General features: G+C 27.7%; 47 protein-coding genes, 8 tRNA genes and 1 pseudogene (2 of these 56 running past the window's edge). 52 read left to right on the forward strand and 4 right to left on the reverse strand.

Annotation, left to right across the window (positions count from 1 at the left end; all coding sequences use genetic code 4):
• Positions 1 to 89: the 5' portion of a hypothetical protein gene (locus Q346_RS0101700; RefSeq protein WP_027332797.1), read on the reverse strand. The gene continues 418 nt to the left of window position 1, outside the view; the window shows 89 of its 507 coding nt (coding positions 1-89); its start codon is at positions 87 to 89; its stop codon lies beyond the left edge, outside the window.
• 100 nt (positions 90 to 189) lie between these two features.
• The gene (locus tag Q346_RS0101705) at positions 190 to 558 is read right to left on the reverse strand and encodes a hypothetical protein (protein ID WP_027332798.1); all 369 of its coding nucleotides are present in this window, start codon (positions 556 to 558) and stop codon (positions 190 to 192) included.
• A 171-nt stretch (positions 559 to 729) separates the two neighbouring features.
• Between Q346_RS0101705 and Q346_RS0101710 the strand changes: the two genes are divergently transcribed.
• The 5 genes from Q346_RS0101710 to glyA are packed head-to-tail and all read left to right on the forward strand — an operon-like array spanning position 730 to position 6,999.
• A complete protein-coding gene (locus Q346_RS0101710) occupies positions 730 to 1,941 on the forward strand; it encodes a replication-associated recombination protein A (protein ID WP_027332799.1) in 1,212 nt (403 codons plus the stop codon).
• A gap of 2 nt (positions 1,942 to 1,943) precedes the next feature.
• Positions 1,944 to 2,897 carry a phenylalanine--tRNA ligase subunit alpha gene (locus tag Q346_RS0101715; protein ID WP_027332800.1) on the forward strand — a complete coding sequence of 318 codons (954 nt, stop codon included), beginning with the start codon at positions 1,944 to 1,946 and terminating at the stop codon, positions 2,895 to 2,897.
• A gap of 1 nt (position 2,898) precedes the next feature.
• Positions 2,899 to 3,585 carry a uracil-DNA glycosylase gene (locus Q346_RS0101720; RefSeq protein WP_027332801.1) on the forward strand — a complete coding sequence of 229 codons (687 nt, stop codon included), beginning with the start codon at positions 2,899 to 2,901 and terminating at the stop codon, positions 3,583 to 3,585.
• Position 3,586: 1 nt separating this feature from the next.
• On the forward strand, positions 3,587 to 5,779 hold the full coding sequence (locus tag Q346_RS0101725) for a phenylalanine--tRNA ligase subunit beta (RefSeq protein WP_027332802.1): 2,193 nt from the start codon (positions 3,587 to 3,589) through the stop codon (positions 5,777 to 5,779).
• 5 nt (positions 5,780 to 5,784) lie between these two features.
• Positions 5,785 to 6,999, forward strand: coding sequence for a serine hydroxymethyltransferase (glyA, locus tag Q346_RS0101730; protein WP_027332803.1), 1,215 nt, complete (start codon positions 5,785 to 5,787; stop codon positions 6,997 to 6,999).
• A gap of 60 nt (positions 7,000 to 7,059) precedes the next feature.
• Here the strand turns inward: glyA and Q346_RS0101735 are convergent, their stop codons facing one another.
• Positions 7,060 to 7,572, reverse strand: coding sequence for a hypothetical protein (locus tag Q346_RS0101735; protein WP_027332804.1), 513 nt, complete (start codon positions 7,570 to 7,572; stop codon positions 7,060 to 7,062).
• Between the two features lie 255 nt (positions 7,573 to 7,827).
• On the opposite strand from Q346_RS0101735, the gene rpoB reads away from it, so the two are divergent.
• The 5 genes from rpoB to Q346_RS0101760 all read left to right on the forward strand — a co-directional run bounded on the left by rpoB (position 7,828) and on the right by Q346_RS0101760 (position 25,688).
• Complete coding sequence (gene rpoB, locus Q346_RS0101740; RefSeq protein ID WP_027332805.1) at positions 7,828 to 11,454, forward strand: DNA-directed RNA polymerase subunit beta; 3,627 nt, start codon at positions 7,828 to 7,830, stop codon at positions 11,452 to 11,454.
• Complete coding sequence (locus Q346_RS0101745; RefSeq protein ID WP_027332806.1) at positions 11,447 to 15,859, forward strand: DNA-directed RNA polymerase subunit beta'; 4,413 nt, start codon at positions 11,447 to 11,449, stop codon at positions 15,857 to 15,859. Before rpoB ends, Q346_RS0101745 begins: the two co-directional genes overlap by 8 nt.
• Before the next feature lie 113 nt (positions 15,860 to 15,972).
• The gene (locus Q346_RS0101750; protein WP_027332807.1) at positions 15,973 to 24,333 is read left to right on the forward strand and encodes an SGNH/GDSL hydrolase family protein; all 8,361 of its coding nucleotides are present in this window, start codon (positions 15,973 to 15,975) and stop codon (positions 24,331 to 24,333) included.
• Between the two features lie 16 nt (positions 24,334 to 24,349).
• Complete coding sequence (locus Q346_RS0101755; protein WP_027332808.1) at positions 24,350 to 25,435, forward strand: M20/M25/M40 family metallo-hydrolase; 1,086 nt, start codon at positions 24,350 to 24,352, stop codon at positions 25,433 to 25,435.
• A 16-nt stretch (positions 25,436 to 25,451) separates the two neighbouring features.
• On the forward strand, positions 25,452 to 25,688 hold the full coding sequence (locus tag Q346_RS0101760) for a YneF family protein (RefSeq protein WP_027332809.1): 237 nt from the start codon (positions 25,452 to 25,454) through the stop codon (positions 25,686 to 25,688).
• Positions 25,689 to 25,730: 42 nt separating this feature from the next.
• Here Q346_RS0101760 and recA read toward each other — a convergent pair whose 3' ends face one another.
• Positions 25,731 to 26,708, reverse strand: coding sequence for a recombinase RecA (recA, locus tag Q346_RS0101765; protein WP_027332810.1), 978 nt, complete (start codon positions 26,706 to 26,708; stop codon positions 25,731 to 25,733).
• Between the two features lie 194 nt (positions 26,709 to 26,902).
• On the opposite strand from recA, the gene Q346_RS0101770 reads away from it, so the two are divergent.
• The 42 genes and pseudogenes from Q346_RS0101770 to ileS form a co-directional block, all read left to right on the forward strand.
• Complete coding sequence (locus Q346_RS0101770) at positions 26,903 to 29,539, forward strand: hypothetical protein (RefSeq protein WP_027332811.1); 2,637 nt, start codon at positions 26,903 to 26,905, stop codon at positions 29,537 to 29,539.
• A 199-nt stretch (positions 29,540 to 29,738) separates the two neighbouring features.
• Positions 29,739 to 30,050 carry a 30S ribosomal protein S10 gene (gene rpsJ / locus Q346_RS0101775; protein WP_027332812.1) on the forward strand — a complete coding sequence of 104 codons (312 nt, stop codon included), beginning with the start codon at positions 29,739 to 29,741 and terminating at the stop codon, positions 30,048 to 30,050.
• A gap of 72 nt (positions 30,051 to 30,122) precedes the next feature.
• Complete coding sequence (rplC, locus tag Q346_RS0101780; RefSeq protein WP_027332813.1) at positions 30,123 to 30,920, forward strand: 50S ribosomal protein L3; 798 nt, start codon at positions 30,123 to 30,125, stop codon at positions 30,918 to 30,920.
• An 18-nt stretch (positions 30,921 to 30,938) separates the two neighbouring features.
• Entirely contained in the window at positions 30,939 to 31,706 is a 768-nt protein-coding gene (rplD, locus tag Q346_RS03800) for a 50S ribosomal protein L4 (RefSeq protein ID WP_051521790.1), read from the forward strand.
• A complete protein-coding gene (gene rplW / locus Q346_RS0101790; RefSeq protein ID WP_027332814.1) occupies positions 31,706 to 32,170 on the forward strand; it encodes a 50S ribosomal protein L23 in 465 nt (154 codons plus the stop codon). Before rplD ends, rplW begins: the two co-directional genes overlap by 1 nt.
• A gap of 71 nt (positions 32,171 to 32,241) precedes the next feature.
• Complete coding sequence (gene rplB / locus Q346_RS0101795) at positions 32,242 to 33,087, forward strand: 50S ribosomal protein L2 (RefSeq protein ID WP_027332815.1); 846 nt, start codon at positions 32,242 to 32,244, stop codon at positions 33,085 to 33,087.
• On the forward strand, positions 33,087 to 33,362 hold the full coding sequence (rpsS, locus tag Q346_RS0101800) for a 30S ribosomal protein S19 (protein WP_027332816.1): 276 nt from the start codon (positions 33,087 to 33,089) through the stop codon (positions 33,360 to 33,362). The genes rplB and rpsS overlap by 1 nt, the downstream gene beginning before the upstream one ends.
• Positions 33,362 to 33,700: a 50S ribosomal protein L22 gene (gene rplV, locus Q346_RS0101805; protein WP_027332817.1), complete on the forward strand. Its 339-nt coding sequence runs from the start codon at positions 33,362 to 33,364 to the stop codon at positions 33,698 to 33,700. Before rpsS ends, rplV begins: the two co-directional genes overlap by 1 nt.
• Position 33,701: 1 nt before the next feature.
• Positions 33,702 to 34,376 (forward strand): 30S ribosomal protein S3, encoded by a 675-nt coding sequence (gene rpsC, locus Q346_RS0101810; RefSeq protein ID WP_027332818.1) that lies wholly within the window; start codon positions 33,702 to 33,704, stop codon positions 34,374 to 34,376.
• Complete coding sequence (rplP, locus tag Q346_RS0101815) at positions 34,354 to 34,779, forward strand: 50S ribosomal protein L16 (protein WP_027332819.1); 426 nt, start codon at positions 34,354 to 34,356, stop codon at positions 34,777 to 34,779. The genes rpsC and rplP overlap by 23 nt, the downstream gene beginning before the upstream one ends.
• Positions 34,779 to 34,988 (forward strand): 50S ribosomal protein L29, encoded by a 210-nt coding sequence (rpmC, locus tag Q346_RS0101820; RefSeq protein ID WP_027332820.1) that lies wholly within the window; start codon positions 34,779 to 34,781, stop codon positions 34,986 to 34,988. The genes rplP and rpmC overlap by 1 nt, the downstream gene beginning before the upstream one ends.
• Entirely contained in the window at positions 34,988 to 35,257 is a 270-nt protein-coding gene (gene rpsQ / locus Q346_RS0101825) for a 30S ribosomal protein S17 (protein ID WP_027332821.1), read from the forward strand. Before rpmC ends, rpsQ begins: the two co-directional genes overlap by 1 nt.
• Positions 35,257 to 35,625, forward strand: a complete 369-nt coding sequence (gene rplN, locus Q346_RS0101830) for a 50S ribosomal protein L14 (RefSeq protein ID WP_027332822.1) — start codon at positions 35,257 to 35,259, stop codon at positions 35,623 to 35,625. Before rpsQ ends, rplN begins: the two co-directional genes overlap by 1 nt.
• Before the next feature lie 10 nt (positions 35,626 to 35,635).
• Positions 35,636 to 35,953: a 50S ribosomal protein L24 gene (rplX, locus tag Q346_RS0101835; protein ID WP_027332823.1), complete on the forward strand. Its 318-nt coding sequence runs from the start codon at positions 35,636 to 35,638 to the stop codon at positions 35,951 to 35,953.
• A 2-nt stretch (positions 35,954 to 35,955) separates the two neighbouring features.
• The gene (rplE, locus tag Q346_RS0101840; RefSeq protein ID WP_027332824.1) at positions 35,956 to 36,504 is read left to right on the forward strand and encodes a 50S ribosomal protein L5; all 549 of its coding nucleotides are present in this window, start codon (positions 35,956 to 35,958) and stop codon (positions 36,502 to 36,504) included.
• Entirely contained in the window at positions 36,504 to 36,689 is a 186-nt protein-coding gene (locus Q346_RS0101845; protein WP_027332825.1) for a type Z 30S ribosomal protein S14, read from the forward strand. The genes rplE and Q346_RS0101845 overlap by 1 nt, the downstream gene beginning before the upstream one ends.
• A gap of 1 nt (position 36,690) precedes the next feature.
• Positions 36,691 to 37,086 (forward strand): 30S ribosomal protein S8, encoded by a 396-nt coding sequence (gene rpsH / locus Q346_RS0101850; RefSeq protein WP_027332826.1) that lies wholly within the window; start codon positions 36,691 to 36,693, stop codon positions 37,084 to 37,086.
• Positions 37,087 to 37,098: 12 nt separating this feature from the next.
• Positions 37,099 to 37,638, forward strand: a complete 540-nt coding sequence (gene rplF, locus Q346_RS0101855) for a 50S ribosomal protein L6 (protein WP_027332827.1) — start codon at positions 37,099 to 37,101, stop codon at positions 37,636 to 37,638.
• A gap of 15 nt (positions 37,639 to 37,653) precedes the next feature.
• Positions 37,654 to 38,010 carry a 50S ribosomal protein L18 gene (rplR, locus tag Q346_RS0101860; RefSeq protein WP_027332828.1) on the forward strand — a complete coding sequence of 119 codons (357 nt, stop codon included), beginning with the start codon at positions 37,654 to 37,656 and terminating at the stop codon, positions 38,008 to 38,010.
• 179 nt (positions 38,011 to 38,189) lie between these two features.
• Positions 38,190 to 38,678, forward strand: a pseudogene (gene rpsE / locus Q346_RS0101865) (30S ribosomal protein S5); the annotation flags it as partial.
• A 15-nt stretch (positions 38,679 to 38,693) separates the two neighbouring features.
• Positions 38,694 to 39,131, forward strand: coding sequence for a 50S ribosomal protein L15 (rplO, locus tag Q346_RS0101870; protein ID WP_027332830.1), 438 nt, complete (start codon positions 38,694 to 38,696; stop codon positions 39,129 to 39,131).
• Positions 39,132 to 39,585: 454 nt separating this feature from the next.
• The gene (locus tag Q346_RS0101875) at positions 39,586 to 41,877 is read left to right on the forward strand and encodes a P68 family surface lipoprotein (protein WP_027332831.1); all 2,292 of its coding nucleotides are present in this window, start codon (positions 39,586 to 39,588) and stop codon (positions 41,875 to 41,877) included.
• 70 nt (positions 41,878 to 41,947) lie between these two features.
• Positions 41,948 to 43,357, forward strand: a complete 1,410-nt coding sequence (locus tag Q346_RS04020; RefSeq protein WP_027332832.1) for a thermonuclease family protein — start codon at positions 41,948 to 41,950, stop codon at positions 43,355 to 43,357.
• 8 nt (positions 43,358 to 43,365) lie between these two features.
• Positions 43,366 to 45,459 (forward strand): ATP-binding cassette domain-containing protein, encoded by a 2,094-nt coding sequence (locus Q346_RS0101885; protein ID WP_027332833.1) that lies wholly within the window; start codon positions 43,366 to 43,368, stop codon positions 45,457 to 45,459.
• A complete protein-coding gene (locus Q346_RS0101890; protein ID WP_027332834.1) occupies positions 45,443 to 46,510 on the forward strand; it encodes a carbohydrate ABC transporter permease in 1,068 nt (355 codons plus the stop codon). The genes Q346_RS0101885 and Q346_RS0101890 overlap by 17 nt, the downstream gene beginning before the upstream one ends.
• A complete protein-coding gene (locus tag Q346_RS0101895; protein WP_027332835.1) occupies positions 46,449 to 47,459 on the forward strand; it encodes a carbohydrate ABC transporter permease in 1,011 nt (336 codons plus the stop codon). Before Q346_RS0101890 ends, Q346_RS0101895 begins: the two co-directional genes overlap by 62 nt.
• Before the next feature lie 2 nt (positions 47,460 to 47,461).
• A complete protein-coding gene (locus Q346_RS0101900) occupies positions 47,462 to 47,740 on the forward strand; it encodes an MCP four helix bundle domain-containing protein (RefSeq protein WP_027332836.1) in 279 nt (92 codons plus the stop codon).
• 9 nt (positions 47,741 to 47,749) lie between these two features.
• A complete protein-coding gene (locus tag Q346_RS0101905; RefSeq protein ID WP_027332837.1) occupies positions 47,750 to 49,033 on the forward strand; it encodes a hypothetical protein in 1,284 nt (427 codons plus the stop codon).
• A 111-nt stretch (positions 49,034 to 49,144) separates the two neighbouring features.
• On the forward strand, positions 49,145 to 52,075 hold the full coding sequence (gene dnaE / locus Q346_RS0101910) for a DNA polymerase III subunit alpha (protein ID WP_027332838.1): 2,931 nt from the start codon (positions 49,145 to 49,147) through the stop codon (positions 52,073 to 52,075).
• The gene (locus Q346_RS03810; RefSeq protein WP_036437930.1) at positions 52,068 to 52,955 is read left to right on the forward strand and encodes a 5'-3' exonuclease; all 888 of its coding nucleotides are present in this window, start codon (positions 52,068 to 52,070) and stop codon (positions 52,953 to 52,955) included. The genes dnaE and Q346_RS03810 overlap by 8 nt, the downstream gene beginning before the upstream one ends.
• A 9-nt stretch (positions 52,956 to 52,964) precedes the next feature.
• Positions 52,965 to 54,191: a hypothetical protein gene (locus Q346_RS0101920; RefSeq protein WP_027332839.1), complete on the forward strand. Its 1,227-nt coding sequence runs from the start codon at positions 52,965 to 52,967 to the stop codon at positions 54,189 to 54,191.
• 15 nt (positions 54,192 to 54,206) lie between these two features.
• Positions 54,207 to 54,548, forward strand: a complete 342-nt coding sequence (locus Q346_RS0101925) for a thioredoxin family protein (RefSeq protein WP_027332840.1) — start codon at positions 54,207 to 54,209, stop codon at positions 54,546 to 54,548.
• A 1-nt stretch (position 54,549) separates the two neighbouring features.
• The gene (uvrC, locus tag Q346_RS0101930) at positions 54,550 to 56,271 is read left to right on the forward strand and encodes an excinuclease ABC subunit UvrC (RefSeq protein ID WP_027332841.1); all 1,722 of its coding nucleotides are present in this window, start codon (positions 54,550 to 54,552) and stop codon (positions 56,269 to 56,271) included.
• Between the two features lie 286 nt (positions 56,272 to 56,557).
• Positions 56,558 to 56,634 (forward strand) — tRNA-Pro (locus Q346_RS0101935).
• 4 nt (positions 56,635 to 56,638) lie between these two features.
• A tRNA-Ala gene (locus tag Q346_RS0101940) sits at positions 56,639 to 56,715 on the forward strand.
• A gap of 4 nt (positions 56,716 to 56,719) precedes the next feature.
• A tRNA-Met gene (locus Q346_RS0101945) sits at positions 56,720 to 56,796 on the forward strand.
• A gap of 25 nt (positions 56,797 to 56,821) precedes the next feature.
• Positions 56,822 to 56,897: transfer RNA gene (locus Q346_RS0101950), tRNA-Ile, on the forward strand.
• Position 56,898: 1 nt separating this feature from the next.
• Positions 56,899 to 56,991, forward strand: a tRNA-Ser gene (locus tag Q346_RS0101955).
• Between the two features lie 37 nt (positions 56,992 to 57,028).
• Positions 57,029 to 57,104, forward strand: a tRNA-Met gene (locus Q346_RS0101960).
• Positions 57,105 to 57,180 (forward strand) — tRNA-Asp (locus Q346_RS0101965).
• 1 nt (position 57,181) lies between these two features.
• Positions 57,182 to 57,257: transfer RNA gene (locus tag Q346_RS0101970), tRNA-Phe, on the forward strand.
• 112 nt (positions 57,258 to 57,369) lie between these two features.
• On the forward strand, positions 57,370 to 57,671 hold the 5' portion of the coding sequence (gene ileS, locus Q346_RS0101975) for an isoleucine--tRNA ligase (protein WP_027332842.1). Its footprint extends 2,392 nt past the window's final position; 302 of the gene's 2,694 nt are visible here — the first part of the coding sequence; it begins with the start codon at positions 57,370 to 57,372; its stop codon lies beyond the right edge, outside the window.

Consider the following 57,671-nt stretch of genomic DNA (forward strand, 5'->3'; position numbering starts at 1 on the left):
TTAAAAAATTTAATAATTGGCCAACTTATAAGTATTTTTAGTATGACACAAATGAATAAAAGCAAAGAGTAAATAATAATAATTTTCATTTTATCCAATCTATTTTTATTAAGATAAATAATTTTTAATTTATTAAATTCTATTATTAAATCTTTTTTTACAAAAAAAATGAGCCACAGCCCATTTATATTAATTCATTTTTCTTAACTTTCCAGCTTTTGCTACTACGATAATTAAGCAAATTCATGAAATTAAATTAAGAACTAAACTAATTCATGTTCCTCCTACAGGAATTGATTCCAAACTATTACCTAATAGTGCAATAATTAATATAATTCCAGCAAATGCTCTTAATTCTTCAATTCCTAATGCATAAAAAATAGTAAATGCAAAAATGAAGAAATAAATTATTTTTAATGCAATTACAGTATAAGTCATAGCGCTTTCGCCAGCAAGAGCTGCAGGGATTGTAACTGCAAGAACAATTAACAATCATAATAAGCTTAATAAACCAAGAGTAAAAGTTAAATTAGCTCTTTTTTGAATCTTTCCATTCATATTTATCCTCTCAAAATGAATATATCTATGCAAATTAGATTTATATAGTTTATATTATATTTATCTCTATCAAAATAATTTATGAAAAATAACTAAAAGATTGTTTTTTAAATAAAAAAAGGAATTTTTGAATTTGCTATTTAAAAAATAAAAAATGCTAAAATTAATAGTATGAAAAATCTTGCAAATGATCTTCGACCTCAGACTTTGAATGACATTATTGGGCAAAAACAAGCAGTTAATTTATTAAAACAAATTGCTAAAAATAAATTAAGAACAAGTTTTATTTTTTTTGGTGAAGCAGGAACTGGTAAAACTTCTTCAGCAATTGCACTTGCAAATGATTTAAAAATGAAATATGGACTTTTTAATGCGACAATTAATTCTAAAAGTGATTTACTAAACTTAATTGAAAATAATGAAATTTTAATTATTGATGAAATTCATAGATTGAATAAGGATAAACAAGATATTCTTCTTTCATATTTAGAATTTGACAAAATAATTGTTTATGCAACCACAACTGAAAACCCATATTTTAGGGTAAATCCGGCTTTAAGAAGTAGAATGCAAATTATTCAATTTAATAAACTTAGTGAAGTAGAAATTTTCGAAGGGTTAAAAAACGTAATTAAAAATAATTATGCGAATATGAAAATTTCAAATGAGGTTTTAATGGCACTTGTGCGGCATTCAACCGGAGATTATCGCTCCTCTTTAAATGATTTACAACTTTTATATCTTTTAAAAAATGATGAAGAAATTACTTTTGAAGATATTAAAAAATTAATACCTAATATTAATTTTTATAGTGATATGAATTCTTCAGCTCATTATAATAATTTATCCGCCTTTCACAAATCTTTACGAGGTAGCGACGTTAATGCAGCTCTCTATTATGGAACTATCATTTTAAAATCAGGCGATTACCAAGGATTATTTAGAAGATTGCTTGCGCATAGTTATGAAGATGTGGGTTTAGCTGATCCAAATTTAGCTTTAAGAGTAAATAATGCTTTTGATGTGGTCGAAAAATTAGGTTTTCCAGAAGCAAATTTACCTGTTTATTATGCAATTATAGCTTCAGCATTAGCGCCAAAAAGTAATTCAGTTTATAAAGCTATGCATAAAACAATTGATTTTGTTGACTCGGGGAATATTTATGAAGTTCCTAAACACTTAAGAGATAGTCATTATAAATCAGCAGGCAAATTAGGAGATGGTATTGGTTATAAATATCCACACGATTTTCCAAACAATGTAGTAAAACAAACTTATTTACCGAAAGAAATAAAAGATAAAACATTTTTTACTTATTCAAATAATGACTTAAGTAAGATAAAAGAATATTACGATTTTTTACAAAAATTAAATAAGGAGTAAAAATGAAAATAAATTGAGAAGAAATTGACACACTAGAAAAATTAAAATTATTAAAAAATCAATTACTCGGAAAAGAAAGTGAATTATTTGCTTTACAACAAAAAATTCGCACAAGTAGTAATGAAGAAAAGAAAGTTTTAGGACAACAAATAACTGAATTAAAGAACTTTTATGAAACTAAATTTAAAGAAATTGAAGTAAAAATCGAAAAAAACAGAATTAATGAACTAATTAAAAACGAATGAATTGAAATTAATAATCCACTTAATAATCTTGGTTCATTGCACCCAATTACTTTAATTGAAAATAGATTACGTGATTGATTTAATCAAAATGGATATGTAGAAGCTTTCGCAGGCGAAATCACTAATGATTTATATAATTTCGAAAGATTAAATATTCCAAAAGAACATCCAGCAAGAGATATGCAAGATTCATTATATATTGATATGAATTTACTTTTAAGAACCCACAACACAGGAATTACAGCTTTGGAATTAGAAAAAAATGCTAACCAAATGATAAATTCTTTTGCCATCGGTAAAGTTTATAGAAATGATGAAGATGATGCAACTCATTCACATCAATTTACTCAATTAGATTTTGTAAGTGTGGGCAAAGTAAGTTTCCCAAATCTAATTTGAACTTTAAAATCACTATTAAGTTATGTGTTTGAAACTGAATTAGAATTAAGATTAAGACCAAGTTATTTCCCATTTACTGAACCAAGTGTGGAAGTAGATATTTATTATAAAAATCGTTGAATTGAAGTTTTAGGTGCAGGTATGTTGCATCCTAATGTGTTAGAAAAAGCTGGATATAATAATAAAAAATTTAATGGTTTTGCAGCTGGTTTAGGTTTAGAAAGACTAGCAATGATTAAATACGAAATAAAAGATATTCGAGAATTTTACAAAAATGATCAAAGAACTTTAAATCAGTTCAAGAGTGTTTAAAATGGTTTACCAATCATGATTAGAAGCTTTAAATTTGAATGATGAAAATGAATTATTGAATTTAATTGAAAAAATTTATCATAAATTAGAAGCAAAATCCAATCAAATTTCTCCTAAATATAATGATTTAATTAAATTAATGAAAATTTTTGATTTAAACAAGACAAAAGTAATAATTTTAGGACAAGATCCTTATCCTACTATTAATCAAGCTGATGGGATTGCTTTTAGTTCATCAAATGGAAAATTACCTAAAAGCCTAAAAAATATTTTTGTAGAACTAAAAAAAGATTATCCATTAGTTCAAATAGAAAGTTACAATTTAACAAATTGACTAGCTCAAGGAATATTATTATTAAATATTATTTGAACTGTTGATATAAATAAACCTTTGAGTCATAAAAATGAAGGTTGAGAAGAATTGACACAAAAAATTCTGGAACATATTATTAAAAAACAAGAAAAAATTTTAATTTTTCTTTTTGGTAAAAAAGTTCAGGATTTTTTCAATAAAAATATAGTAATAAAAGAAACAAAAGAAATAAAAATCGTTGAATTATCTCATCCCTCACCACTTTCATATAGTAGAGGAAAAACACCTTTTAAAGATAGTCAAATTTTTAAATTAATTAACCAATTTTATGAGAAAACACCAATAAATTTTGATTTAAAAGAAAGGAAACAATAAAATGTTGATTTCATTAAAACAATTAAATAAATACTTACCAAAAATTCAACTTGATCAATCAATTGAAAAGGTAATTAACAAACTTGGATATGAAGTTGAAAGTATTACACCTTTTAGTGATGTAAAAGGAATTAAATTTGGAAAAGTTTTAAGTGTGCAAAAAAACGAAAATTCTAAAAACTTAAATATTGTTACTTTAGAAACTAATATTGGAACAATTCAAATTCAAACAGTTGCAACAAACGCAAAAGTTGGTTACTGAACTGTAGCCTTTGTTGAAGGTGCTCAAAAAGGAGACATAGTTTTTGGCTCTAAAAAAATGGCTGGTGTTCTTTCACAAGGAATGTTATCAGGATATTCAGAATTAGGCTTTAATCCTGATTTATTACCTTATCACCCAGATGATTTAATAATGATTAAATCAAATGCAAAAAATCCTATTGATTTAGATACTGATCCAATTAAATATTTTGAATTAGATGACTATATTATTGATATTACCACCCCTTCAAATCGTGCTGATATTAATTCATATTATGTGTTAGCTTTAGAATTGTCTGCATATTATAAAACTGAATTCAAATGATTAAATTGAGATATTAAAAACTTAAAACCTAAATTCAAAAGCAAATTAAGAATTAATAAAAATTTAGCGAATGCATTGTCATTTTTAGAAGTAAAAACAAATGATATTAATACAAATTTAGACGATATGCTTTTCTTAGCAAAACATAATGTTTCTGTTAAAAATAATTGAGCAATTGATATGACTAATATTAATTTAATAATGACAGGATGCCCAACTCACGCTTATGACAAAACCAAAATTAAAAACGATATTTCATGCAATTTATATTCAGGTAAATTAGAAATTTTGGGTAACAAAGAAGTTGAAGTTGAAAATGTATTAACAATTAATGATAATGAAGGGCCAATTTCAATTGCATCAGTTATGGGATTAACTAAAACAGAAGTTGAAGCAAATACAAAAGAAGTTGCTTTTGAAATTGGATCTTTTGATATTAAAAAAATTAGACAAGCTTCAAAACAAATTAAAATTTTATCTAACTCTGCAATTCAAGGTTCAAAAGGAATCAATAATGAATTAATTAAAATGGGAATGCAATTTCTAGTTTTTAAAGCTAAAGAATATAAACATAGTTTTAGTAATATTGTTAATTTACCTGGTTCTACAAAAGCAAATACTATTATCCAAAACCGTCATAAATTAGCCACTTATGCTAATTTAACCATAGGGGAATTATCAAAATTTGCTGAGGTAGAACAACAACTAAAAAATATAGGCTTTAAAATGGACAAAAATAAAGTAACAGCCCCTAAATATCGGTCAGATATTACTTTATATGAAGATGTCATTGAAGAATATTTTAGATTTTATGGATATGATAATTTTCTTCCTGAAGCTCCAAAATTATTAACAACAAAAGTAAAACCGAAAGAAACAATTAAAAATTATTTTCAAAAAATGGGTTACCAGGAAGTTAGATCTTTCACTTTAATTGCAGAAAGTAGAAACATTTTTAATCCATTTAATTTCGAAAAACCAGTTAAATTATCAACTTTTGTTTCTTTTGAAAGAGAAGTGGTAAGGGATTCAATCATACCTTCACTTTTAGAAATTGCTGAATATAATCTTAAAAGAAAATTGACTAATTTTAGCTTTTTTGAAAAAGGAATGATAAATGAAAATAATTATGTGTATGGAATTATTTCAACTATTAAATCATTTGATGAAATAAAAAATGATATAGCTAAAATTTTAAAAACCACTAATTTAGAATTTAAACCTTTTTCTGATAATGAATATGTTCATCCAAATGCTTCTGCCAAAATTTATTATGAAAATAAATTTATTGGTTGAATAGGAAAAGTGCATCCTTATTACGCGAACAAAGTTGATGCTTTTGTTGCTGAATTTATGGATATCAATAATGAAACAAAAATTGTTTATCAAGAATACGATCAAAATCCTCTTAAAACATTAGATATTACTTTTACACTAGAATTAAATCAATCTATCGATAAAGTAATAAGTGAAATTAAACAAAATGCAAAAATTTACAATATTAAACTAATAGATACTTATGTTAATAATAATCAAAAAAATGTAACTTTTAGAATTTTTGGAGATAATGACAACATTGAAAAATTAAATCAAAAATATAATAAGTAGGTAAAATGAACAAAATAAAAAATTTAATTAAAAAAGAAGCCAAAAGACAAAGAGAACATTTTGAACTAATAGCATCTGAAAATTATGTCAGCAAAGATGTTATGAAAGCAACTGGGTCAATTTTAACTAATAAATATGCAGAAGGTTATCCTAATAAAAGATATTATGGTGGTTGCGAATATGTAGATAAAATTGAACAATTGGCAATTGATAGATTAAAAAAACTTTTTCACGTTAAATACGCAAATGTTCAACCTTATTCTGGTTCTGTAGCCAATGCAGCTGCGATTGCCGCTTGCATCAAACCAGGAGATAAAATTATGGGACTTGCTCTTGATTCAGGAGGACATTTAACTCATGGATATAAAATTAGTTTTTCCGGAGTTTATTATCAAAGCATCCCATACTATGTTAATGAAGATGGACTGCTTGATTATGAAGAAATTAAAAAGCAAGCAATTAAAGAAAAACCGGATTTAATTATTTGTGGATATTCTGCTTATTCAAGAATTGTTGATTTTAAAAAATTTAGAGAAATTGCAGATGCTTGCGGAGCTAAATTATTAGCTGATATTGCCCATATTTCAGGCTTAATTATAGGAGGAATGCATCCTTCGCCAGTTGGATTAGCCGATATAATAACTTCAACCACTCATAAAACTTTAAGAGGTCCAAGAGGGGCAATTATCATGACAAATGATGATGAATTAGCTAAAAAAATTGATAGATGAGTTTTCCCAGGCTATCAAGGTGGTCCCTTAATGCATGTAATTGCTGCAAAAGCAATTGCTTTTAAAGAAGCAAGTAAAAATTCTTTTAAAAAATATGCAATCGATATTATTAATAACACTCGCAATTTTGCTCAGTCTTTTTTAGATAAAGGCATAAAAATCGTATCTGGCGGTACAGACAATCACTTATTTACAATCAATGTTTATGATAGTTATAATGGATTAACAGGTAAAGAAGCAGAAGAGTTATTAGCTAAATTTAATATTACTGTTAATAAAAATACAGTTCCTTTTGATAAGCAACCACCTATGATTTCTTCAGGAATTAGATTAGGTACAGCAGCAATGACATCAAGAGGATTTGATAAATGATATGAATTAGGTAATATAATTCATGACATTTTGTCAAAAAATACCGAAAACGATAAAAAGAATTACCAAATTCTTAAAAAATGAACTAAAAAGTACAAAATAAAAAAACATTATTAAATTAGCTTTCAAATGAAAAAATGCCATTTTGTGGCATTTTTAAAATAATTGAAGCAAAGATTAAATAAAACTAATTTTAAACTGCTTTTTGATATTTTTGGCTGTTTCTTCAATAATTCTTTTTTCTTCTAAAAAATCATTTTCAGTAAATTCTAAATTTATTTGATTAAAACTTTCATGGTTTTTTTCTTTGAATTGCGCTCTTAACATAAAAGAAACTAAGATTGTTACTAATGCAACGCTGAAAAAAATAATTGGTAAAGAAACAAAAAACCACAATTGAAATTCTAGTTCAAAAAAGCCAAAAATTTTTGACATCACTATTAAAATTAAAAAAGAAACAGAAATAAAAGAAGAAAAGAATAAATTCACTTTTTGAAAAGAAGGAATTCCATATTTAACAAATTCTTTTTTGGTTGTAATTATTTTTAAATTTTGCTTTTGAAGTTCATTCAAAAAGATACCAAATTGTTTTTTAAATGCAATTGAATATACAAATAAAAAAATTAAAAAAGCAAATTGCAATACAGAAAAAATAGTTAAAATCAAAATATATAAAGAAGTTGAATTCATGATTATAATTTTATCTAATTTATGGATTAAAATATAAACAATTGTGAATTTGGTTTTATAAATTATTCTGGAAAATTAATTTTTATAAAATCTTTAATTTTTAATTATCAAAAATATCTTTTTTGCTACAATATAAAAACGTGCTATATATAAATAAAAATAAATAATTAAAATAAGAAAATGAGTTAATTTAAGGTTAGCTCGTTTTGTTTATTTTTGAATTGCATGTAATTTAAATATTAAGGAAGTGCTGATATGGAAAATACTAACACAAATAATCATTACAAATTACGTAAATTTGGTCCTATTACTGAACGTCGTGATTATTCAACCACCAAACATACTCTCCAAATTCCTGATTTTTTAACTACAAGTAAAGATTCTTTCGAATGATTTAAAAAATCTGGAATTGAAGCTTCTTTGAGAGAGCATTATCCAATTTCATCATCAAATAAACAAGTTAATTTAGAGTATATTCACAATACTGCTAGACTCGAAATCCCTAACAAAGAATATGAAGCTGTTAAAGATGCTAAAGTAAAGGGAATCAATTATGCGGCAAAATTACACGCAAGATTTAGAGTAACTGTAACTGAAACTGGACTTGTAAATGAAGATGAAGTTCTATTAGGTGAAATTCCTTTAATGACTTCAGGCGGAAGTTTTATTATTAATGGAAGTGAAAAAGTTATTGTAAGTCAATTGATTCGTTCACCGGGTGCATATTTCGGACGTAGTGTGCGTAATAAACAATCTGATGATCTTTTTAATAAACTTGAAATTTTACCAAGACTTGGTTCATGATTAGAAGTTACTCACAAAGTTACTTCAAAAAACACCGACATTGTAAAAATTAGAATTGACAAAAATAAGAGCGTTAATTTAACTACTTTTTTAACTGCTTTTGGTCTTTCAACTGAAACAATGAAAAGTTTATTTGGTAATTCAAAAGAATTAGAAGAAACTATTAAAAGAGATAAAAAATTAAATAATAATGAACCTTTAGCTTCTCTTGTTCGTGAAAGTCAAGAGGAATTATTTAGAATTATTCGTAAAGGTGACAGAATTACAGAAGAGTCTGTATTAAATTTATTATCAGGAATTTTATTTAACAAAAAACGTTACAACTTAAGCGAAACAGGTCGTTATATGTTAAATAAAAAATTAAGCTTGATTGACAGAATTACAGATACTATTTTGGCTCAAGATTTAGTTGTTTGAAGCAATGACGATAATGATTTAGAACCAAAAGAAATTCATTTATCTAAAGGTGATGTAATTACCTATAAAACAGCTTTATTAATTCAACAAAACTTTGATAATGGTAAATTAAAATCAGTGCATATTCCTGATATTGACGCTGAATTAGTTTATGCAAAATTACTTGATGAAAATAAAGATTTAGCTAAAAAAACAAAAATGATTTCTATTTTAGTTTATCCAAACAGAAAATGAATGGATAGAGGCAAAGCTCCTGTTAAAGTTATTGGTACTGATCCAAAAGCAAAAGAACAACACTTAATTATTTCTGATATTATTGCTGCAATTAATTACTACTTTAATTTACTTGATGGAATTGGGCAAGATGATGATCCAGATTCATTAACAAATAAAAGAATTGTGGCAGTTGGTGAATTGATGCAAAACCAACTAAATGTAGTTCTAGCTAAATTAGAAAAAACAACTCGTGAAAGAATGGGATCAAAAAGTCCAGAAGATGTTAAACCTAAAAATGTAACAAATAGCAAATTAATTTCTAACCAAATGAAAACATTTTTCAACTCTTCAAAACTTTCACAATTTATGGATCAAATTAATCCTTTATCTGAAATTTCAAATGAACGTAGAATTACTTCTCTAGGGTCTGGAGGTCTTAATCGTGATACAGCGCAATTTGAAGTTCGGGACGTGCATTCAACTCATTATGGAAGAATTTGTCCAATCGAAACTCCTGAAGGACCAAACATTGGTTTGATTTTAAACTTCGCAACATATGCAAAAGTAAATCAATATGGTTTTCTTCAAACACCATATTACAGGGTAAAAAATGGAGTTGTTCAATACGATAAAGTTGATTATTTAACTGCAGTGGATGAAGTAGGATTCTACATTGCTCAATCAACTGTTAAAGTTGACAAAGACAATAGAATTACCGATGAACAAATTACAATGCGCCACAATTATACTTTCATTATGGGTGGTCCAGAGGATGTTGATTATATTGAAGTTGCTTCAAATCAAATGGTTTCTGTAGCTGCTGGATGTATTCCATTCTTGGAAAATGATGACGCGAACCGTGCGCTTATGGGTTCAAACATGCAACGTCAAGCAGTTCCTTTATTGCAAGCAGAAGCTCCTTTTGTTGCAACCGGAATTGAAAGTGCCATTGCTAAATATTCATCAGCAAATTTAATCGCCAAAAAAGACGGAATTGTTGAATATGTAGATGGTAAAAAAATTAAAATTAGAACAGCTGAAGGTAAATCTTTAGATACATATCACTTGAAAAATTTCCAACGTTCAAATCAAGATACTGTTGTGCATCAAAGACCGATTGTAGAAGTCGGACAACAAATTAAAAAAGGTGATTTATTAGTTGATGGTTCAAGTTTCAAAAATGGTGAATTATCATTAGGTAAAAACCTTGTAGTAGCTTTTTCAACCATGAAAGGTTACAACTATGAAGATGCGATTATTTTAAATGAAAGATTAGTTAAAGAAGATGTTTTAACTTCTGTTCACATTGAAGAACTTGTTATCCAATTTAGAAATAGTCGTGCTGGAAATGATGAATTAACTAACGATATTCCTAATGTTTCAAAACATTCACTTCGTCATTTAGATGAAAATGGAATAGTAAGAGTTGGGTCAGAAGTTACTCCTGGAGATGTACTCGTTGGTAGAGTAAGTCCTAAGGGCGACGACAATCCAAGTCAAGAAGAAAAACTTTTATCTGCAATTCTTGCTCAAAGACAACAAAATGTGAAAGACACTTCATTAAAAGTTAAAAACGGTCACAGTGGAACTGTAATCGGAGTTGAATTATTAAGTAGAGAAAATAACGACCAATTCGAAGATGGCGTTGATAAATTAGTTAAAGTTTCAATCGCTGTTAAACGTAAAATTCGTGTTGGTGACAAAATGTCAGGTCGTCACGGTAACAAAGGGGTTGTTTCAATCATTTTACCAGAAGAAGATATGCCATATTTAGAAGATGGAACACCTGTTGATGTAATTTTAAACCCTCAAGGTGTGCCTTCACGTATGAACATTGGTCAGGTGCTTGAAATTCAATTAGGTTTAGCTGCTAAATCATTGCAAACTAAATTTGTAACTCCAGCCTTCGATGGAATTAAAAGAGATGACATTATGGCAGTTACTGAAGAAGCCGGCTTACCAGTTAGTGGAAAACAATTCTTAATTGATCCAATTACTGGAAGAAGATTTGACAATCCAGTTTCTGTTGGTGTAATGTACATGCTTAAATTGAATCACATGGTTGATGATAAAATGCATGCTCGTTCAGTTGGGCCATATTCATTAATTACACAACAACCATTAGGTGGAAAGAGCCAAAACGGTGGACAAAGATTTGGTGAAATGGAAACATGAGCGATCGAATCTTATGGAGCAGCGAATGTTCTTCAAGAAATTTTAACCTATAAATCAGATGATATTAATGGTAGAAATAAACTTTATGCTGCTTTAGCAACAGGTAGAGAATTACCAGAACCTGGAATTCCTGAATCATTTAATGTTTTAAGTTATGAATTAAAAGGATTAGGTATGCAACTTGAAACAGTAACTAGTGATGATAATAATGATGATTCAGAAATCGAACAATATTTTGATATTTCAATGTCAGGAGGGTTAGATGAGTAAGTTAATTAAACGTAACACAAATGTACCTATTGAAAAAATTACTTTATCATTAACTAATCAAAAAAGAGATGTTAACGAATGATCAATGGGTGAAGTTACTAAACCTGAAACAATTAACTATAAAAGTTATAAACCTGAAAGAGAAGGTTTATTTGATGAATTAATTTTTGGTCCAACAACAGATTATAAATGTCCAATTTGTGGTACTAAATACAAAAAAAGTGATGAAAATTCTGTTTGTGTTAAAACTCCAATGTGTCAAAAATATCAACCAAAAATTTTGCCTAAAATCGCAAGAAGAAGCAGAATGGGACACATTCATCTTGAAAACCCTGTTGTTCATTTTTGATTCTTTAAAATTGACCATTCAATCATTTCTAAATTATTAGGATTAAGAGTTGCTAATTCAAATATTCCAGTAACTAAGGCTGATTTAGAAAAATTAATTTACTACAAAAGTCATATTGTACTTGAAGATGGTGGTTTAAAATCATTAAGAAAAAATACAATTATCGACATTAGTGATGCAGCTATCATTTATCAAGATGCACTTTTAGAATTAAGAGATCGTTTCAATAAAGACAATGAAGATGAAGCAGATAGTTATGAAATTATTAATGAAGCGTTAGAACAATTGCAAGAATATGCGACTTCAAAAGTTGGAAAAGACTATGGTATAGATTTTTATGAATACAACGAAATTATTGAAGAATTTTCTGATGCGAAAATTTCAACTGGTTCACATGCAATTGAATATTTATTAAGTCATATTGATTTAGAAAAAGAAGTTGAAGAAATTGAAAAAGAAATTACTTCAATTAATAATCAAATTGCAGCTAATTCTTCAGCAACTAAAATTCAAGAAAGACAAAAATTATACAAACGTCTTGCAGTTTTAAATGCATTTATTAAAAGTGGCCAAAATCCACTTGATATGTTAATTTATGACTTGCCAGTTATTCCAGCTGATCTACGTCCATTGGTACAATTAGACGGTGGAAGACACTCAACAAGTGATATTAATGAACTTTATCGTAGAATTATCATTAGAAATAATCGTCTTAAAAAATGAGCAGAAACAGCTGCTCCAATGTTGATTATGCAAAACGAATATCGTATGTTGCAAGAATCAGTCGATTCATTAATTGATAATGCTCGTAAAAAACCAAATCCAGTTCAGTCAAAAGATGGAAGACCTTTAAAATCTATTTCTGACGCTTTAACTGGTAAAAAAGGTCGTTTCCGTCAAAACTTACTTGGTAAACGTGTTGATTATTCAGGTCGTTCAGTAATTGTTGTTGGTCCTGAATTAAAAATGCACCAAGTAGGAATTCCAAGGGAAATGGCTGCCAAATTATTTGAACCTTGAATTATTAAAGAATTAATTCAAAGCAAAGATAATAACATTAACTCAATTAAGGCCGGTAAAAAAGCTGTTGAAAATTTAGATCCAATTATTTGATCTTATGTAGAAAAAGCAATTGAAGGAAGACCAGTATTATTAAACCGTGCTCCTACATTACACCGTTTATCAATTCAAGCTTATGAACCAGTTTTAATTCGTGGTAAAGCAATTAAACTTCACCCACTTTCATGTACTCCATTTAATGCCGATTTCGATGGTGACCAAATGGCTGTTCACGTGCCAATTAGTCCACAAGCGGTAAGAGAAGCTAGAGAATTAATGCTTGCTTCAAAAAATATTCTTGGACCAAAAGATGGGGAACCAATTATTAACCCTGGTCAAGATATTATTCTTGGTTTATACTACTTAACCATGGAAAAATCAGGTGCTAAAGGCGAAGGATCATATTTTGGAACTTATGAAGATATGTTAACTGCTTATGAAAACAACACTGTTGATTTACATGCAAGAGTAGTTTTACCTATTTCAGAACTTAAGAAAAAATTTATTAATGTGCCAAGCAATATGCAATATATTGTAAGTACAGTTGGAAAATTTATTTTCAATAGAGTATTTCCAAATACTTTTGAATTTATTTTTGGTAAATATGTTGAAATTAAAACCAAAGAAAATGTAGATGGTTCAATCACCAAAACAGAAAAAGAAATTATTCACACTTCTGAAAATGTTGAACAATTAGCGCATTACACTTTACCATATGGTGTAAATTTCAAAGAAGCAATCGCTTTAATGCCAATTAATTTACCATTAGCTAAAAAAGATATTGCTAAAATTGTTAAAAAAGTTTATAACAATTACGTTTCAGTGATTAATATGGAAAGTTTAGCAAGTGTTATTGAAACTATTGATGAAAATTCATTAAAAGATATTTTCAATAAATGTGCTGAATTAAAAGATCACAAAGGCGATACAATCAATATTTCTCATGCTGAAATTTTAGACAAATTAATTCAAGAAGAATATGTAAAAATTAGTCAAAAAGTTGCTCGCAAATACAGAAATAAAGAAGCAATTTGAGATGCTGATGATTACACAGCTTTATTAGAAATTGTTTGATTCAAATATACTAATATAGTTGCAAGCATTTTAGATGAAATTAAACAATTAGGATATCATTTTTCAACTATTTCTGGAACAACTATTGCAGTTAGTGATGTCTTAACACACCCTAATACTAAAGAAAGAATTAAAGAAGGTGACAAATACATCGAAGAATTAAAAGAATATTATGAAGATGGACTTTTAACCGATGATGAACGTTATTCACTAACTATTAGAAAATGAACAGAAATTAAAGATGCAATTGAAAAAGATTTAAAAGCATTAACCAAAGAATATCCAAATAACCCATTATTTATGATGTTTACATCAGGAGCACGTGGTAATTCATCTAACTTTGTTCAGTTAGCTGGTATGCGTGGATTGATGAACAACAACACTAAAATTTTAAAAGCCGATGCTGAAAATGATCGTGTTGTTCGTTCAACTGTTGAAATTCCTGTTAAATCTTCATTCCTTGACGGACTTACATCTTATGAATTCTATTCATCAACTCATGGTGCCCGTAAAGGTCTTACCGATACTGCGCTTAACACAGCGAAATCTGGTTATTTAACTCGTCGTTTAGTTGATGTGGCTCAAGGTATTACTGTTAGAGAAGAAGATTGTGGAACTGACTATGGATTTTTAGTACATGATATTCGTGACACTAAAACTAATACAATTATTGAAAGCTTAGAAGAAAGAATCGAAGGTAGATTTACTAACAAACCTGTTTTTGATTTAAATGGCAATTTAATTATTGGAGCTAATGAATTAATTACTCCTGAAATTGCAAGTGCAATTAAAAATGCTGGTGTAGAAGAAGTTGAAATTCGTTCTGTTTTATCTTGCTATACTCAAAATGGAGTATGTAAAAAATGTTATGGTAAAGACTTAGCATTAAATAGAGTAGTTAATATTGGTGAAGCAGTTGGAGTTGTGGCAGCGCAATCAATTGGAGAACCTGGTACACAGCTTACAATGCGTACTTTCCATACTGGTGGGGTTGCCGGAGTTGAAGATATTACAGGTGGTTTTGGTCGTTTAATGGAATTAATCGATGCTTATGATTCACCATGAGGTAGACCAGCAGTTATTGCTGAAAATTATGGTGTAGTAATCAACATCACAGATAGCAATGGTTACAAATTAATTCATGTAGAATTTGAAGATTTTGATAACAAAAAACAAATTAAAATCTATGATGGAAAAAGCGATAGAAGAATTAGAGTTAAAGTTGGTGACAAGGTAGTTCCTGGACAAAAATTAATTGAAGGTCCAATTATCTTAAATAAATTACTTGAAGTTGCCGATACTCGTGCAGTACAAAATTATTTATTAAAAGAAATTCAAAGACTTTATCGTTTACAAGGTATTACAATTAGCGATAAATATATTGAAATTATTATTAGACAAATGCTTTCAAAAATTATGATTACCAATCCAGGTGATTCAAAATTCTTTAGTGGTAATTTAGTTGATATATTTGTATATCAAAAAGAAAGTGCTCGTTTAATTAATGAAGGTAAAAAACCTCCATTTGGAGAAGTTAAAATCAAAGGCGCTAAACAAACTCCTTTACTTTCTTCTTCATTCCTTTCAGCAGCTTCATATCAAGAAACACCAAAAATTCTTGTTAACGCATCAATTGCAAAACAAGTTGACAATTTAATTGGTCTTAAAGAAAATATCATTTTAGGACACAAAATTCCAGCTGGAACTAACTCAAATTATGAAATTGGTGGAAAATATGATATTCGTGATCCACATGAATATTTCCAATCAAAATTAAGTCCAACTGACATCGATTTAAATGAAAATGTTAATGATCAAGAAGACGCAAATATTAGCGATGAAATTTACGAATTATTAACATTTAATGATAATGAAGAACAAGAATTAGCTGATGAATTTGATAGTTACGAAAATGAAGAATAATTTCAAATAAAGCGTACATTAGGTATGCTTTATTTTTATTTTTATAAAAAATAATAAATATATAATAAATAATGAATAAATGTGTGTTTTAAAAATAAAAAATGAGGTGAATAATGGCATCAAAAAAGAAAAAATTAAAATATATAGGCCTTTCATTAGGAGGTCTTGCTCTAATTTCTGCTGCCTTAGCAACAGGATTATATTTTTTACCTAAAAAAGAAAAAGAAATTAAGCGTGGAATTGGCAAAAAAGAACCAGAGCCAAATAAACCGAATCCAGGTGAAGATAATAATTTGCCAGGAAAGGAAAAAGATGGTTCTAATCCAACTATTGATTCAAAACCTAATCCAGGGGCTGGGACAGAAACAACAACACCTAATCCAGGAGATAACACAAATCCGCCAACTGATCCAACTGATGGTTCTGAAACTGACAATGGCGAAAATATTGAATTGGCAAGAACAAGAAGTCAATTTTTCATAAATAAAAATCAACAAGTGAATTATGTGGCTTTTGGTGATTCAATTTCAGCTGGATTTGATGGGACAATGCCACGGGACTATCAAGGAGAATTAATTAATGGCGAAATAGAAGGTTTTTCTTTTCCAGCTTATTTAGCTAAATTTATTCAAGAGGCAGAAAGCAATAAATTAGCATATTTTAAAAACTTTGCGATTTCTGGATCAACATTCAATCACTGAATTGCTATTTTATCTGGTGATTTAAGCATTTTGAGTGAAAAAGAATTAGCAAAAGCAAAAAGAATTTTTAAATCCGATTTAATAGAATATGGAAATTCTGTAAAAAATCAATTAAAGAAAGCAAATTTATTAACAGTTACACTTGGTGCTAATGATATATTAGGAATGCTTAAAAGTGATTTAATGCAATTGCCTATAATAGAATTAATCAAAGAACTTTCAGCAACTGAATTAAATTATTCAGAAGTAGTGGCAAAATTAACTAATGCTGTGCAATTTATTTTAGATAAACTTGCTCAAAAAGAAGAAAAATTAATTGAAATTTTAAAAGAAATTAATCCAAATTTAAATATCAATTTAGTTTCATATCCGTTGCCAATGGCTAACATCTTTGGAATGTTAGATGTTTTTGTTTCCGAAAAATATCAAATTAAATTCCAAATTAGTCAAATGATCATTTCAATTCTCAATAAAACTTTACAAAAAACTGCTTTACAAAATCGTGTATTTTTTATAGATTCATACAATGCTGAATATTGAATACCAAATACAGCAAAATTAACACCTTTACTTTTTGATATTCACCCTTCAATTTTTGGTTATAAAAAAATGGCAATGGATATTTTTGCCAAATTAATCTTAAATACTAATGACTTAACAAAAATCAATGAAAAAGGATTCAATTGAGGCGAAAAGTTTTTTAATTCTGATTTTAATTCTTCAGTTCAAGAAATTGGATTTAAGAAAAACCCATTAGAAATTTTCGAAACTATTTTTGGACAAAATCAAGAACAATTTTTAAATACAGAAGATTCTTTAATTAAAGATAAATTATCACAAAAAAACAAAGAAAATTATTATGAAAGAGTAATTTCAGAAACAAGATTTGCAGATGCCTTATTTAAAAACGCAATTTTATCATTTTTTAAATCATCAACTTATACTAAATATGATCCAGAACATAAATTGGAAAAATTTTTAAGTAAAAATGACGGAGAAAATTTAGATCAGTTATATAACTGAATGATTGAAAATCAAATTGTTTCTTCAATTTTAAGAGACTCAGAAAATGAATTTTATAATACTGACTGAAATAAAGATGGGCAATTAAATAAACAAGATTTAACTTTCCAAAATTTATTAACTGCTTTTAAAAATCAAGCAACCAAAGAATCAAGAGTGGTTAGATATGTTGCTTCTATTTTTAATATTCCGTTTTTAAAAACCTCAAAAGAAGAAGTCAAAGAAATTTTCAAAACTATTTTCACAAATGTGGTTCAAGTTGAAGTTAAAGATTCAATTATTGACAAAATTGTTGAATTTACTTACACCGATTCTTGAGCAGATTTTATTTCAAAAGATGACTATAAAACAGCTTTAAATTTAATTTTTAATGATTTAGAAATTAGAAATTTAATAGGAGATTTATTTATTGCAATTATTAATAATTCAGACAATTTTGCAAATGCAACCACATATTCTGATTTATTAAATGCTTTTGCTAATAATGAAGAAATTAGAAATACTTTAGCAAGAGGCGGAGTAAAAATAATAAATTCTTTATTAACCAATAATGAATTCAAACAAATTATTTCAAGAACTGTTTCTAAATTGCTTCAACATTACAACTTTACAGGTAACTTAGATGAAAATGTAATTACTAAATTCGCATACAAATTAATTAGTGCATTTGCTGATATTAATCAAAATACTAATTTAGTGGAATTTACAATTAATGCTTTAGTTAATTCACTTGGAATAAACAATTACAAAGAGTTTAATGGCGAACAATTTAAAGCATATATGTTAGAAAAAATAAAAATGCTATTTAATTCTGACAATATAAATGATTCTCTTCTTTCTATTATTAAATCTTTAGCAAAACAAAATTTTGCTGAGGATTTAGATACTTTTGAAAAAGTTTTTGAATTAATTTGAACTGATAATAGAATTAATTTAAAAAGTGAAATTTTAAATCAATTAATTCCTTTAATTAAAAAATTATCAGGAGAATCATTAACTGATGAAAAAGCAACAGAATTAGCAAATTCAATTTTAAATTCTGATAAATTAGCAATTTTTGTTAAAAATGTTATAAAACAAACTTTAAATATTAATTACGAAGCAATTAAAGACTTTGATAATTTAATGCAGGTAGGTCAATTAATTGCCAATAATTTTGTTGCTAATGGTTTATATGATCAACTTGGAGATTTTTTAGAAGAAATTCTAGAAGACAACAACGTTCAAACAATAATTACTGATAAAATCGAACAAAATGCAATTATTAAACAATTTTTAGATACAACTTTAGTTACAAATATTATTAAAGCAGTCATTAATGATGGCAACTTAAAAAATATTGTTCAAAACTTTTTTGTAAATGGCGTGTTTAATTCAAATAATCATTTAACCGATTTAACTAATTTAAATCAACTAATTAAAGTTTGATTAAGTAATGATGAAAATAAAGCTTTAATAGTAAATGAAAGCAAAAAATTTGCTAAAACTTTATTAAACAATGAAACAGTTATTGAACAACTTGGCATTTCTATCTATAGATATTTATTGAATAATTCGAGTTTAGTTCAATCAAAAAATGCAATCGTTAGTCAAGAAGAATTTGTTTCTTTATTTAAAGCAACTGTTGATTTTAGCAAATTAATTATTACAAACACAAACATAGTCGATCAATTAGCCTCTTTAATACTTGACCAATTGGCTGTTAATGGTTTAGATATATCTATTGATGCTGTTGTAGCTAAATTATCTGAATCATTTAGTTTAACTAGAATTGAAACAATGGTTGTGGATATTTATAAACAAAGCATTAAAAACGGAATTAGTGTTGCAAATAGAAAAACTATTAAAAAATTGATTTTAAATAGTGTTGAGGAAACCAAATTATTTAATGTTAAAAAATTAGTTTTAGCATTTCTAGCTAAACAATTGAAAATTAATGCAGAAGTCAATAGTAATGAATATCAAACATTAGAACAATTAATCACTGAAAGTTTTAATTTTAATGAATTTAAAAGAGTTTTAGAAGGTCTTGTAGACTTAATTTTAGATAAGAACTTCAATAGTGTTAAAGATTTTGTATATATTTCTGATATTACCAATGCAATCTTACACAACTATGTTTTAAGCAATAATTACAATTTGATAGTAAGTTGAATAAATAAAGTTTTAAATTCTGAAAATTTTGCTTCTTTATATCAAAGAATAATTACTTCTATCAGAAAAAGAGCACAAAACTATATTTCTTTAGATATTTTTAAATTTTTCACAATTGAACTTTTAAAAAATGTTAATTTTAAAAATATTTTAAATAGTTTTATAAATGACACAATTGCCAACAATAATATTGCTTTAGATGAGGCACTAAATTATGAAAAAATTATTGTTGATTGAGCAAAAATTAATAAAGAATTGCTTTTAACTAATTCAAAAGCAATGGTTAATTCATTCTTTTTTGAAAATGAATTAGTAAGAAAAACTATTTGAGATTGAGTTAAAAAATTATTCAAAGAAGAAACTAATTTATTAGACAATATTTCTGATGAAGATTATGATCAAACCGTTGAAAATGCTTCTGAAATGGTTAAAAACATTTTAATGAATCAAAATGTTTTTGAAAATTTATTCAAGTTAATTTACAATGAATTTACTGCCAATGGTTTTTCTTTTAATATTCAAAATTTTAAAAGAGAAATACTATCTAATTTAAATGATGAAGTATTAACTGATATTATCGTTACTAGTTACAAATCAATTTTAGGTTCTAATTTATATGCTTCAAATAAAGCAACTATTATTCAATTTGTTCACAATTTACTTCTTGAAGATAAAATTTTCAAATTCTTACAAAGAGGTGTCGGAATTGTTGCTAAATTATTTAAAATTGACCCAAATAATGAAATTTTAATTCAAACTTATAAAGATGTGGTTAATTCAGATGAAGATCGTGAATTTATTACTGCTTTATTAGACAAAATTTTTAGTCAACCAACAGATTTATCTCAAATTAGAAAAATTAAAGACATTGTTAATCATTTATTATCTAATTTAACTGATTCAGTTTTATATGACAAAATTATTTTATTAATTAACAAAATTTTTGAAAATCCACATGCAGAAAAATTGTTAGCAGAAAAAATTAAGGAAATTAATAATCCATATTTAAGAGATCATTTAGTTATTTCTAATTTTAAATTAGGTTTTAATGTAATTGTTAAAAATCAAAATTTCAAAGATTTATTAAATGATTTTGGTTCAAAAGTTATTGCTAATATTAACAATTTAACTGAAATTTTAGATAATAGTTTAGTTTTATTATTTAAATGAATTGGATCTCAAGAAAATCGTGAATTTATCACAACCAAATTTAATAATTTAATTTTAGATACTGTAAAAAATTCTGAAGTTAAAAAATCTTTAATTGATATTATTATCAAAAAATTTGACAAATATCAATGGGCAACTGATGTTGATAGAGATGAATTAAGAACCGTATTTAATTCAGTTTATGATTATTTAACTTCAACTGTTGAAGAATTAGAAGCTATCAAACCGTTTATCAATACAGTATTAGAAACAATTAATAATACTCAAGAAGTTAATTTAACCAACTTAGTTAATGCTATTACTAATAGTTGAACTTCAATTTTTAATGAAGAAAAAGTTGTGAGTGTAATTATTAAATTTATTAAATCTAATGTGCTTTCAGACAATAAAGAAATCATTAAAAAAGTGGCTAATTCATTATTTAAATCATTATTAACTGACAACATTAATAACCAAATAGCCACAAGAATTTCTGAATATTCAAATGGTATTCTTGATGTTGAACGTTCAAAGGCCTTTTTAAATCAAATTTATCAAGATGGTAAATTTGAACAATTTGTTAATGCAACAATTGAATATTTAATTAGCAAAAAAGACACCGATTTTACGAATGTTGATACATATTATGAATTAGTGGATAAATTGCTTACTAATATCACTAATTTACCAATTTATGATTCATTTGTTGAGTTAATTAGTGCAGCCTTTAAAAAAGAAAATGTACGTTTATTAATTCCTGAGGAATATAAAAATAAATTTGATATTTATTTAGCGAATGTAACCGATTCTCAACTATCAACTGTATTTAATTTAGTTTTAAAAAACAGCAATTTTAAATCATTAGTTGATATTCTTATTAATCAAATTATTTTTGCAGAGAATGGAACTTTTGAAAATCTTAAGAATTTCAATCAATTATTAATTAATTATTTAAGTAATGTTCAAAATAAAGAAGAAATAAAAGTAAAAGTTTCTACATTCATTGATTCTATTTTTGCAAGTGATGAGTTGAAAAATCTTTTATTTGAATCAATTTATCAATATTTAAAAAATGAACAAAATTGAATTTTAACAGGTGTTGAAAAAGCGAAATTACAAGCCTTTTATAATGTTTTAATTACCAATTTATCAACTTTAAGCGAAAAAATGAATTTAAAAAATAGCTTAGTAAGTTATGCGATTGATAAAATGGCAATTTCTGGATACAAATTAAACTATGAAGAAATTTTAAGTTGATTTACTAATGAATTCTTTAGTTTGGAAAAATTTGAAAAAACATATGTAAACTTTATTAAAGCTGTAGTAAATTTACCTGAGCTTCGTGACTCAATTCCAACAGCTCAACAAATTTTTGTCAATATAGCTAATTATGTATTGGATAACACTAAATTAGTTGATAAATTATGATTAAAATTACCAGATTTCATTTCAAGAACCCTTGGCGATAATTTTACTTTAGATAATGCTAAATCATTATTGAAAAAAATAGTAAATTCTTCTGAATTGACTCAGTTTATTCAAACTTCATTGGATGGAATATTTGTTAATCCAGATTCTTATCAAAATGCAACTACTTTTGCAGATTTAATTACAATTTATTTAAACAATGAAGATTTCAAAACACAAACAGTTAAAAACTCTAAAAATTTTGTTTTCTTTGTTTTAAGAACTAGCGAAATTAAAACATTAATTAAGGCAATTCTAGACTATAACATAAGTAAATATCAAATTGATACAACATCAAATTCAATGACTAAATTAATTAATGATTTGATTGATGAAATACCAAATTTACTTGATAATTTGAAATTATTAGAACCAATAACTGAAGCAATCATTGATTATTTACCAAAATTATTAAATAAAGAAACCGCTAATGTTTCAATTCTTGACACTATTCAAAAAGCATTTAATTTCGCTGATTACAATATTATTAAGGTGATATTAAATTCACAAACTTTAAATCAAAATAAAGACACATTTAAAAGTTTATTATTAACTATTTTCAATCAAGTCACTCAAAATGATGAAGCAGCTGAAAGATTAATCAAAAACTTTATGCTTGATAAAGCCTTTGATGGAGTTTTAGACTTAAGTCCAGAAGAAACTACACAAGTTATTAAATCATTATTAAGATCAAATCATTTAAATAGAATATTAACATTACTTATTAATGAAGTAATTGATAATAATGTCCAATATGGTGAATTAGAAAATTGAAAAGCAGCCTTTAACAAATTCTTTAGTTCAAGTTCAGCCCAAGAAATAAAATCAGAATTAAAACTTTGAATAAAAGAAATATTGACTGAAAACAATGATGTAATTGGTGCTATTGGTTCAGTTGTGACTAAAAAATTAAAAGATGCTAACTTTGATTTGAATGACACCAATGATAAAGCTTTAATTACTCAATTCATTGGCGGAGCCTTAAAAGGCTTTATTACAACTAGAATGTATGATGATATGATTGATGCAATGTTTGAATCACTTAAAAATATGTATTCATACAACAAAAAAGATTATGTAAATAAATTAATAAATGACATGATGAGTGGGGCATTAAAAGTTATCAAGAATGATAAAGGAAAAATTTCTCTTTCAAAAATTTTAGAAAATTATCAAATTTTTGACCAAATTATTAAACAAATAGACAATCAAGTTTTTGTAAACTTTATTAATCGAATTTTTGCCGCCAACCCAATTACTGATGCAAATGGCAACTATACCAATCAAATTGGAATTTTTAAATATTTATTCCAACCTAAAAATTCTAATTCTGGAAATTCAAATTTTGAAGTTGAAGCTGGTGCAATTTGATCTATGGCAACAAGTAATTCATTAAATAATTTACTTTATGTAATTTGAAGACCATTAGTCACTCAATACTTAAAAACCTTAAAAGAAAGAACAAAATTTGCAAATATTAAAACATTAAGAGAACAGTTACCAGAATATCATGCCATTTTTAGAATTTATGCTTCTTTAGCTCAATTCTTATATAAATACACACCAAATGGCCTATTTTGAAATGGAACTAATACAACAGCTGAAGCTTATTTATATGGCAGCCTCGAATATGCATTCAATCAAGTTAAATCTCAATATAGAGATGTATTTACCAAATATAATGGATCATTACACTTTATTGGATTTAGAGGAAATGCTTCAAATCCTGATATTCATAAAGATTGATGAGCGGGTGCTATGGCAACAAAAGGAGTTGTTTCAGAAAGAAGAGCAAGAAGTAACTATTTAGGTAGAGATTCTTATGCGGCAGATCATGTTTTAGTTTATATTTATTATCCAAATGCAATTGATAGTAAATATAACGGTAATAAAACCTTCAATAGAGTTTTAGTAGAAGCTTTACATAGAGGATATTTAATTCCTGTTCAAAATAGAGAAAGTTGATTTATTAAAGATTAATTAAGAAAGTGAAAAAATGAATAAACAAGAATTTAAACAACAATTAATTAAATACCTTGAAATCGAGGCACCAAGTAGATATGAAAAACCTGTTAGTGACTTTTTCATTAAGAATATAGATGAAAATCAATTCAATATTTCATATGATAATTTTGGTTCATTGATTTTGCACAAAAAAACAAACAAACCAAATTTGCCAAAAGTAATGATAGCAGCACATATGGATGAAGTTGGCTACCTTGTCAGACAAATTCATGAATTAGGACAAGTGCTTTTAAGTCCTATTGGTGGAATTTGGCCAACAGTAGTAGTTGGAACTAAAGCGACATGAATTGATAAAAATCAAAAAAAACACTATGGGGTTTTCGGGCATACTTCAATTCACATAATGGAAAGCGAAAAAGTTTCAAAATCAATTACTAATAAAGAAATTTATGCAGATTTCGGATTTAAAAACAAAGAAGAAGCTATTCAAAAAGGAATGGAAATAGGGGACTTAGTTTTAATTTCAGGTGAAACTATTCAATTAGATAATGAAGATTTAGTCGCTGGCAAAGCAATGGATAATCGTGCTGGAGTTTGTGTTTTAGAATATATTGCTAAAGAAATTCAAAATTTAGATTTAGATTGTGATTTATATCTTGTAGGAACAGTGCAAGAAGAAGTTGGTACTAGAGGGGCAAAGACAGCAGTTAGTTTAATTAATCCAGAAATTGCAATTGCTTTAGATACCACAAGTAGTCATGATACCATTGGAACAATTGCAGGAACTACCAAACTTGGCGAGGGAGCCGCTTTAAGAATTATGGACGGCGGAATGATTGCCGATCCTAAATTGGTTAATTATTTAGCAAAAATTGCACAAGAAAAAAATCTAAAAGCTTATAAATTTATCTCAATGGGCGGAGGAACAGATGCTTCTGCTTTACAATATGCTACAGGTGGAGCAAGTGTAATTACTATCAGTTTACCACAAAGATATTTACATTCTCCAATTGGTATTTGTGATGTAAATGATTTATTAAATGCAGGAAATTTATTAAGTGAATTTATAAAAGATTTAAATCCACAAAAATATATTGATATAATAAAATATAAATAAATTGTAAGGAGAAAATATGTCAATAGGTGCGTGAATAGGAATCGTAATTTTTGTGGGTATTGTATGTGCAATAGTAGGGGCAGTAATTGCTTTCTTTGTTTCAAGAAAAATGTTTGAAAAACAACTTAAAGAAAATCCTCCTGTAACAGAAAAAATGATTAGAGCGATGTTTTTACAAATGGGTAGAAAAGCATCAGAAACACAGATTAAAGCCGTAATGCGTTCAATGCAAAATGCAAAAAATAATAATTAATTAAACAAAAAACAAGATTAAAATTAATATCTTGTTTTTTGTTTAGCCTAAAATTTTGTTTTTGATTTCCAAAAAAACTTCCTTATTTTTTTCAAAAAAATCTTTTAAATTTTTCTTTCCTTGTGCAATATTTTTATCCCCATAAGAATATCATGAGCCTTTTTTACTTAAAATTCCTTTTTCACAAGCCATTTCAATTAATTCTCCAATAGAATCGACACCTTTACCAAAAATAATTTCTGTTGTAAAAGTTTTATATGGTGGGGCGAGTTTATTTTTTACTATTTTGATTTTGATTTCGTTTCCTGTAATATCCTTTCCTTCAGCAATAGAAGTTGTTTTTCTAACTTCTAAACGAATTGATGAATAAAATTTAAGCGCTCTACCTCCCGTTGTTGTTTCTGGATTGCCAAATAAAATCCCTATTTTCTCCCTAATTTGATTCACAAAAATTATAGTTGTGCCGTTTTTATTTAAATTTCCCGTAATTTTTCTCAAAGCTTTAGACATTAATCTAGCCTGTAAACCAATTGTCTGATCGTGCATATCGCCATTTAATTCTGCTTCAGGAACTAGTGCAGCAACACTATCAACCACAATCAAATCAATAGATTTAGACTTAACTAATAAATCTACAATTTCTAATGCTTGTTCCCCACTATCTGGTTGACTTAAAATTAATGAATCTAATTCAACACCTAAATTTTTGGCATAAATAGGATCAATTGAATGTTCAGCATCAATATAAGCCGCAACACCACCTTTTTTTTGAACTTCAGCAATTGCATGTAAACATAAAGTAGTTTTTCCACTACTTTCTGGACCATAAATTTCAATAATTCTTCCTTTTGGATATCCGCCAATGCCCAATGCATTATCTAAAAGATATGAACCAGAATTAAAAGTTTCTATGCTCATATCAATATTATTTTCATCAAACAACATAATTGCTTCATCACCAAATTTTTTAGTAATTTCATTTAATGTTTGTTTTATCTCTTTACTTGTTATTTTTGTCATTTTACCTTCCAATTTTTAATTGTTATAATTCAATTAAAAGACTCCAAAAAAGAAAAAAATAAAAAAAGATAGCTTTTTTTCAATTACATTATAATTTTTTTGAAGATTATAAACATATAAAGATATTCATTTAATAATAAATTCAAATTAAAAATTTTTAAAATTAATATAAATATTAATTGTAGAAAGAAAAAATGAAGAAAAAAATACTTTCTTTTTTAGTCACTTCATCTCTATTTCCTATTATGGTTTCTACTCAATGTCAAAATGAAACTAAAAATATTCAAAAAGAAGAAGTGATAATCAATAAAGAATCTAATTCTTATGGATTTGGAATCCAACCTTCATATTTAGAAAATATTTTTAAAAGCAATCAAAGTTTCATGAACAAAATCAATTTTTTAAATAAAACTTTAACTACTCCTTTATCTGAAACTTTGTTTAATAATGAAGAGTATTTTTTAGATATGAACAATTCAATTTTTCAAGATTGAAATACCCCTGCAAAAGATCGCAAAGCTAAATTAATTTTAATTAATCAAAATGGAACTAAAAGTATCATTATCAATATTGAAAATTTAGGAAAAAATAATGAAACAAATCCCACGATTCATGAATATACCCCTTTATTTGATCAATGATATTGAAATGGCGAACTATACATTCAAGGAATAGCAACTAGTAAAGATTTTGCAGTTGTTCATCAATTAGATCCATTAACTATTGCAAAAGAATTAAAGCAAAGGACTACTTTTAGTGAACAAATTAAATTTTTACAATCATTATTTAATATTCAATTTAAAAATAATGATTTATACGATTATCACATAAGTGATTCTACTCATGCGCATTCAAAAGAATTACACTTTGTTTTTGGGCGTAGTTTAAAAACTGATAATAATGATCCTAATAAAATCCATTGAATTTCAAATGTAATTAAAGGCCTAGAAGCAAATGAAATTTATGCAGGGGATCATGATGGAGATTGACAATCAGTTAATGAATTTAATTTAGGCCCTTTGCATTTTAATTTAACTCTTAAAGAAAAAGGTAAATCACTAATTAGTGATGATTTCTTAGAATTATTGCAAAGAGAAGCACATAAATATGATGGTGAAGAAAAAACTATTCATTTACTAAATGTTTTAAATCAATATATAACTATTGAAGGCATTGAAAATTATAATCCCACTGAATTTAAAATAATATTCGATTTAGATTCAAGTCACTCACATGGTTCTGGAAATGCTCATATGTATATTCAATATTTAGATTTAAGCAGTAATGATCCACAATTAAAAGGATTTAGTTTTCCAATCAATGGATGAGGACAAAGATTTAAAGCAGGCGGAATTACTTTTAGTAAATCAGCCGGAATTTATAATGAAACCAAAACACATTCATTTCAGTCTTTAGAACAAATTCAAAGAGAAAAGGCTTTATTTACAACCCCTTATGAATTCATTAAAGAATTAGCAAAATTGGATAATTTTAATGATCAATTAACCAAATTACAAGAGTATGTGAATGTAGAACTTGGCACAAATTGACGTGATTTTGATTATGAAATAGACCTTAATCAATCTTTGGATAATATTCCCTATGCAAACGATATCTATGATGCGTGATTAGATTTAGAATCATCAAGTTATGATGATGAAAAAAGCATTTTGAGCCTTAATTTTAAACGTCAAAACCGCTACACAGGAAATATTCAAGAAAATTCTGTGCAAATTAAAGGCTTTAAAAACTTAAACACAAATAAACCAAGATATTATCAAAGTTTCTTTGATAATAAACTACAGTTAAATGGAACTTTAGATTCTTACAATAAAATGGATATTGAAACTTTCCTAGCTCAAATGAATTTTAAAGGGACTTTCGAAAAGCAAATTGCTTATTTAGAAGAAATTTTTGGTAGTTCAGATAATTTTGTAAATGAGTTGGATAAAGAAAATTATGATTATCGTTTTGATTTACAAAACGTTCTTGTTGATTCTAGTCCCTTTAATGCTTTTATGGATTTAAACTTGCAAGAAATTGATAAAAACACGCAAAATGTTCTCAGAGTAGCAAAAATTAAATTAGTGAATTTTGAAGTTGATGGAGAAGTTTCAAACCGTTTATTTGACGATAGCAAATATTTAACTATAGACAGTTATGTTTATCCAAATTTTGATGATGGATATGCAGCTTCAGAAGTTTTAGCTAAATTGCGTGAAACTAATAAATCTAAATTATCATTAATGGAAGCCAGAGACATTTTATATCCACTTAATATTGTCCTCACCTCCCAAGCAATTTTAGGTTCAGCAAATTATGCAGATTTAGGCGTAGTTGTCTTAACTATCAATACTAAAAATAAATTAACCGAAGAAAGAGAAACTAACAAAATTTATATCAATAATTTTGGTAAATATACTAATGTGGCAGGAGCAATTATTAATCAAAGACCTGATGAATTAGAAAGCAATGGTTATAGAATTCTTAATTCAGTTACAGAAATTCAAAATCAATTAAATGCAATTGATGAAGATAGTGAAATAGTCGATAAAAATAAAGCGAAGGTTACAAAATTATTTGAATTGTTAAAAGCAAATAGTTTTGTAGGAATAAAAAATCTAGAAACTCAAGAAGTATATGGTTATGAATTAAATTGAGATAATTATGAAATTATTTTAGAAAACATTAATTATTTAGCTCAAAAAGTTTCTTGATTAGGTTCGTCTTCTGGACCACACGGTTTAGAAATTTGACTAAAAACAACTAATAAAACCAATGCTAAAGACACTAAAAATTACCATTTTTTATTAAGTTTTGGTAATCAATAAAAAAAGAAAATTCTGTTTTTAAAAAGCAGAATTTTTTATTTAAAAAAGTTAAAGATTTTATTTTCAAAAATGACGCTATGCTTTATAATAAAAAAGCATTTTGCATTAATACGAGGTTGTTAGCACACCAAAAAGAGTTGTTGAGGGTGCGTTAAGTAATTTGTATTAATTAATTCGTTAATGAAACAAGGAGACAACAATGAGTAAATTAAATATCAAAGTTTTAAGTTTTGAAAGCTCTCTTGTTGACTTTGCAGCTAAAAAAATTATTGAATTAGCTGACAAAGAAAATGTTGCTTACAGTGGACCAGTTCCATTGCCAACAAAAAGAGAAGTTATCACAATCTTAAGATCAGTTCACATTAATAAAAAATCACGTGAACAATTTGAATCAAGAACTTACCAAAGATTAATTGTGTTAAAAAATCCAAGCGATAAATTAATTGATGGAATTAAAAGATTTGAATTACCAGCTGGAGTTGAATTAAAAATTTCAGCAGTTAAACAATAAAAACCGACTTGATAAAAGCAAGCGACGGTCTTCACCAATTTAATTTTAAATGTGAAGAGATAGGAGAAAAAAATGAAAGGACTTTTAGGACGTAAAGTTGGGATGACTCAAATTTACAGTGAATTAGGAAAAATTATTCCAGTTACTGTGATTGAAGTGCAACCAAACGTAGTTACTAAAGTTATTACTTCAGCAGACAAGCAAGGATATACTGCTTTACAATTAGCTGTTGGAGATGTAAAAGAAAGCAGAAGCAACAAACCTGAAAAAGGTCACTTTGCTAAAGCTAATACTGGCGTAAAACAATTTGTTAAAGAAATTCGTAATATGTCAGGTTATGAATTAGGACAATCAATTAATGTTGATTTATTCAAAGCTGGTGAATTAGTTGATGTTACTGGAACTTCAAAAGGAAAAGGTTTCGCCGGAACAATCAAAAGATGAAATCAACACATTGGTCCTAAATCACACGGTGGTGGTGGTGGTAGCCAACCAATTAGACAAACTGGTTCTTTAGGGGACATTAGTGGTAACCGTGTATTCAAAGGTATGACAATGCCTGGTCACTTAGGACACGAACAAGTGACAGTTCAAAATTTAGAAATTGTTAAAGTTGATAATGTTAACAATTTATTATTAGTTAAAGGTTCAATTCCAGGACCAAATAAATCTTATGTTGTTATCAAAGAAGCTGTTAAAGGTTTAGCAGTAAGAGAAGCTGTTAAATTAGTTGATGTTAAAGAAGTGTTAAAAATGAATGAATTAGTTGAAAAAGCTAAAAAATACAACATTGAAGTTACTGTTGGTATGCACTCAAGTGATTTAGAACCTCTTATTTTAGCTGCTGAAGCAGAAGCACACAAAAATTAATATATTTAAGGAGAAATAATGGCTGACGTTAAAAAAACTACAAAAGCTAAATCAACTGAAGAGAAAAAAGCACCAGTTGCAAAAAAAGCTCCTGTGAAAAAAGCTGCTGCTCCAAAAGAAACAGTTAAAAAAGAAGTTGCTAAACCAGCAAAAGTAACAAACACTAAAAAAGACTTTAACAAAGATTTAACCTTAAATTTTGATAACAAAAACTTGCCAAATGTTTTTGCTTCAGAAAAAATTTACGAACAAGCAATTTTTGACAGTATTCTTTCAGAAAGAGCTTCAAGACGTCAAGGAACTCACTCAGTAAAAAGTCGTGCTGAAGTTAGAGGTGGCGGTAAAAAACCTTGAAGACAAAAAGGAACAGGACGTGCTCGTGCTGGTTCAACCAGATCTCCAATTTGAGTTGGTGGTGGTAGAGCATTTGGGCCTACACCTGAAAGAAATTACGAATTAAAAGTAAATAGAAAAGTTAAAAAACTTGCATTTATTTCAGCTTTAACATTATTAGCACAAAGTAAAGCTGTTGTAGTTGATGATTTAAAATTAAATAAAATTTCAACTAAAGAAGCTATTCAAAAATTAAATGAATTAAATGTAACACATTTAAAACACATTTTAGTAGTTTCAAATGATGAATTAGTGCAAAAATCATTAAATAATGTACCTAATGTAGTTGTAGTAAGACCTAATTCTGTATTAGTAGAACAATTGGTGTGAGCTGATGTTTTAGTTCTTTCAAATGAAGGTCTTGAAGTGTTTAAAGTGAGAGGAGAAAAATAATGGAATTAACAAGAGTAATTCATAAACCTATTCTTACTGAAAAAACTAATTTACTTCAAGGTCAAAATACTTATACATTTGAAGTTGATTATGCTGCTAATAAATATCAAATTAAAAATGCAGTTGAATTTATTTTTCAAGTAAAAGTTGAAGCAGTTAATACAATTAAAGTAGATAAAAAGGCAAAAAGATTAGGTCGTTTCAATGGATTTACCAATCGTTATAAAAAAGCAATGGTAACCTTAAAAGATGGATATGTAATTAATTTCTATCCAAATGAAGAAGAAAACAAAGCCCAAGTTGAAGCTGAAAAAGAAGCTAAGGCTAAAGAAGAAAAAGCTAAAAACTTAGCTAAAGAAGCTCAATTAGAAGCTAAATTAAGTGCTAAAAAAGCAAAAAGTGCTACTAAAACTTCAACTAAAACAGTTAGAAAAACTGTAGCAAGAAGTGGCAAAGAAGCATAATTTAAGAGGTTTAAAATTGTTGCTTAAAAGACAAATACCTCGATTATTTTTAAGCAAAGGAGAAAATAGACATGGCAGTTAAATACTATAAGCCAACTACCAATGGTCGCCGTAATATGTCTAGTCTCGACTATAATGCTAATTTAAGCGGACACAAACCAGAAAAATCATTATTAGTAATTTTAAAAAATAATGCTGGTCGTAACAACCAAGGTAAAATTACTGTAAGACATCATGGTGGTCGGGTAAAGAGATTTTACAGACTTATTGACTTTAAAAGAAATAAAGACAACATTCCTGCTGTTGTTAAAACTATCGAATATGATCCAAACCGTTCAGCAAATATTTCATTAGTTGCTTATGCAGACGGAGAAAAAAGATATATTTTAGCACCAGAAGGACTTCAATTAGGACAAGTAGTTATGTCTGGAACAGATGTTGATATTTTAGTAGGTAACACATTACCTCTTGCAAACATCCCAGAAGGTACATTTGTTCACAATATTGAAATGCAACCAGGAGCAGGTGGTATCATTGCTCGTTCAGCAGGTACAAGTGCTCAACTTTTAGGTAAAGATGAAGACGGAAAATATGTTGTATTACGTCTTAAATCAGGAGAAATGCGTAGAATTTTAGCTCGTTGTCGTGCTACTATTGGTACAGTAGGAAACAGCGAACATTCACTTGTTAATTTAGGTAAAGCAGGTAGAAATAGACACTTAGGTGTTCGTCCTACAGTTCGTGGTTCTGTAATGAACCCTGTAGATCACCCACATGGTGGTGGTGAAGGTAAACAACCAGTTGGACGTAAAGCTCCACTTACTCCATGAGGTAAAAAAGCTCTTGGTGTTAAAACTAGAAAAACTAAAAAATCTTCAAACAAATTAATTATTAGAAGAAGAAAGGATGCTAAATAATGGCACGTAGTCTTAAAAAAGGTCCATTTGCCGATGAACATTTACTTAAAAAAGTAGATGCTATTGTTGAAGGCAAAGCTAAAAAAGCACCTATTAAAACCTGATCAAGACGTTCAACCATCTTCCCATCATTTATTGGTTTAACATTCCAAGTGCACAATGGTAATAAATTTATTGATGTTTATGTAACAGATGAAATGGTTGGTCACAAATTAGGAGAATTTGCTCCAACTAGAACATTTAGTGGTCACGGTGCTGACAAAGGTAAAAAATAATGCAACAAGCAAAAGCACACGTTAAAATGCAAAGAGTAAGTGCAAGAAAAGCAAGATTAGTTGCTGATATGTTCAGAGGTCTTGATGTAAATGAAGCACTTGGTATCTTAGCTAACACAAACAAAAAATCATCAATTTTATTTATTAAATTATTAAATTCAGCCATTGCTAATGCAACCAATAATCACGGAATGGACGCATCAAAATTATTTGTAAAAGAAGTTTTAGTTAATGAAGGTCCAACACTTAAAAGATATCAACCTCGTTCTCAAGGGAGAGCATATTCAATTTTAAAACGTACATCACACTTATCAATTACATTAGAGGAAAGAGCATAATATGGGACAAAAGGTTAATCCAAATGGTTTCCGTTACGGAATTACCAAAAATCACAATACAGTTTGATTTTCAGAAAAAGCAAACTTTGGACAATTATTAGTTCAAGATGCATTAATCTACAAATTCTTTGATAAATTAGTACGTAAATATCAAATTGGACAAGTGGAAATTAAAAGAAATGCTAACGGAAAAATTAATGTTTACTTACATAGTGCAAGCCCAGCTAAATTACTTGGTGAAAACGGAAGCAATATTCAAAAATTAAATCTTGATTTACACAAATACCTAAAAAACAAAAAAGCTGATATTAATTTACAAGTTGTTGCTCTTAAACAACCTGAATTAAATGCTCGTTTAGCAGCAGAAGCGATTGCAGTAAGATTAGAAAATCGTGAAAGTTTTAGAGCTGCTCAAAAATTCGTTATTAATGATGCTCTTAAAGCAGGAGCAAAAGGAATTAAAACCGCTGTTTCAGGCCGTTTAAATGGTGTTGATATGGCGAGAACCGAAGGATATTCACGTGGAGAAATGAAATTACATACTTTAAGACAAGATGTTGATTTCGCTAAAGCCATTGCAAAAACCACATATGGTGCAATTGGTGTAAAAGTGTGAATTTCTAAAGGCGAAATTTTGGAAGGGGGATCAAAAGATGCTTCAACCAAAAAGAACTAAATATCGTAAACCTTTCTTAGTTAATCCACTAAAAAGAAAAGCACACAAAGGAAACAAAGTTTCATTTGGTGAATTTGGTTTACAAGCAACTAGCGCTTCAATTATTACTGCAAGACAAATTGAAGCTGCTCGTATTGCTATTACTCGTAGAATGGGTCGTGAAGGGGATGTTATTATTAGAATTTTCCCTCACTTCCAAAAAACATCTAAACCTATTGGAGTTCGTATGGGTTCAGGAAAAGGTAGCCCAGAATTCTGATATGCTTCAGTAAAAGAAAACACAATGATGTTTGAAGTTGCTGGAGTTAAAGAAGAAGTTGCTCGTGACGCTTTAAGATTAGGTGGTCACAAATTACCAGTTAAATGAAGAATTGTTGCTAAAGAAGAAGGAGGTCAAAACTAATGAATTTTAATGAACTTAAAAATAAAAGTATTCAAGAATTAAAACAATTAGTATCTGACCTAAAAGCAGAACTTTTCACTCTTAATTTTAAAAACTCAACAGGTTCACTTGACCAAAGTCACAAAATTAAATTAGTACGTAGAGACATTGCAAGAATTTTAACTGCTATTGCACAAAAAGAATTAGATTCACAAAAAGGAGCTAAATAATGGAAAGAAAAACCGAAACTCGTAAAAGTTTACAAGGCCGTGTAATTAGAGTTCGTGGTGATAAAACCATCTATGTAGAAGTTGAAAGATACAGCTCACATAGACTTTATGCAAAACGTTTCAAAACTACTAAACGTTTTGCAGTGCACGATGCAAACAATGAAGCTCAAGTAAATGACATCGTTACAATTATGGAAACTCGTCCTTTATCAAAAACTAAACATTTCCGTTTAGTAGAAATCAAACAAAGATTACAAGAAGGTAATTAATGTTATTAGAATTATCAAAATTAAATGTTGCTGATAACTCAGGTGCCAAAGAAGTTGGTTTAATTAGAGTTTTAGGCGGTAGCCGTAAAAAAACAGCAAACATTGGTGATGTAATTGTTTGTTCAGTTAAAAAAGCTATTCCTAATGGATTAGTAAAAGAAGGACAAGTAGTTAAGGCAGTAGTTGTAAGAAGTCGTTATGGAATCAAACGTGAAAATGGTTCACACATCAAATTTGATGACAATGCAGTAGTTATTATTAAAGAAGATGGCTCATTACGTGGAACACGGGTATTTGGCCCAGTGGCACGTGAATTACGTGATCGTGGTTATTTAAAAGTGGTTTCATTAGCACCTGAAGTTTTATAGAAGGAATAATATGAAATTTAAAGTAAATGATGAAGTAGTAGTAATTGCAGGAGCTCACAAAGGTAGAGTTGCTAAAATTACTAAAATAGATCACGCAAATAACAAAGTGTATTTAAAAGATTTAAACATTGTGACAAAACATGTTAAACCAAGTCAAGGTCAAGATGGTCAAATTAAGAAAATGGAAGCTCCAATTCATGCTTCAAATGTTTCAATTTTAATGAAAAAAGCAACAAAAACTTCACCTGCTGTTTTTTCAAAACTTGGTTATAAATTACAAAACGGGAAAAAAGTAAGAATTACCCGTAAGAATGGTAAGGAATTTTAATTATGTCTGCAACTAAAGATTTATATTTAAACAAAGCTGTTAAAGAATTAAAAGAAAAATTTAATTACTCATCAGTAATGCAAGTACCAAGATTAGAAAAAATTATTTTAAATATGACCGCTGGTAGAGAAGTGTCAAACTCAAAAGCAATTGAAGAAGTATTAAATGAATTGACCATTATTTCAGGTCAAAAACCTTTTCAAACTAAAGCTAAAAAATCAAACGCATCATGAAAATTACGTGAAGGAATGCCAATGGGTGGAAAAGTTACTTTACGTCGTGATAGAATGTGAGACTTTTTAGATAAATTAATTAATGTTGCTATGCCACGTATTAGAGACTTCAGAGGCGCTAATCCTAAAGCTTTTGATGGTCGTGGAAACTATTCATTAGGTATTAAAGAAGAAATTATTTTCCCAGAAATTGAATTTGACAAAATCCGTAAAATTAAAGGATTAGATGTGCAATTAATTACTACAGCTAATACAGATGAAGAAGCCAAAGCTTTATTAGAATTACTTGGTATTCCATTTGCAAAAGGAGAAAAATAATGGCAAAAGTTTCATTAAAAGCTAAAGCAAAAAAACACCCTAAATTTTCAACCCGTGCTTACACTCGTTGTGAATTATGTGGTCGTCCACATGCTGTGTTAAGAAAATACAAAATCTGTCGTATTTGCTTCCGTAATTTAGCACACGAAGGCAAAATCCCAGGTGTAAAGAAAGCGAGCTGATAATATGTTTATTACCGATCCTATTTCAGATATGATCGTTCGTGTTAAACAAGCGAACCAAAGAAAAAAGAAAACTGTTGACATTCCATACTCAGGTAAAAAAGCTAAAATTTTAGACATTTTATTAGCTGAAGGTTATATTGCATCATATTCAATTAAAGGTGAAAATACTAAAAAAACTTTAGAAGTAGTTTTAAAATACAAAGGCAATCAAAAAGCAATTACTGAATTCAAAAGAGTATCTAAACCAGGTCTTAAAGTGTATGTACCTGTAAAAAACTTACCTACAGTTTTATCTGGTTATGGAACAGCAATTATTTCAACATCAAAAGGTTTAATGACTGAAAAACAAGCACGTAAAGAAAATGTAGGTGGCGAAGTTATCGCCTACATCTATTAGTAAGAGGTACTAATGTCTCGTGTTGGAAATAGAGTTTTAACTATTCCTGCTAATGTTGAAGTAAAAGTAGATGGCACTAACTTTAGTGTTAAAGGTCCATTAGGTGAATTAAATAGAGATTTCAGTAATTTAATCGCAATTAAAGTAGAAAATGGTCAAATTACTACTTTAAGAGCAAATGAAGAAAAAGCAACAAAACAATTACATGGAACCACAAACGCATTAATTAGCAATATGTTAATTGGTGTTTCAAAAGGTTACAAAAAAGAATTAGTAATTAAAGGGGTTGGTTATAAAGCAACTCTTAAAGGTCAAGAATTAGAAGTTTTAGCAGGTTACAGCCACCCTGTTATCTTAACAATTCCACAAGAATTAAAAGTTACCGTTGAAAAACCAACTGAAATTTCAATTTCAGGAATTTCAAAAGAATTAGTTGGTGAATTTGCTGCAGTTGTACGTAAAATTAGAAAACCTAATCCATACTCAGGAAAAGGTATTGCATACAAAGATGAAGTGATTCGTCGTAAAGAAGGAAAAACTGCTGCTAAATAGCAGAAAGGACAATTTATGGCTAAATTATCTCGTAATGAAGCACGTAAAGTTAAACACTTACGTGAAAGACAAAAAATCAGTGGTACAAGTCAAAAACCACGTTTGGTTGTTTTTAAATCACATCAAAACTTTTATGCACAACTAATTGACGATACTAAAGGACACACTTTAGCTGCTGTATCAACTTATGAACAAGGTAAATACAACGGAAATATTGCCGCTGCTGCTAAAGCAGGTCAAGCAATGGCTGAATTAATTAATAAATTAGGAATTCAAGAATTAGTATTCGACCGTGCAGGTTACATTTACCACGGAAGAGTAAAAGCATTCGCAGAAGCTGTCAGAGAAAATGCTAAAGGAGTTAAATTCTAATGGCAAACGAAAAAGAAATTAAACAAACAGAAGCTCAAGGAACAAAAGAAGTTCGTAAACCTTTTGTTAAAAGAGAAAAATCAAAAGAAGTTAAAGAAAATAAAACTAATCAAGCACCAGCACAAAGAAAACCAAGAGCAAAACGTGATGAAAGATCAGAACGTTCAAACAGATTTGAACGTAGCGAAAATGAATTTAGTGAAAAAGTAGTTAACATTAGTCGTGTTACAAAAGTAGTTAAAGGTGGTAGAAGATTCAGCTTTGCTGCTTATGTGGTAGTAGGGGACAAAAAAGGACGTGTTGGTTTTGGACACGGAAAAGCAAACGAAGTTCCTGATGCAATTAAAAAAGCAATTAAAGACGCAAAAAATCACTTAATTACTGTTCCTATTTTCAAAAATATTACTGTTCCACATGAAGTGCATGCTAAATTCTTAGCTTCAAAAGTAATGCTTAAACCTGCTCCAAAAGGAAAAGGAATTGTTGCTTCATCAACTGTACGTGCAGTGGTTGAATTAGCTGGTTATACAGATATTTACACTAAAACTTACGGTTCAAGATCAAAAGCTAACATTGTTAGTGCAACTTTAAAAGCATTACAAGCCTTAAGAACTCCAGAACAAATTGCTGAAATTAGAAATAAAGATGTTAAGGAATTACTTAACTAGTAAGGTGGCTTAAGTATGAAATTAAATAATCTTAAATATACAGCGGGCTCAAGAGTAGAAAAACACCGTGTAGGTCGTGGACATGCAGCTGGAAAAGGTAAACAAGCTGGAAAAGGACAATCAGGTCAAAACAAACGTCACGGACACAGATTAGGTTTTGAAGGTGGACAAACTCCTTGATTTAGAAGAATTGGAAAACGTGGTTTCACTAATGTAAATCATGTAGAATTCCAAATTGTTAACTTACAAGATTTAGAAAGAGTATTTGACAACAAAAGCGAAATCAATTTAGAAGCTTTATTTGCTGCTAATTTAATTAAAAGACCTATGCCAGTAAAATTATTAGGAAATGGCAAAATTACTAAAGAATTTAAAGTAACTTTACACGCTGCTTCAAAAAGTGCAATTGCTGCACTTGAAGCAAATGGTGGTTCATTTACAGAATTAGATTAATTAATGAAAAATAGCAATTTTGCTATTTTTTTATTTACGAATAATTTATAATATATATATGCGTTTTAATTTTAAAACTACATTAGGTAATTAATTTTAAGACGCACCAAATTGAATATTTTAATGTAAGTAATTTAACCCAGAAATACACCTATTAATTACTTTATTTATTTTAATCTTTGCAATCAAAATAAAAACACACTTTCCGCACATTAGTGCATACAATAAACACATCATATTTATATAAAATGGAGAAATTTCTTTGGGAATTCTCCATCTTTTTATTTTTTTAAAATATGAAAAAATAGCGTTTTTTTCATATAAAAAAACGACTGCATAAATTTATTTTATTTATTACATCTCTCTTTTAATATTAAAATATATATACATTACGATAATTACTTTGATTGTAATGTTATTGAAATTGAAAGTAAAAAGTAAATAAGGAAAGAATATGAAAAAAAATAAACAATTATTGTTAGGCTTAGCGGCTGTTGCAGGTGTAGCTACTCCTTTAGTAGCTTTATCTGCTGGTTGTGCTCCTAAACCAGAAGATGATAATGGCGGTGGTCAAGGTGATTTAAAATCTAATATTTATCCTAACCCTGCGTCAAAAAAAGATCGTTTTGACACTACAAATACAACTTCAGTAAAAATTGGAGTTTCATTTAGTAAAGGACAAGCACAATGAAATGCTATTGAAGCGCTTGTAAACGAGTACAATGCTGTTTATGCAACTGAATCAAATGGTACTTGAACTAAAAAAGCAGCTCATGAATTAGCTGCAGTTCCTGAAGGTCAAACTCCAGAAAAATTCTATTCTACAGAAGATTATGCTAAATATCAATTCAACAAACAATTAGAAATGTTTTTACCTGTTGAATTAGTACGTCTTGGAGATGGTGATTATCCAGCAGCGGATGAAAATATTGCTAACAAAATTACTTCAGTAAATAGAACTGAATTAGTTAACTTAACTTTAAACTATGCTGCTACAGCTTCTAAAATTGCTGAAAAAGGGATGTCATTAAACTTTGCTGATGTAGATCCTTTATTAGATTCATCATCATTAATGAAAACAATTAACGCTGAATTCTTAAAAGATAATACTTCAACATCAAACATTGTTAATGCTGGTTTATGAATTATTCCATCAACTAAATCTGGTAATGTTACAGCAATCAATGCCCCTGTTTTATCTTATATTTTAGAAACAATGCAAGCAAATGGTGCAACTATTAACCTTCCTGATTATGAATCTTATAAAACTCAAGGTGCAGGTGATAGAGAAGCTGTTAAAGCTCTTTGAGGAGAACCAGTTGCAGCTGAAACTATTAAAACACTTTTAGGTGCAGGTTATGTTGTTAACCAATCAACTTTTGATGAAGCTGAAAAATTACTTGATTTTGCAATTAAAGCTCAAAAAATGTTCACTCTTTCATCTAAACCAAACTCTGACGTTCACTTATTTGGTATTGATGATTCAGCCGGTTTTATTGCAACTTTAACTTATGCACAAGTTAATGCAAGAGATAGAGATATGTACATTAAAGCTATAACAAAAGATACAAATGGTTACTTAAATAAAGTTGCTGATTATTCTGCTTTTAAAGATAAAAACTCAAAAGCGATGAAAGGTATGGAAGCCATTTACGATAAATTAGTTGAGGCTATGAGAGCTGGAGCTGTTGTAATACAAGGAAATGGCGAATATACCTCAACTTCATCAATTAAACATAAATATGCTTTAGGTTTTGGTTCATCATCTGGTTACAAAAATAACTATGTAAAGGCTTCAGATTCAACTTTAGCGCTTAGTGCGTTAAGTGGAGAAACAAGAGTTGATATTAACTCAGCTAAAATTGCTGGTCTTGCTAAATCAGATACTGCTATTAAATTTACAACTAATAATGGTAAAAACTGAAATACTATTTTCTATGGTGATGAGGCTAAAGCAAAATACAACTTAAAAATTAGAGATGAAGATAAAGCTACAGCATCAGCATTATTAGGAAAAATTACTAATACAGATATGCCAAAAACCAATGCAACTGACGCAGTAAGCCAATTAGCATTAATTTTACCTAAAACTGCAACTGAAGAAGTTGAAGTTCTTAAAGCTTTAGCACAAAGCAACCCTGATGTAATTGGTTATGCTGGATTAGCATATGATGGTGTAGAAGATGCTCCTTCAAAAGAAGTATTCTTTGTATTTAACAAAGAAAACGGTGGAAAAGTGCAAATTTCAAAACTTGGATCAGAACAAACTCTTCAAGAAAATGAATTATTTGCAATTTCAGCACCTACTAAATTTAGAGCAACTAACACTAAAAATGTTGTTTATGTACAAGGTCCATCATTAATGGGTATTCACTCAAATGAAGTAGGAGACAAAGCAACCAAATTATTTGTTAAATACTACTTAGGAAATAGTACTTCAGCTTCTAAAGTGGCAAGTGCAGCTTCATATATTTATCCTTCAGACGCTTTAAAAACTTATGACGAATCAAATGAGAAAAATAAATTCTTAAAAGTTGTTTATACACAATTCAAGAATGTTATTAACAATGAAGAATATAAAGCATATTCAGAAATTGGTGACATTAATGGAAACATCTTTAGAAATAGCTTTAAATCAGCTTGAAATGGTGTGTACACAGCAGTTAAAAACAATACTAACTTAGAAGGCTTCAACAACGACATTATTGTTAAAGTGGAACAAGGTGCAAACGCAATATTTAAATAAGAATAAATAAAAAACAAAAAAAGAAATAGTTAAATATAACTATTTTCTTTTTTAATGTAGCAAGGAACAAATGTTAAAAAAAATAAAGAAACTTACATTAATTTCACCGGTAATTGGATTACCTTTAATGGCTCTTAGTTGTCAAGAGACTACCATTCCGCAAAAAGAATTAAAAAATGGCGATTCAATTAACACTTATTACAACTTAAAATATGATTTACCATATGATAAATTAAGCGAAAAAGAAAAACAATCAATTGTTAATTTCTTTGCTAATACAAGTCAAGAAGAATTATTAAGACCTCAAGCAATTTATGCTGGAAAAATTGAAAATGCACCTGAAATTCAAGCCTCATATTATGAAAATCGTTTCTTTAATTTAAGAGATGAAAATGGTGAATTAAATAAAATTGTTATTACTTTAGCTTCAGCTGGTGTTTCATATACAACAGCACAAACAAAAAGAAAAGAAGTAGCAATTACCAGTGATAATAATCACTATAATGTAAATAAAATTTTTGAATGAAAAGTGTACAAATGAAATTCAACTAATCGAAAATTAGGTTGAATAGACTCTATACCAGCAAATATTAAAAGTAAATTATTAGTTTCTATACCTTTTGAATTCGACTTACATTTAGTTAATGAAACTAACTATCCAACAACTTTTGATCAAAGTAAAGCAGAGGCAATTAATATTCCTTGAGAAGACGAAAAAGTGAAAAAGAATTGAATTGATGGAACTATTATTAAATGAAAAGATGGTGACACCATCGCATTTAAACCAGATTTAGAAACCAATGAAGTTTTATATAGAAAAATGGAATCTTCATTCTATCCTCAGGCATCAGATAGATCAAGAGGAACTATTGACGAAGAATTAATTGGAACAATTACTGTAAGAATTGCTTCAATTGATACTCCTGAAAAAGCTGTTAGCGACAAAGAATCAAATCCATATGAATATAATTATGCAATGTTAGCAACCAAATTTGGTCAAAATAACTGACCAAAAGGAACTAGAGTGAGATTATTTACTAAAGGTGGTCTAGATTCATTTGGTAGAGTTACTGGAAATATTTTCGTTGGAGAAAATTATCAATATTCTTATTCAACTGAAATAGTACGTGCAGGTTACACTGTCCCATTGCGTAAAGAAACTAATGACAAAGATGCAAGCAGTCCTGAATACTATATTACTTATCCAATTTCAAAAGCTTTAAGACAAGCATACAATGAAGGAAATGGTTTGTTCAAAGATTATAAAACTATTGAAGGTGTAATTTCATTTGTTTATCAACAAAAACCTCCTTCACCAGATTCTGTAAAATATTTATGAGATTATTCATTTACTGATAGCAACTATCAAGATTTATACTCATGAGTTAAAAAATATGGCTACGATTATGTTTATCAAGCTGCAGAAATTCAAGCAGACGTAGAGGCACATGAAGCAGCAAATAACAGAAATACTAATTAAGGAAATTTATGAAAATTTTTAAAAAATTAATTGAAGAAACAAAAAAACGCAATCATAAATTCACTGAAGCAGATTATTCTGAATATGAGCGTTTAAGTGAACAAATTTTAAAAACAGATAAAACTAATGAAGTATCTGCAATTGAATTGCGTAATGTGTTCATCGACTTTGGTGAAACATTAGCAGTTGATGATGTTAGTTTTAAAATTCCAGAAGGGAAATTAGTTACATTGCTTGGACCATCTGGTTCAGGTAAAACTACTACCTTGAATGCAATTTCTGGTCTTTTAACTATCACCAGTGGTAATGTCTTATTCCGTGGAAAAGATGTTACTAAACTACCTCCACAAAAGAGAAAATTAGGGTTTGTTTTCCAAAACTATGCACTTTATCCGCATATGAGTGTATATGCTAATATTGCATTCCCTTTAAAAAACGATTTTGAATGACAAAACAAGTTTTATATCAAACGTCAAGGTGCTAGAAATGAAATCAAATACATTTATTTAGAAGCACTTGGAATGACACAAGAAGAAAAACAAGAATTATTAAACTTATGAAGAGTTTATAGAAAAATCTTTAATTTAAGTTCAATTGAAAGAGCAAATAGATATATTGAAATCAAAGAAGAATATGAAAAAGCTTCTACTGACTACAAAATGTCTAAAGTACACTACACAGCTAAATTATCACAGGTTTCAAAAACCTCACTTAAAGCTTACAAGAGTTTAGCTAAATCTAATGCTGACAAAAAACACGAAATTAATGAACAATTAACTTTATTAAAACGTACAAATACTTTAGGTGAAGAAAGTGATTATGCACAATCTAGTTTCTTAGCTAAACACGGTACAAAATTTGCAGCCGTGAAAGTAAAAACTCCAGCAGAAGCTCAAGAGGCTATTGATAATACTCAAGCATTATTAAGTGAATTAAATCTTGAAGATTCAACTAATTTTTCACCAAAAACTAAATTAGCTTTATTAAATGTGGAAAATCAATTAATGAAAAATTTAATTAAATACAAATTCCATTTAAATCAAGCGAAAATTATTGAAGAATTTGAAGGTAAAATTCAAGAAAACAAAAAAGTTTATTTAGCTAAAAAAGCTGAATTTAAAGCAGCAGAAAAAGCTGATCCAGCTTTAAAAGTCTTTTCAAGAAATGAAAAAACTCTTAAATATTTAGCTTACAATGAATTTAGTAAAAAATTAGCTGAAATTGAAGCTAAATATAATTTATCTCAAGTAATGGCTGAAGATAAAAAATTAAAAAATGCACCTTTAAGCCAAGAACAAAGAGATCAAATTGTTGAAATTTCAAAAGAAAATATTTCATTGAAAAAAGCAATTCACAATGAAGTACTTGAAGTGGCAAAAAGAGTTGAAATTTTACCTATTTTAACTAAAAAACCAACTAGACTTTCTGGTGGTCAACAACAACGTGTGGCTATTGCACGGGCAATTGTTAAAAAACCACAAATTTTATTAATGGACGAACCATTATCAAACTTAGATGCTAAATTGCGTATTTCTACTCGTCAATGAATTAGAGAAATTCAACAAAAATTAGGTATTACAACTGTTTTCGTTACTCACGATCAAGAAGAAGCGATGTCAATTAGTGATATTGTTGTATGTATGTCAATGGCAAAAGTACAACAAATTGGTTCACCAATGGAACTTTATAGTCATCCAAAAAATAAATTCGTTGCTCGTTTCTTAGGTATGCCTGAAATGGCAATGTTAAATGCTGAATATAAAAATAATCAATTATATGTATTAGACAAATTAATTGAAAATGTTGAAATTCCAAATGTGGACTTTTCAACTTTCAGCGTTGGTGTAAGAGCCGAAGACTTTATTATTAAAAATAATGCCAAAGATGCTAACTTTGCTGGTACAGTTAAAGCAGTAGAAAACTTTGGTAAAGAAAGTAAATTAATTGTAGCAGTTGATAATTCATCAGATGCTAACTTCTTAATTGACAATCGTCTTGAATTCAAAGTAGGAGATAGAATTTACTTCGATATTCCTGCTGATAGACTTCACATCTTTAATGAATTAACAGAAGAAAGAGTTGACTATGTTTTCAAAAAGTAGTTTTTGAGCAAAACTATCTTTAAAGTTTGGTTTTTTAAGCAAATATAGTGCAAAAAAACAAGCTGAAATTAAGGCACAATCTTTATCAGGTTCAATTATTGATAAAAGAACTCCTGCCGTTCAACCATTAGCTATTTTAATCCCTACTCTGTTAATCATTACACTTTTCACAGTGGTTCCATTAGTTTTAAATATTAAAAACGCCTTTTTTATAGACTTACCTGATGGAACAAGCCAATTTACTTTTCAAAATTTTGAAAATGTTATTAATGACCCTGCTTTTGCAGTGGCCTTTAGAAACTCACTAATTTATGGTTTAATTGTGTTACCTTTCGTAATGGCAATTTCCCTTTTAATTAGTTCAACTATTGCAAATGTTTATCGTAAATGAGCAAGAGGAATTTGACAAACCATTTTCTTCTTACCATATGTTACTAATGCAATTGCAGTTTCATTATCATTTATTCAATTATTTGATCCAAATGGATTATTCAATAAAGCATTTAATTTAAATGTTCCTTGATTGGAAAGTAATGATCAATTTGGTTTTAATGCTTTATTGCCAATTATTATTCAAGGAATTTGATCTGGACTTGCATTTAATGTTTTAATTTTTACAACTGCAATGCTTTCTGTTGATAAAAACTTATATCGTTCAGCTTCAATTGATGGAATTGGCACAATTAAACAATTCTTTACAATTACTTTACCTTCAATCAAATCAACTACAACTTTCTTAATCACAATGGGAATTATTAATGGTATTAAAGTCTTTCCACTTGCTATCTTTAACAACCAACCAGCAGATGCAATTAGTAATGGTGCTTCAACCTTAATGATTTTCGTTTATAGATTTACTAAAGCCGCAAACTATGCTTATGCATCTTCAGCTGCTTTATCTCTATTTATAATTGGAGTAATTTATTCTACTTTGATTAGAGGTGGATTTAACACTATTTTAAAAGTTTCACAAAATTTAGGAGAATATAATGTTTGAACTCGGATTAAAAATTCGCCAGTGATGATCGAATATCAAGCTAAGAAAAAATAGAGAAAACACAGCACACCAAGTTCATGAAACAAATGTTTTTGCAATGGCATTTGGCTTATTCCTTAAAACTTTAGTGTTAGTTACTCTTTCTCTTGTTATTCTTTTCCCGTTTTTCTTCATGTTTATGATTTCTTTTATGGGAAAACAACAAGCTTTAGAACTTTCAAGCAATTTTTCATTAATTCCGCAAGAATTTAGTCCTGACAACTATACCAAAGCAATGGGTATTTATGCCGCTGGTGATGATGTAGAAAGTCTTAAAAAAGGAGTTGACTATTTACCATCATTAGGTTTTACTTTTGCTAATGTTGTCTTTTCAGTAGTAGTTAAAATTTTAGTTACAATGTTAGCCGGTTATGCTTTTTCACTTAAAACTTGAAGATTTAAAAAATTATTATGATCTATTTTAATTTCATTATTAGTTTTACCAGAAGTTGCTTTACTTTCAGGTCAATATTGAATGGTAACTCGGCTTGATGAAGCAATTAAATTAAAACAAGATTTTCTCGGAATGGTGGCAGCAGTTTCAGTGCCATTCCTTGCTTCAATCTTTACTGCTTTAATGTTTAGAAATGCTTTTGAAGCGATTCCAAAAAGATTAAAAGAAGTTGCAACAGTTGATGGTGCAGTTGGCGCTAAATATTTCTTTAAAATAGCTGTACCAATGGTTACTCCAACTATTTTAACTGTTACTATTTTAACCGCTTTAGCTTCATGAAACTCATACTTATGACCTGCATTAATTTCAGATAATACTTTCACAGTGCTTTCAGTTTGAATTTTCTCAGTTGGACAAGATTTATCAGATCCAGCCAACCCAAGACCAATGCCATCTCTAAAAATGGCCGCAGCTATTTTAGCAATTGCTCCAATGTTTATTGTGTATCTATTAGCTAGAAAATGAATTATGCGTTCAATTTCAAGACAAGGAAGTACAATTAAAGGATAGTTATGAAAAATTTAAATTTAAAAACCAAAACTATTATTTGATTAGTTGTGTCAATTGTTGCTTTAATTGCTTTAATTGTATCTGTAATTGTTTATATTAATGCAAGTGAAGTAAGTAAAATTTCTGCAGAAATAACCATTCCAACTGAATGATTAAACGCTGCTAAATCTCAATCATCTTACGCAATTGGAATTATGGCTTTTTCAATAGTAATTATGGGAATTGGAGCATATATTAGTTATGCTGGCTTAAAATCATGAAGAACTTTAACAAATGAATAGGAGAAAAAAATGAAAAAATGAAATAAATTAATTTTTCTTGGCGCTCCTATTGCTTTAGGACTTCCAATGATTTCAAGCGCATGTTTAATTAGTCCAAACTATGAAGCTAGGGAATATTACAAATTAAGCAAGGAACTTGAATTAATTCACAGACCAGCATATTCAAAAGATGATATAACAATTGAAAATGTTAATAAATTTAAGCAAATTTTAAATTTATCAAAATTTTACAGTTTTGGCCTTAACAAATCAAATTTAGAATGAAAAGTTAAACCAAATGAGATTCAGTTTGATAAAAATTCAATTGAGAGAGATAAAATGTTGGATTTATTAATGAACAATTTTCAAAACACTCCTTTGAATTACAAAATTTTAGCCAATGAAAGCAAAATTATCACAGCTGATACAGTAACAGGTAATTACAAACTTCAAAGTAGTTATGATGAAATCAACGATGACTTCTATACTTATTTCTTTAATAAATTTAATACTCAATTAAATGAAATGATTGATGCAAATATTGAAAAGAAAATGGTTAAATTAATTAATTTAATGATTCAAAATGGGTTAAAAATTAATAATAATCAATCAAATGGTAGTTCATTATTAGCAATGCCTCCAATTTATGCTTTATACAAAAAAAATAAAGAATTTTCAGGGCAAGGAATCGATACTATTTTTAATCAAGTAGTTGAAGAAGATTCTAAAGATTGAAATAACTTTTTAAAAGACCCAATTGCATTCATTAAATCTGATGCATTTACTAAATATGATAATGTTTTAACTTTAGAAAAACAGATGAAAAAAAATCCTAATTCAGCAAATGCTTATCAAGAAAATATAACCCTTATAAAAGAATCAATTGAAGACGAAATTGAAAACTATGGAGCTAAAAGTCAAGATGCTTTAAGATTATTTGCTACATTCTTATACATTAATACTAATAATCAAATGCAAATTTCAATTGTTTACAGTAGATTAAGTAATGAATTAAAATATGTTTTGGAACTTTATAATCAAGCTGAAAATAAATGATATTTCTATGATTTTGTAGCGATGTATAATAAAACTAAAGAATTAAATAGCAATAACCAAGAATTTAATTTAGAAAACTTGAATGAAGTTAAATTTACAAAAGATAAATTTGTAGCTGATTGAACTTTTGACAAACCAACAACAGAAAACTTTACTTGAACTTCTATTGAAAATCTTCCATTCAATTTCAAAGAAAAAAGTTCAAGATTGGATGAATTATTGCCATTAATGAAGAAATATTCAAATTTTGAAAAATAATCCTCATAAAGGATTATTTTTTTTATACTTAATATAAATAAATTATTTTTTTATTTTTTCCATAATGTAATTAAATAAAATAAAAAATAAATTAAAAAATAAGGAGATAAAATGAAATTAGTTCAGCTTTATAATACAACGGAATATTCATTTCTTGAATCAACAATTAGAATTAAAAATTTAGTCAAAGATTCTAAAGCAAATGAATTAGAAGCTGTTGTACTAACAGATTACAATAATTTGTTTGGTTTAGGTATATTTTTAGAAGAATGTCAAAAAAACAATATTAAAGGGATTGTTGGTGTTGATCTAGATTTAGAAATTAATGGTTATAGATTTATTATTTTGGCTAAAAATTATCAAGGATACCAAAAAATCAATGAATTAATTTTAAAAAGAAATTCATTCATAAAAATAATTATTGATGAATTAGATGATGAAAATATTTATGTATTAGATCACCCTACACATGGATTTTTTGCAAAAACCAAACAAATTTTAAATTTTTCTAATTTTTATCTGCCTTTTTCAAGCGAAACTAGAAGTTTTAATAATGTGGTATTTTTAAGAAAAAATAATTTGATGAATGGAAATGAAATTGAAACCTTAAAAACTTTAGCTACAATTGGACAAAAAAACGTCGAAATAACTGCGAACTATTCATTTCAATATTTTGAAAATTTAGAAAATTTACCACACAATGTAATTGAAAATACCAAGAAAATAGTTGAAAATTGTAATTTAATTTTACCTAAGGTAAAATTGCATCTTGCTAATTATGAAAACTTAAATAAGAAAGAATCTTATTTAAAATTTATTGAATTAATAAACAAAGGCATTCAAGTTAAAGAAAATGAATTGGTAACAACTCCGATTTGACAAGAAAGATTAAAAAAAGAAATTGATGTGATAATATCTTTAAAATTTTTTAATTATTTTTTAATCATTCAGGATTTAATTCAATGAGCAAAAAACAATGGTATTAAAATTGGCCCAGGTCGTGGTAGTGCAGCTGGTTCATTGGTTTCTTATCTACTCGGAATTACTGAAATTAACCCATTAAAATATGATTTATTATTTGAAAGATTTTTAAATTATGAAAAAGCTTCATGACCAGACATCGATATTGATATTCAAGATGATCGAAGAGCAGAAGTTTTTGCTTATTTAAAAAACAAATATGGTTATGAATACACTGCATTAATTTCCACTTTTCAAACAATCGGAGCAAAAAGCGCAATTAGAGATGTTGGGAGAGTTTTGAATTTGCCAATTACAGAAATTAATAAAATTTCTAAATCTATTTACACAAATACCTTGCAAGAGGCATATGAAACTAGTGAGTTCAAAAGCATTATAAAAAACAATTCAGAATATGATAAATTACTTTATCCAACGGCTCTAAAAATTGAAGGACTACCACGCCAGTTTGGATATCATCCAGCCGGTTTTATTATAAGCGATGTAAAAATTAGTTCTTTAGTTCCAGTTATGCCTTCTTCAGAAACTGATTTTTTGCAAATACAATTGCCAATGAATTATTTGGAGAGTTTTGGATTGTTAAAAATTGATTTATTAGGATTAAAAACTCTAACTGAGGTCAATGAAATAGAAAAATTTTTACCAAAAGAACAAACCTTTGATTATTTATTAAGTCAGGGAGTTGATGTTTTAAACGATGAAAAAACTTTCAACATTTTAAACCAAGGATTTACAGAAGGAATTTTTCAACTTGAATCAACTGGAATGACAAGAACAATTAAAAAGGTAAAAATCGATAAATTTGATGATTTATATGCAATTATTTCATTATTTAGACCTGGTCCGATGAAATATATTGATATTTACGCACAAGTAAAAAATAAAAAAGCTCAAATGAATTCCATTTCCAAAGAATATGATGAAATTGTTAAAAATACATATGGAATAATTGTTTATCAAGAACAAATTATGCAAATAGCGGAAAAAATTGCCGGATTTTCATTTACTAAAGCGGACTTTTTGAGAAAAGCCATAAGTAAAAAAGAAGAAGAAAAGTTAAAAACTTTTAGATCAGATTTTGTTAATGGTGCCAAAGAAAAAGGTTTAAATGAACAAAAAGCCAACGAAATTTTCGATATTATTGAAGAATTTGGTTTATATGGATTTAACAAGAGTCATGCCGTTTCATATGCTTATTTAACAATGAAAATGGCTTATTATAAAACTCATCAACCTTTTCTTTTTTATAACGCTTTAATTACTTCATCACAAGGTGCGCAAGAAACAATTTTATCTATTGTAAAAGAAGCAAAAGAATTAAATTTCAAAATTAATTCACCTAATATTTATTTTTCAAGTCAAAAATCTGAAATATATAAAAATGAAATTTATTTACCTTTTTCAATGATTAAGGGATTCGGTAATGAAGGAATTAATAAAATACTTAAAGATAGGGAAGAAAATGGAAATTATAGTTCTAATATTCTTGATACTTTATTAAGACTAAGATTTGCTGGCTTAAAAGATAATGCGATTGAAATTTTGATTAAATCTAATGTATTTAGAGACTATGGTAATATGAATTTCATAATTTCTTGTGATAATTTAACTAAACAAATTTATGGCATTTTTGATAAAAAAACATCATATAAAGAAAATATTAAAAAATTTCCTATTGACACTTATGAAACCAAATTAGATGAACTAAATTCCCAAAGTGAAATAGATTATGCTTTTGAAATTGAAAATGAAACTAAATATTTGGGCGGAACTTTTAATATTTTTCCTACCTCTAAGTTTGAAGTCATTGGAAATAATTTGGCATTGTTTAATAAAATTAACACAATTCAATATTTCCCTGTTGAAATTTTAGATATCAATTTCAAATATAAAATGATTAAATTTAGAGATAGTTCAAAAGAAGTAACTTCCTTTATAAATCAAGAAGAAATATTTAATAAATTTAAGCATTTAACCAAAGGTGAAATCATAAAAATGGGAATAAAAAGAGATAGTAAACAACGTTATTTACCGATAGAATGAGGAAAAATAAATGAATAAGTCAAAATTTTTATTAGTTGATGGAAACTTTTTAATGTTTCAATCTTTTTATGCATCTTATAATCCATACACTATGAATTCATTAATGAAATCTCCAGAAGGAATTTATACAAACGGCGTACATGTTTTTCTTTTATCATTAACTAAATTAATTGATTTTATAAAACCTGATTATCTTTTTGTTGCTTTTGATGCACAAGGTAAAACAAAACGGCATGAAAATTATGAAGGATATAAAGCCGGAAGAACAAAAGCTCCTGAAATTATTTTTGAACAATTTAATTTGATAAAACAAATATTAACCGGTTTAAACGTAAAATGATTTGAACAAATTGGCGATGAAGCAGATGATTTAATCGCAACATTAGCTCAAAACAAAAACACAGAAAATTATATTTTTTCTAAAGATAAAGACCTTTTACAGTTAGTAAATGAAAACACAAGTGTAATTAGTCATAACAAAAAAACTGGAGAATTTGAATTAATTAACTTAGATAATTTTAAAAATTTAATTGGAATTTTGCCATATCAAATACCAGATTTTAAAGGATTAGCTGGTGATTCTTCTGATAATTTAAAAGGTGTAGAAGGAATTGGAGAAAAAACAGCAATTAAATTATTAAATGAATATGAAACTCTGGAGAATTTATATAACTCAATAGATTTAATTAAAGGTAAAACAAAAGAAAAATTACTTTTAGATAAAGAAAGTGCTTTCTTTTGTAAATCCTTAGCAATTTTAAATAGAAATGTACAAATGGATAAAGAAATATTAAAATATGCAAATTTTATTTATTTTAACAATGCAGATGGAAAAGAATTGTTAAAAAAACATAATTTAAAAGTCGCATACAATTTTCTATTTAAAGTTAATATATAATTTATATTTATGATAAACAAAGAAAAAAATAAATTAAATTTTGCCTTTTTTGAAAAAGATATTAATTTAAAAACAAATAAAAAGCAAAAAAAAGAATTAAAAAATGAAATTATCAAATTGGTAATAAGTTTTTTAATTTCTTTTTTGGTGATTGGCTTATATTTTTTATCTAACAATCTTAATTCAGAATTTTTTAGCAAATTATATTTATATACAATAGGTCTATTATTTGGAGATTTAATTATTTTTTTAGTAATTGTCCTACTAAGTTATTTTTTATTGAATTTCTTGAATTTATTTTTAAACAAATATGCAATTTCTTGATTTGATAAATATCAAAAAATTCCTTATTCTTCTTTAAAAAATAATTTATTTAAAAACATTTTAGTTTTGTTATTAATTTTTATTTTAATTTATCATGCTATTTTAGTTGGACAAAGAACGGAAAATTGATACTACTATAAACCTTCTGAATTAAGTTCAATTTTTTCTCTTGGATGATATAAAAGTTTTACTAATGATGGAATAAATCCTATAACTAAAGGCAATATAGGAATTTTATTTGATTCAATTTTTAATATTTTTTATGTTATTTCTTTTTCTCCATTTCTTGTTTGAATAATTATTATTTTTTTATCCATATATTTATATTTTTCTTTTTGATTAATTAGACCATATCAATATTGAAAAAAACTTAGAAAATCAAAACATTCTGTGGTTGAATATGAAACCGAACTTAAAAAAAATCAAATCTTTTTTTATACAAATGAAACAAAAAGATTTTTTGAATTTGTAAATTGAGCTAAAAAAATCCTTAATCTTGAAAATGAAAGTTTTAAGCAAACATATTCAGAAATAAAAAAACATTTTTCTATATTAACAAGAGAAGATGAAGCTTTTTTATATTTTAAAAATATTAAAAAAACCAAAAAACCGATAAACGCAGAGATCGAAAATAAAGAAAATGAAATCGCTTTAAAAGAAGATGAAACTGAAGAATTAGAATCAGCCATTCTAACTAATAATAAAACTTCTATTAGTAAAAATGTTCAAATAGAAAAAATCGAAAATCCAATTTTTTATAATGAAGAAATTAATGAATTAAATTTTGATGAGAATTTGGAAGAAACCATAGAAGTTTCTAATCTAAATGAAACTAAAAAAATAAATTCTAATTTATCTAAAAACGAACCAGTAACTAATAATGAAGAAGAATGAGAAAGCCCAATATTGTAATAAAGGTGCCAAACAATGACTAAATTAAAATGAAATGAAGCTAAAAAAATTATTACTGATAAACAAAATAAAGATATGCTCTATTTTTTAGAATTCACTACCACATGATGTCCTGATTGTAAAATGATGAAACCAGTTGTAACTCAAATTTTTAATGAATATAGAGATAATAAAAATATAACCTTTTATGAAATAGATGCTGAAGAAGCCAAATTATTTAGAGATATAAATTCTCCTTTTAAAGTTTTAAAGGTTCCAGCTTTTGTTTATTTCAAAAATAATCAAATTCTTAAAATTGCCTATGAATATTATCCAAAGGAAATTTTGAAACAATTTATTGAACAATATATAGATTAAAATGCAAAAAGAAATTATTTTAGAAAAAATTAAACAAGTTCCAAATAAGCCCGGAGTTTATTTGTGAAAAGACATAGATGAAAATGTTATTTATGTGGGGAAAGCAATCAATTTAAGAAAAAGACTTCATCAATATTTAGAAGGAGCTTTAAATTCTTATAAAACCGCAAAAATGGTTGATCTTATTTGTGACTTTGAAATTTATGTGGTAAGAAACAATAAAGAAGCTTTGGTTTTAGAAAAACAATTAATTGAAAAATATAATCCAGAATTTAACATTTTGTTATTGGATGATAAAAGATATCCTTATTTGAAAATTGAACTAAATAATGATAAATTAGAGATTAATTTAATAAGAAAAATAAAAAAACCAGAAAATGAAAATTTATTTTATTTTGGGCCATTTCCAAATGGATATGGCTCTACTTTAATTTTAAAATTACTTGAAAGAGAAGCATTTTATGAAAAAGGATTACCTATTAAAAATCCAAATAGGAATTTTTGAAAATCTCAATTTTTAAAAATTAAAGAAATTTTAAAATTTAATAACAAAGAATATTTAAAAAAATTAAAAGAAAAAATGCATGAAGCTTCAGAAAATTTGCAATTTGAAGTTGCAAAAGACATAAGAGATTCATTAAATTTTTTAAATAAATTAAACGAAGAACAAATAGTAGAATTAAAAAATTTAAAAAATATTGATGTTTTTACTTATCAAGTAGATAATGAATTTTTATATATTACTATTTTGTTTTATAGATATGGTATTTTAATTAATAAAGATAATCAAATTATAAATTTAAAATTATCTTTAAATGATGTGTTAGAAAATTTTCTAATTGAATATTACAAAAATAAAATAATTCCTGATGAATTTGTAGTTTCTAAAAATTTTCTTGAATTAAATCTTCAACTTCCTTTTTCGACAAAACTAATTTCTCCAAAAATAGGAATTTATAAAAAAATTTTGGAAATTGCTGAATTAAATATGAATAATTTTTATTCTTCAAAAGCTGAAGAAGCTAAACAGAAATTACTATTAGCAGAAAAAAAAGAAAAAATTTTGAGTGATTTTTTAAATTTGCCAAACATCAAAAATGTTTTACTTTTTGATAATTCCAATTTTGCAAATTTTAATCCTATTGGTGTGGCTGTTCTTTATACAAACGGGCAAAAAAATAAAAATTATTATAGAAAATTTAATCATTCTTTAATAAACGAGAGAGAAGCTGATGTAGAGTATATGTATCAAACTGCATATAAATATTTAACTAGTGAAAAAGAAAATTTAATTCCGGATTTGATTATTGCAGATGGTGGATTACCACAAATTCATGAAATTAAAAAAGTTTTAAAAGAATTAAAATTGAATATTCCGGTAATTGGATTAGTAAAAGATAATTACCATAGGACTAGAACTTTAATTGATTTAAATGAAAAAGAAGTTAATATTTTAAAAAATAGAGAAATTTTTAATTTTTTATCAGAAATGCAAATTGAAGTTGATAGATTTGCAAAAGAACATTTAAGAAAAAGAAACAAAATTGTCTCTTTAGAAGGGAAGTTATTATCAATAGATGGATTAGGAGAAAAAACAGAAAAAAAATTATTAAATCATTTTGGAACTTATAATAATATTTACAACGCTAGTTTAGAAGCATTAGAAAAAGTTGTATCAAAAAGTCTAGCTAAAAAAATATATGAAAAAGAATATACAAAATAAACCACCGAAGTGGTTAGACAATAGATAATAAATTTTTATTTCTTTGCATTTTTTCCTTTTTACAAAATGAGTTAATGAAAAATGTTTTTTCATTAAAAAATAAAATATTAATTACATCAGCAAATTCGTTTTTAATTTTATCTCCTTAAATATCTATTGCTCATATTTAAATTGATAAAAATAATAAAATAGCAAAATAAAAAAAATTAAAAAAATTTTTCAATCAATTTTTTTAATGCTATAATGTTTAAGCAATTTTACAAAAACCTAAATTTGTTGCAAGTGTGGAGAAGTAGCTCAGCTTGGTAGAGCGCTTGGTTTGGGACCAAGTGGTCGCAGGTTCAAATCCTGTCTTCTTCACCATTTTGGGGGATTAGCTCATTTGGCTAGAGCGCCTGCCTTGCACGCAGGAGGTGGTGGGTTCGAATCCCATATCCTCCACCAAAATGGCATTGTAGCTCAGTTGGTTAGAGCGTCCGGTTCATACCCGGAAGGTCATGAGTTCGAATCTCATCGATGCTACCATTATATGGAAATCTAACTGTTTTTTGGACCTATAGCTCAACGGTTAGAGCAACCGGCTCATAACCGGTCGGTTACAGGTTCGAATCCTGTTGGGTCCACCAAGGGTGATTACCCAAGTCCGGCTGAAGGGAATAGTCTTGAAAACTATCAGGGGCTTCACGGCCCGCGGGGGTTCAAATCCCTCATCACCCGCCATTTGTGTTGTAAAACACGCCAAAATTTAATATCATATCGCGGAGTGGAGAAGTCGGTATCTCGCAGGGCTCATAACCCTGAGGTCGTTGGTTCAAGTCCAACCTCCGCCACCAGGTTCAGTGGTAAAGTGGTTAATACGTCTCCCTGTCACGGAGAAGATCGCGGGTTCGATTCCCGTCTGGACCGCCATGGCTCTGTAGCTCAGTTGGTAGAGCAACGGACTGAAGCTCCGTGTGTCGCTGGTTCGATTCCTGCCGGAGCCACCATATCAATTTGATCCCTTCGTTTTACGAAGGTTTTTTTATATTTATATGAAATTATTTTTTTATTAAATATTAATAAGTAAAATTGTTTTATTACTAAATTATGAGGAGTTTTATGTCTGAAAAAAATAATTATAAAGATACATTAATAATGCCAAAAACTGATTTTGATATGAGGGCAAATTTAGTTCAAAAGGAACCATTATATAGACAAGAATGACTTGATAAACAAATTTATCAAAGACTTTTGGAAAGAAATAAAAATAATACTCCATTTATTTTGCATGATGGACCACCATATGCAAATGGGAATTTACACGTTGGTCACGCTTTAAATAAAATTTTAAAAGATATCATTGTTAGATATAAAACAATGAGAGGTTTTTATTCACCTTTTGTGCCTGGTTGAGATACTCA

Source organism: Mycoplasmopsis gallinarum DSM 19816 (genome assembly GCF_000621085.1).
Lineage (GTDB): Bacteria > Bacillota_I > Bacilli_A > Mycoplasmatales > Metamycoplasmataceae > Mycoplasmopsis > Mycoplasmopsis gallinarum.